Annotated in this window: 51 protein-coding genes, 7 tRNA genes and 1 riboswitch (2 of these 59 running past the window's edge); of the genes, 8 read left to right on the top strand and 50 right to left on the bottom strand. The window is 47.3% G+C overall.

Annotated features, from left to right (window positions below; translation table 11 throughout):
- From BN3261_RS16695 to argC, 28 genes are all read right to left on the bottom strand, one after another.
- A protein-coding gene (locus BN3261_RS16695) for a DNA internalization-related competence protein ComEC/Rec2 (protein WP_059086803.1) crosses the window boundary here: on the bottom strand, nt 1-1,978 show its 5' portion. 302 nt of this gene lie to the left of the window's left edge; the window shows 1,978 of its 2,280 coding nt (coding positions 1-1,978); the start codon lies at nt 1,976-1,978; its stop codon lies beyond the left edge, outside the window.
- Between the two features lie 44 nt (nt 1,979-2,022).
- Nucleotides 2,023-2,970: a GerMN domain-containing protein gene (locus BN3261_RS16690; RefSeq protein ID WP_021651566.1), complete on the bottom strand. Its 948-nt coding sequence runs from the start codon at nt 2,968-2,970 to the stop codon at nt 2,023-2,025.
- Nucleotides 2,971-2,980: 10 nt separating this feature from the next.
- Nucleotides 2,981-4,411 (bottom strand): sensor histidine kinase, encoded by a 1,431-nt coding sequence (locus BN3261_RS16685; RefSeq protein WP_021651567.1) that lies wholly within the window; start codon nt 4,409-4,411, stop codon nt 2,981-2,983.
- A 3-nt stretch (nt 4,412-4,414) separates the two neighbouring features.
- Nucleotides 4,415-5,104, bottom strand: a complete 690-nt coding sequence (locus tag BN3261_RS16680; protein WP_015525979.1) for a response regulator transcription factor — start codon at nt 5,102-5,104, stop codon at nt 4,415-4,417.
- 10 nt (nt 5,105-5,114) lie between these two features.
- A complete protein-coding gene (locus tag BN3261_RS16675) occupies nt 5,115-5,942 on the bottom strand; it encodes a ComEA family DNA-binding protein (protein ID WP_059086802.1) in 828 nt (275 codons plus the stop codon).
- Between the two features lie 110 nt (nt 5,943-6,052).
- Nucleotides 6,053-6,484, bottom strand: a complete 432-nt coding sequence (locus tag BN3261_RS16670; RefSeq protein ID WP_059086801.1) for a DMT family transporter — start codon at nt 6,482-6,484, stop codon at nt 6,053-6,055.
- A gap of 180 nt (nt 6,485-6,664) precedes the next feature.
- Nucleotides 6,665-7,981: a nitrogenase component 1 gene (locus BN3261_RS16665; RefSeq protein ID WP_021651571.1), complete on the bottom strand. Its 1,317-nt coding sequence runs from the start codon at nt 7,979-7,981 to the stop codon at nt 6,665-6,667.
- Nucleotides 7,978-9,321, bottom strand: coding sequence for a nitrogenase component 1 (locus BN3261_RS16660; protein WP_059086800.1), 1,344 nt, complete (start codon nt 9,319-9,321; stop codon nt 7,978-7,980). Before BN3261_RS16660 ends, BN3261_RS16665 begins: the two co-directional genes overlap by 4 nt.
- Complete coding sequence (locus tag BN3261_RS16655; protein ID WP_059086799.1) at nt 9,315-10,082, bottom strand: nitrogenase iron protein NifH; 768 nt, start codon at nt 10,080-10,082, stop codon at nt 9,315-9,317. Before BN3261_RS16655 ends, BN3261_RS16660 begins: the two co-directional genes overlap by 7 nt.
- Nucleotides 10,079-10,348 carry a TM1266 family iron-only hydrogenase system putative regulator gene (locus tag BN3261_RS16650; RefSeq protein WP_021651574.1) on the bottom strand — a complete coding sequence of 90 codons (270 nt, stop codon included), beginning with the start codon at nt 10,346-10,348 and terminating at the stop codon, nt 10,079-10,081. Before BN3261_RS16650 ends, BN3261_RS16655 begins: the two co-directional genes overlap by 4 nt.
- A gap of 27 nt (nt 10,349-10,375) precedes the next feature.
- On the bottom strand, nt 10,376-11,383 hold the full coding sequence (gene hypE / locus BN3261_RS16645) for a hydrogenase expression/formation protein HypE (protein WP_021651575.1): 1,008 nt from the start codon (nt 11,381-11,383) through the stop codon (nt 10,376-10,378).
- Between the two features lie 130 nt (nt 11,384-11,513).
- Nucleotides 11,514-12,557, bottom strand: a complete 1,044-nt coding sequence (gene hypD / locus BN3261_RS16640; RefSeq protein ID WP_059086798.1) for a hydrogenase formation protein HypD — start codon at nt 12,555-12,557, stop codon at nt 11,514-11,516.
- Nucleotides 12,557-12,766 (bottom strand): HypC/HybG/HupF family hydrogenase formation chaperone, encoded by a 210-nt coding sequence (locus tag BN3261_RS16635; protein ID WP_022426401.1) that lies wholly within the window; start codon nt 12,764-12,766, stop codon nt 12,557-12,559. The genes hypD and BN3261_RS16635 overlap by 1 nt, the downstream gene beginning before the upstream one ends.
- Before the next feature lie 90 nt (nt 12,767-12,856).
- A complete protein-coding gene (gene hypF / locus BN3261_RS16630) occupies nt 12,857-15,229 on the bottom strand; it encodes a carbamoyltransferase HypF (RefSeq protein WP_059086992.1) in 2,373 nt (790 codons plus the stop codon).
- Between the two features lie 78 nt (nt 15,230-15,307).
- Nucleotides 15,308-16,345 (bottom strand): nitrogenase component 1, encoded by a 1,038-nt coding sequence (locus BN3261_RS16625; RefSeq protein ID WP_059086797.1) that lies wholly within the window; start codon nt 16,343-16,345, stop codon nt 15,308-15,310.
- Nucleotides 16,342-17,646, bottom strand: a complete 1,305-nt coding sequence (locus BN3261_RS16620) for a nitrogenase component 1 (protein WP_059086796.1) — start codon at nt 17,644-17,646, stop codon at nt 16,342-16,344. The genes BN3261_RS16625 and BN3261_RS16620 overlap by 4 nt, the downstream gene beginning before the upstream one ends.
- Nucleotides 17,643-18,416, bottom strand: coding sequence for a nucleotide-binding protein (locus BN3261_RS16615; protein ID WP_059086795.1), 774 nt, complete (start codon nt 18,414-18,416; stop codon nt 17,643-17,645). Before BN3261_RS16615 ends, BN3261_RS16620 begins: the two co-directional genes overlap by 4 nt.
- Nucleotides 18,417-18,886: 470 nt before the next feature.
- Complete coding sequence (locus BN3261_RS16610; protein WP_021651583.1) at nt 18,887-19,243, bottom strand: heavy-metal-associated domain-containing protein; 357 nt, start codon at nt 19,241-19,243, stop codon at nt 18,887-18,889.
- 18 nt (nt 19,244-19,261) lie between these two features.
- Nucleotides 19,262-19,459: a FeoB-associated Cys-rich membrane protein gene (locus tag BN3261_RS17565; protein ID WP_044961556.1), complete on the bottom strand. Its 198-nt coding sequence runs from the start codon at nt 19,457-19,459 to the stop codon at nt 19,262-19,264.
- Between the two features lie 222 nt (nt 19,460-19,681).
- Entirely contained in the window at nt 19,682-21,865 is a 2,184-nt protein-coding gene (feoB, locus tag BN3261_RS16600; RefSeq protein WP_022426397.1) for a ferrous iron transport protein B, read from the bottom strand.
- A gap of 58 nt (nt 21,866-21,923) precedes the next feature.
- A complete protein-coding gene (locus tag BN3261_RS16595) occupies nt 21,924-22,142 on the bottom strand; it encodes a FeoA family protein (protein ID WP_015525998.1) in 219 nt (72 codons plus the stop codon).
- A gap of 103 nt (nt 22,143-22,245) precedes the next feature.
- Nucleotides 22,246-22,458, bottom strand: a complete 213-nt coding sequence (locus BN3261_RS16590; protein WP_015525999.1) for a FeoA family protein — start codon at nt 22,456-22,458, stop codon at nt 22,246-22,248.
- A gap of 299 nt (nt 22,459-22,757) precedes the next feature.
- On the bottom strand, nt 22,758-23,762 hold the full coding sequence (locus tag BN3261_RS16585) for a cytidylate kinase-like family protein (RefSeq protein ID WP_059086793.1): 1,005 nt from the start codon (nt 23,760-23,762) through the stop codon (nt 22,758-22,760).
- A gap of 15 nt (nt 23,763-23,777) precedes the next feature.
- On the bottom strand, nt 23,778-25,217 hold the full coding sequence (locus BN3261_RS16580) for a sodium:proton antiporter (RefSeq protein WP_022426395.1): 1,440 nt from the start codon (nt 25,215-25,217) through the stop codon (nt 23,778-23,780).
- 300 nt (nt 25,218-25,517) lie between these two features.
- Nucleotides 25,518-26,708, bottom strand: a complete 1,191-nt coding sequence (locus BN3261_RS16575; protein WP_022426394.1) for an aspartate aminotransferase family protein — start codon at nt 26,706-26,708, stop codon at nt 25,518-25,520.
- On the bottom strand, nt 26,695-27,591 hold the full coding sequence (gene argB / locus BN3261_RS16570; protein WP_022426393.1) for an acetylglutamate kinase: 897 nt from the start codon (nt 27,589-27,591) through the stop codon (nt 26,695-26,697). The genes BN3261_RS16575 and argB overlap by 14 nt, the downstream gene beginning before the upstream one ends.
- A gap of 695 nt (nt 27,592-28,286) precedes the next feature.
- Entirely contained in the window at nt 28,287-29,510 is a 1,224-nt protein-coding gene (gene argJ, locus BN3261_RS16565) for a bifunctional glutamate N-acetyltransferase/amino-acid acetyltransferase ArgJ (RefSeq protein ID WP_059086792.1), read from the bottom strand.
- Between the two features lie 101 nt (nt 29,511-29,611).
- Nucleotides 29,612-30,652 (bottom strand): N-acetyl-gamma-glutamyl-phosphate reductase, encoded by a 1,041-nt coding sequence (gene argC, locus BN3261_RS16560; protein WP_015526006.1) that lies wholly within the window; start codon nt 30,650-30,652, stop codon nt 29,612-29,614.
- A 528-nt stretch (nt 30,653-31,180) separates the two neighbouring features.
- On the opposite strand from argC, the gene BN3261_RS16555 reads away from it, so the two are divergent.
- Together BN3261_RS16555 and BN3261_RS16550 are read left to right on the top strand one after the other, a co-directional pair.
- The gene (locus BN3261_RS16555; protein WP_015526007.1) at nt 31,181-32,413 is read left to right on the top strand and encodes an argininosuccinate synthase; all 1,233 of its coding nucleotides are present in this window, start codon (nt 31,181-31,183) and stop codon (nt 32,411-32,413) included.
- A gap of 124 nt (nt 32,414-32,537) precedes the next feature.
- Nucleotides 32,538-33,497 carry a DMT family transporter gene (locus BN3261_RS16550; RefSeq protein WP_015526008.1) on the top strand — a complete coding sequence of 320 codons (960 nt, stop codon included), beginning with the start codon at nt 32,538-32,540 and terminating at the stop codon, nt 33,495-33,497.
- A 54-nt stretch (nt 33,498-33,551) separates the two neighbouring features.
- Here BN3261_RS16550 and BN3261_RS16545 read toward each other — a convergent pair whose 3' ends face one another.
- Entirely contained in the window at nt 33,552-33,941 is a 390-nt protein-coding gene (locus BN3261_RS16545) for a metal-dependent transcriptional regulator (protein WP_015526009.1), read from the bottom strand.
- Between the two features lie 262 nt (nt 33,942-34,203).
- Between BN3261_RS16545 and BN3261_RS16540 the strand changes: the two genes are divergently transcribed.
- The 3 genes from BN3261_RS16540 to BN3261_RS16530 all read left to right on the top strand — a co-directional run bounded on the left by BN3261_RS16540 (nt 34,204) and on the right by BN3261_RS16530 (nt 39,047).
- Nucleotides 34,204-35,955, top strand: coding sequence for an ABC transporter ATP-binding protein (locus BN3261_RS16540; protein WP_059086791.1), 1,752 nt, complete (start codon nt 34,204-34,206; stop codon nt 35,953-35,955).
- Between the two features lie 11 nt (nt 35,956-35,966).
- Nucleotides 35,967-37,853: an ABC transporter ATP-binding protein gene (locus tag BN3261_RS16535; RefSeq protein ID WP_110925902.1), complete on the top strand. Its 1,887-nt coding sequence runs from the start codon at nt 35,967-35,969 to the stop codon at nt 37,851-37,853.
- A 147-nt stretch (nt 37,854-38,000) separates the two neighbouring features.
- Entirely contained in the window at nt 38,001-39,047 is a 1,047-nt protein-coding gene (locus tag BN3261_RS16530) for a transglutaminase domain-containing protein (protein ID WP_059086789.1), read from the top strand.
- Between the two features lie 131 nt (nt 39,048-39,178).
- Here the strand turns inward: BN3261_RS16530 and BN3261_RS16525 are convergent.
- The 7 genes from BN3261_RS16525 to BN3261_RS16495 all read right to left on the bottom strand — a co-directional run bounded on the left by BN3261_RS16525 (nt 39,179) and on the right by BN3261_RS16495 (nt 39,834).
- A tRNA-Leu gene (locus BN3261_RS16525) sits at nt 39,179-39,258 on the bottom strand.
- A 67-nt stretch (nt 39,259-39,325) separates the two neighbouring features.
- Nucleotides 39,326-39,398, bottom strand: a tRNA-Lys gene (locus BN3261_RS16520).
- A 10-nt stretch (nt 39,399-39,408) separates the two neighbouring features.
- A tRNA-Gln gene (locus BN3261_RS16515) sits at nt 39,409-39,480 on the bottom strand.
- A 10-nt stretch (nt 39,481-39,490) separates the two neighbouring features.
- Nucleotides 39,491-39,564 (bottom strand) — tRNA-His (locus BN3261_RS16510).
- A gap of 5 nt (nt 39,565-39,569) precedes the next feature.
- A tRNA-Arg gene (locus tag BN3261_RS16505) sits at nt 39,570-39,643 on the bottom strand.
- 18 nt (nt 39,644-39,661) lie between these two features.
- Nucleotides 39,662-39,732: transfer RNA gene (locus BN3261_RS16500), tRNA-Gly, on the bottom strand.
- Between the two features lie 27 nt (nt 39,733-39,759).
- Nucleotides 39,760-39,834 (bottom strand) — tRNA-Pro (locus tag BN3261_RS16495).
- A 262-nt stretch (nt 39,835-40,096) separates the two neighbouring features.
- On the opposite strand from BN3261_RS16495, the gene BN3261_RS16490 reads away from it, so the two are divergent.
- A complete protein-coding gene (locus BN3261_RS16490; protein WP_015526012.1) occupies nt 40,097-40,870 on the top strand; it encodes a hypothetical protein in 774 nt (257 codons plus the stop codon).
- Between the two features lie 68 nt (nt 40,871-40,938).
- Here BN3261_RS16490 and BN3261_RS16485 read toward each other — a convergent pair whose 3' ends face one another.
- From BN3261_RS16485 to pckA, 11 genes are all read right to left on the bottom strand, one after another.
- Entirely contained in the window at nt 40,939-43,482 is a 2,544-nt protein-coding gene (locus BN3261_RS16485; protein WP_059086788.1) for a histidine kinase N-terminal 7TM domain-containing diguanylate cyclase/phosphohydrolase, read from the bottom strand.
- 2 nt (nt 43,483-43,484) lie between these two features.
- Nucleotides 43,485-45,116 carry a GH3 family acyl-acid amido synthetase gene (locus BN3261_RS16480; RefSeq protein ID WP_059086787.1) on the bottom strand — a complete coding sequence of 544 codons (1,632 nt, stop codon included), beginning with the start codon at nt 45,114-45,116 and terminating at the stop codon, nt 43,485-43,487.
- Nucleotides 45,113-45,694 (bottom strand): hypothetical protein, encoded by a 582-nt coding sequence (locus BN3261_RS16475; RefSeq protein ID WP_059086786.1) that lies wholly within the window; start codon nt 45,692-45,694, stop codon nt 45,113-45,115. The genes BN3261_RS16480 and BN3261_RS16475 overlap by 4 nt, the downstream gene beginning before the upstream one ends.
- 238 nt (nt 45,695-45,932) lie before the next feature.
- Nucleotides 45,933-46,412: a metallophosphoesterase family protein gene (locus BN3261_RS16470; RefSeq protein WP_015526016.1), complete on the bottom strand. Its 480-nt coding sequence runs from the start codon at nt 46,410-46,412 to the stop codon at nt 45,933-45,935.
- The gene (locus BN3261_RS16465) at nt 46,409-46,993 is read right to left on the bottom strand and encodes an XTP/dITP diphosphatase (RefSeq protein WP_059086785.1); all 585 of its coding nucleotides are present in this window, start codon (nt 46,991-46,993) and stop codon (nt 46,409-46,411) included. Before BN3261_RS16465 ends, BN3261_RS16470 begins: the two co-directional genes overlap by 4 nt.
- Nucleotides 46,990-48,147 carry a THUMP domain-containing class I SAM-dependent RNA methyltransferase gene (locus tag BN3261_RS16460; protein WP_059086784.1) on the bottom strand — a complete coding sequence of 386 codons (1,158 nt, stop codon included), beginning with the start codon at nt 48,145-48,147 and terminating at the stop codon, nt 46,990-46,992. Before BN3261_RS16460 ends, BN3261_RS16465 begins: the two co-directional genes overlap by 4 nt.
- Entirely contained in the window at nt 48,144-48,686 is a 543-nt protein-coding gene (gene yfcE, locus BN3261_RS16455; protein ID WP_059086783.1) for a phosphodiesterase, read from the bottom strand. The genes BN3261_RS16460 and yfcE overlap by 4 nt, the downstream gene beginning before the upstream one ends.
- Before the next feature lie 126 nt (nt 48,687-48,812).
- Nucleotides 48,813-49,145, bottom strand: coding sequence for a rhodanese-like domain-containing protein (locus tag BN3261_RS16450; RefSeq protein ID WP_015526020.1), 333 nt, complete (start codon nt 49,143-49,145; stop codon nt 48,813-48,815).
- A gap of 112 nt (nt 49,146-49,257) precedes the next feature.
- Nucleotides 49,258-49,461, bottom strand: coding sequence for a hypothetical protein (locus BN3261_RS16445; protein ID WP_022426534.1), 204 nt, complete (start codon nt 49,459-49,461; stop codon nt 49,258-49,260).
- A 305-nt stretch (nt 49,462-49,766) separates the two neighbouring features.
- The gene (locus tag BN3261_RS16440; RefSeq protein ID WP_059086782.1) at nt 49,767-50,696 is read right to left on the bottom strand and encodes a cation diffusion facilitator family transporter; all 930 of its coding nucleotides are present in this window, start codon (nt 50,694-50,696) and stop codon (nt 49,767-49,769) included.
- A 200-nt stretch (nt 50,697-50,896) separates the two neighbouring features.
- Nucleotides 50,897-51,077, bottom strand: a riboswitch (NiCo riboswitch).
- 296 nt (nt 51,078-51,373) lie between these two features.
- The gene (pckA, locus tag BN3261_RS16435) at nt 51,374-52,978 is read right to left on the bottom strand and encodes a phosphoenolpyruvate carboxykinase (ATP) (RefSeq protein ID WP_059086781.1); all 1,605 of its coding nucleotides are present in this window, start codon (nt 52,976-52,978) and stop codon (nt 51,374-51,376) included.
- Nucleotides 52,979-53,299: 321 nt separating this feature from the next.
- Here pckA and BN3261_RS16430 point away from each other — a divergent pair, with 321 nt between their 5' ends.
- Entirely contained in the window at nt 53,300-54,628 is a 1,329-nt protein-coding gene (locus BN3261_RS16430) for a threonine/serine exporter family protein (protein ID WP_059086780.1), read from the top strand.
- 95 nt (nt 54,629-54,723) lie between these two features.
- Here the strand turns inward: BN3261_RS16430 and BN3261_RS16425 are convergent, their stop codons facing one another.
- Complete coding sequence (locus tag BN3261_RS16425) at nt 54,724-55,479, bottom strand: DUF4866 domain-containing protein (protein ID WP_021650449.1); 756 nt, start codon at nt 55,477-55,479, stop codon at nt 54,724-54,726.
- A gap of 15 nt (nt 55,480-55,494) precedes the next feature.
- Nucleotides 55,495-56,142, bottom strand: coding sequence for a YoaK family protein (locus BN3261_RS16420; RefSeq protein WP_059086990.1), 648 nt, complete (start codon nt 56,140-56,142; stop codon nt 55,495-55,497).
- Between the two features lie 166 nt (nt 56,143-56,308).
- Here BN3261_RS16420 and BN3261_RS16415 point away from each other — a divergent pair, with 166 nt between their 5' ends.
- Nucleotides 56,309-57,187, top strand: coding sequence for a LysR family transcriptional regulator (locus BN3261_RS16415; protein ID WP_015526026.1), 879 nt, complete (start codon nt 56,309-56,311; stop codon nt 57,185-57,187).
- Between the two features lie 28 nt (nt 57,188-57,215).
- On the opposite strand, the gene BN3261_RS16410 is transcribed toward BN3261_RS16415, so the two are convergent.
- Nucleotides 57,216-57,671: the 3' portion of a PRD domain-containing protein gene (locus tag BN3261_RS16410; protein WP_059086989.1), read on the bottom strand. The gene runs 372 nt beyond the window's last position; only the last 456 of its 828 coding nucleotides appear in the window; the start codon falls outside the window, past its right edge; it ends in the stop codon at nt 57,216-57,218.

The following is a 57,671-nucleotide window of genomic DNA, read 5'->3' as shown; positions in this document are numbered from 1 at the left end:
TATCTCCGGTAAAAAACATCTGAAAATCTCCAAAAGACAACTCCATCACCATAGCTTCCTCATTCACATCTTTTCCTGTGGCATTTTTCTCCGGCCACAGAACAGAAAAAGATACTTTGCCGCAAGGCAATTCATCCCCTTTTCCTGCTGTCACGACCTTAACTCCGGCTGTTTTTGCTGCCTCTGCAAGCTCCCTCCATGCATCTGGTCTTTCTGCCCAGGCAGGCAGGATCAGATATCCGGCCCGGATGGTTGTAAGACCTTTTCCCATATATTCCAGAAGCTCCTTCACACCGTTGATATGATCCTGATCTGTATGGGAAATAAAAATCCCATCCAGCCAGGAAATCCCCTGACTTTTCAATGCCGGCAAAAGGCAGTATCTTCCAAGATCCGACTGGCTGCTGCTTCCTCCGTCGATCAGAAAATGGTGATCCTCCGGGGTCTCCACAAGAATACCGTCACCTTGTCCTACATCCAGGCAGATCACCTTCAGACTTCCTGCTGGATGATATCCCAGTATCAGGATTCCGACTGCCAGAAAAATACCGGCTGTTATCCGGATAGCATATAGCTTCCGGCAACCTGCTTCCGCCCGCTCCTCTGCTAGCTCCGTTTCCTCACTGACTGCTTTTTTCTTCCGGAGCTGTTCTTTTATATACTGTCCCATAAACAGAACTGTGATCAAAAAGCCATAATATACCAGGATCTGCCATATTTCCGGCTCTCCTCCGATCCAGGTACTCCATCCTGACCTTCCTGCCAGACTGCAGAGATGTTCATAAAAAAGTAGCAGTACCCTTGCCGGCAGGAGCACCAGTTTTGCCGCAGGAATACTGAGAATTCCCAGCAGCAGCGCCGCCATTCCTCCAGTCAGCACTACCCCCACACTTGGAAGCACCAACAGATTCAGGATAAATCCGGCAATAGAGACTTCTCCGAAAAACTTCAACATCACCGGCAGAGTCACAAGCTGAAGAGCTATAGGACTTACCAGTGCCTTTGTCCATTTTTTTTCCGCTCCTGCAAGGGCACAGATCTTTTCCGCAGCGAGCCCCATTCCCAGAACACAGCCAAAGGACAGAAGAAATCCACTGTCCAGGAGATAGGCCGGAGATTCCACAAGGATCATCATGGCAGTTACGGAAAGAGCACTCATCATATCATAGATCCGTCCGGTGATCCTGGCTCCCATGGCGATCAAAAACATAGTTACTGCCCGCATGGTGGAAACACTCCCTCCGGTCATGATCCCATACTGCAGCATCACTCCCAGAGAAAAAATCCCGGCAGGCCAGATTCCCAGTCCCATCTTCTTTAGAAGGTTGTAAAGCCCCATTCCCAGAATACTGATATGAAGTCCGCTGATGGCAAGGATATGTATGATTCCGGCCAGCTGATAGCGCATCTGTGTTTCCGGATCCAGTTCCTGTTTGTCTCCAAGCGTCATGGCACAAAAAACAGGTGCATCTTTTCCTGCTGCTTCCTTCAAGATCTGTCTGCAGCTTTCTTTTATCTCCAAAAGGAGCTGCCTGTAGCCGGAATACACTGCTGTTTTCTTTTGGAGCACAGCGTTCTTCATAAAATAATAAATATGACGACAGGCGTAAAAGTGTTGGCTGTCAAAGCCCCCCGGATTCGCAGGACCTTCCACTCTTTTCAGCGTTCCCTTGACCCGGATCCGCATTCCCGGTTTCAGATCTTCTTCTTTTTTGAGAAATATTCTTACATTTTCAATTGGAAATTTTTTTGACTGATGGATAAGATATGTTTTTTTCAGATAAACAGACTGGGAAAATTCTGTGTTTTCATACTGTTCCACCTCCCCGCAGATCATGGAACCAGGGTGCGCTTCAATCTGCTCCTGCACATTTAACGGAAGGGGATTCCCCCTGATCAGAGGAATCCCCATAAGCTCCAGTGCGCCAAGACTCAGCACCATAAGAAAACACAAAAGACACATCGGCCTTTTCGCCATAAATGTTCTCCCGTTTTCTGATATTTTGAAATGTTTTATTTTTTCTATTCTTTTTTAGCCTTTGTGTGTGCCAGCAGGCTGTCGTTCCATTCATAGAACTTATAAAGCTGCATATTCTGGCCAAAGGTCACTTCCTTGTTTCCTTCGATGGAAATCTCAACTTTGTCCACATCCGTTGCCGCGATCAGCGTATTTACCACCGAATACACGGCAATCTGTTCCGAAACATCCAGCGCATAATCCTGAAATACGGAATTATAATCCACATAGCAGATTCCGTTTGCTCTCGTCAGGGAAAGTACCTCTGAATTCTCCGGTATTGTAGGATAATGTCCTTTTTCCAGCGGACCTCTTGCAAGCTGCTCCAGAACCACCGTAGCCTTCGGAAGATTTCGTCTGTAGCGGACACTTCTCTGTTCCGCTACCAGTTTATCTCCGTTTTTATTTGTGAAATACAAAGTAAAGGTGTCATAGCTGTACACATCCCCATCGGACCCGGAAAACTCCACAAAGGTGTCGTTGTTCATGGCTCCCACTTCTTCCCCCCTGGTATCTGTCAGCGGCTTTTTACCCACATAGATCTCCACAGAATCTACTCCTGGAACCTGTAAAAAGATCTTCACTATACCTGCCCGCACCAGAAGTTCCCTGGTACGTGACATTTTATCATAGGCCTCATTGAATTCTACGTTCAGGACTCCATCCTGTATGGAATAAGAAGAAATCTTTACCCCATCCGGAAAAAGTGAGATTCCGTCTTCCCGGGTCTCACGGTTATTCAGACTCTCGGAAAAATTGCGCAGCATCACTTCTGTTGTTTCCTTCTCCGGAGTATATTTTTCTTCTTTCAGTCTCGTTTCATCGCTGTTGATATAATAAAATCTATACTGCTGTTCTTCGTTTTTATTTCTTCCCGACAAACCTATGAAAGCAACCAGACCAAAAAGAATACAGGCAGCGGCCACACAGATGATCAAAATTGTTTTTTTCATGCTGTACCTCCTAGGACGGGATATAGGACAGCGGGATCTTCACGGTAAATGTGGTTCCCTCGCCCTCTTTGCTGGATACCTTGATGATCCCATGATGCATGGCTATAGAACTTCTTGTAATAGCAAGTCCAAGACCGGTTCCGCCGATCTCTCTGGAATGGGATTTATCCACACGATAAAAACGCTCAAAGATCCGTTCAATGGAATCTTCCGGTATTCCCAGGCCGGAATCTGCAACCGTCACATAGAAATCCTTATGATCCGCATCCAGTGTTACGCGGACCCATCCCTCATCTACATTGTATTTGATACCATTTTCGACCAGGTTACTGATGGCAAGGGTAAATTTCACCTCATCCACATCTGCGGTTACCGGTCGGAACGAATCCAGGATCAGGTCAATCCTTCTCTGATCTGCAATAGGACGGAGACGCTTCAGGATATTCTCCAGCAGCTCATTGATATTCATATTACGGATATTCATATCTGCTGCTTTTTTGTCCATTTTTACCAGGGAGAGCAGATCGGTGATGATCTTGTTCTCTCTGTCAATCTCTTCTGTGATATCAGAAAGAAATTCCTGATACAGTTCCTCCGGAACCCCCTGCTGTCCTACCAGCGAATCCGCCAGAACCTTCATTGAAGTCATAGGTGTCTTCAGCTCATGAGACACATTGGATACAAACTCCTGTCTGGATTCATCCAACGTCTTCATTCTGGAAAGCATCTTGTTAAATGCATCTGTGATCAAAGCTGTCTCTGTATAATCCGGTACCGAGATCTCCTCATTCTGATATCCGTCTGTAAGGTCCTCGATTGCTTTCGTTACCCTGGCAAATGGCTTCACCAGGATCGTGGAAAGAATATACCCCAGAAAAATGGCCAGCACTACAATGATACCGATGATCAGAATCCCTTTCTGCTCCAGTTCATGGATGGTTGCTGTCACCTCACTGGAAGATGCCATGATCATCATGGCACCCTGCACCTGTTTTACATCCGGACTTTTTACCGGAACTGCCAGGATCAGCTTCTGGCTGTCAGAATCATATTGGTAGGCATCTTCTCCTTTAAAACAGTTCAATACTTTCTGGGAAACCAGAGTCCTGCCCTCATCCACGCCATAGGTATCCTTGATGATCCTGAAATCCCTGTCTACAATGAGAATCCTGCCACCATAGCTGTTGGACAGTAATTCCAGCTTGCTGTTCACCGTCTGAGAGCTGGTGTCATTCAGATAATTCTCCTTGATCAACAGGTCGCACATGATGTCACAGATGTTCTCCATGCTCTGCACACGGTTGGCAATGGCACGATCTTCATAGTTGGCAATGACCATTTCCGTTACGATGACACTCGGTACGATTCCCAGTATGATCAGGATGATCAGAATACGAAAGCGGAGACTTTTGAAAAATTTGCCGTTCTTTTTGAACTTCACAGGTTATGCCTGGAAATAGTAGCCCACACCCCATTTGGTGTGTACATATTTCGGCTCACTGGGATTGGCCTCAATCTTTTCTCTCAGGCGGCGGATATGTACATCTACGGTACGGACATCTCCCGGATATTCATAGCCCCATACGATATTCAGAAGATTTTCTCTGCTGTATACCTTGTTCGGATTGAATACCAGCAGCTCCAGCACATCAAATTCCTTGGCTGTGAGGTTGATCTCTTTTCCGGAGATAAATACGCGGCGTCCTTCGCAGTCCAGCTTCAGTTCTCCGACTTCCACAGTCTTGGCCTTCTCCTGCTTGTCCTGTTTGCTGCCTGCACGGCGGATGATCGCCTTGATGCGGGCTTTGACTTCCAGGATATTGAAAGGCTTGGTGACATAATCATCAGCTCCGTATTCCAGACCCAGGATCTTATCCATATCTTCTCCTTTTGCTGTAAGCATGATGATCGGAACATTGGAAAATTCACGGATCTGCTGGCATACCTCAAGACCGTCCATTTTTGGAAGCATCAGGTCAAGAAGGATGATATCGTACTCTCCTGCTTTTGCTTTTTCCAGTGCTTCCTCTCCGTCATAGGCACAGTCCACTTCCATTCCGTCCTGCTCCAGACTGAAGCGAAGTCCCTTGACAATCAGTTTCTCATCATCTACTACCAATACTTTCCTGCTCATTTAGCGCTCCTTACTTTATTGCTATTTTATCCTTTATCTTCTCATAGGTTCCTTCTTTGATGCCTGGTACATTCATGATATCCTCTGCTGAAGTAAAGGGACCGTTCTCTTCCCTGTAAGCGATGATCGCCAGGGCCTTGGACTCCCCTACACCTGTGAGAGTAGTAAGCTGGGATACATCAGCGGTGTTCAGATCGATCTTCTGCTCTGTGGAAGATGCAGTCTCGGCTTCACCGGAATCCTCTCCGGCGGATTTCTGTCCGCTCGCCGTTTCGGTACTGTTTTCTGCTGTGACTTCCGATCCATCCTGGGTAGCTGCGATCCGCTGGCTGTCCACCTCCGCCTGGGTAGGCACATAAACCTGCTGTCCATCGGAAAGTCCCTTAGCACGGTTGAGATAGCTTGCCGCAGCTTCCGGAAGATATCCTCCGGCCTGCTCGATAGCCTGAAAAACACGGCTGCCATATGGAAGCTCATAGACTCCCGGGCTGGTCACTGCTCCACATATATCTACATAAATGGTCTGAGGGGTGTCTGAGATCTCCGGCAGCTGTTTTTCAACCTCCGGAGCCGGTTCCTCCGCAGACTCATTCTGTTTCTTCTGTGATATATCTGCCGCAGCCCCTGCGGATGCCTTCCCGGATACTTCACTTTCCGTATCCTTCGGTTCTTCCTGCTCTGCATCCATTCCGGATGCTTCCGTACTTTCTTCCTGCACCAGTTCTTTCTCCAGAAATTCTGTTCCGTCATCCTTACAGCCTGTCAGCCCTGCCAGGATCTGTAACAAAAATATGGAAAAAACAAGCCGAACACTTCTGATATGTGATCTTATTTTCATAGGTAGGCGGTTCACTCCTTTCCGCCGATGTGGCGGCAGGTGCCCCGTTACTCATGCAAAACCATACCTTATTTTAACGAAATATTACAAATATTACAATACTTTTATTTCTATTTCCATTTGAAAATAACCACACCTGCAATACAGATCAGCATTCCCAACAGCTTTCTCCACTGAAAATCTGCTCTTTCCACACCGAAAATCCCCAGCAATTCTATAAGATAAGCCACCGCAAGCTGAGAAATGACAATAAGCATAACCGCCCGCGCAGGCCCCAGACTTCCCATACTCCGGATCACTGTGATAGTGATAAATGCACCAATCACTCCTCCGAGTAAATTATATTTAGCCTCTACCTGCCACAGCATGCCGATACTTTCTCTGCCTGTGAAAAACCATGCTGCCACACAGACCAGAAATGCAGAAAACTGTACCCAGCCGGTTGAAACCCACAGACTGGTCTGTTTTGTTACATTTGTGTTAAATACCCCTTGAACACTCATCAGTGCACCTGAGATCAGTGCTGACAAAAATCCCCACATAAAAATCCCTCCATATATACTCCATTTCCGGTATTACTGCCGGAAAAAGGCGCTGCATATTTCTGCAACGCCTTTACGGTTTCTTATAATTTAGTTTATGTGATTTTCCTGCAATTATACACACTGCTGCCCTGTTTTCTCATCCGCATAATATTTATATACATGATCACGAAACGCTCTTTATTCCGGAAAATATTTTCTGAGATATATCCTTCCAGAAAACGCAATATGCGGCATCTCATAAAAAATGGCTGTTTTCGGACAGATCGGACGATAGAGTGGGTCTGCCACAATGATCCTGGCTGTTTTCAGCTTTTCTTCCATGGCTTCCTCGCCACAGATGGCTTCATCTCCCTTGCGCAAAAGTCCCTCTGTGATCTCCAGCGGACAGAGCAGCTGAACCTTTTTTCCGTATTTCTGCTCTATGACTGCTGCCAGGGAGCCCATGGTAACCGGTTCTCCGATGATGGTAATGTCCGGTACGGAAAAAAATACCTCATCTTTGTCGGGCATTTCCCTGCTTTCTCCTGAAGGGTCAGATACTGCTGACAGACTGTTCCTTCCCTGAAAATAGATTACCTGCTCCGGAGTTACTTTCCACAGTTCCTCCTGTTTTCCTAAGATCTGCCCTCCGCTTTCCTCCGCGGAGTCATCCTTTTTATTTACCCACTCTCCACAGGATCTATCCGCGATCCGCTCAAGTGCATCTGAAATCTGTCCCTCATAGCCTTCCACAGGAGTCCCCACGAGAAATGGCGTACCGAATTTTTCTTTCAGCACATTGGCCGCCGGGATTCCCACAGAGGATACCACAAGGTTTACCGCTGCTTCACCGGCACGGGACAAAGCTTCCAGCGTATCCCCCATAGCCCAGGTGGAAAGTATCTCCCAGCCATAGTTTTTCAGACGTTTTTTCATGGCATCTACTGCAGACTGCGGGCCAAGATCAAGGGGTGTTGCTCCAAGAAGATTTAATTTCCTGCTTCTCTTCTCTGTAGATCTTTCCGCAGATCCCGTCGGTACTTCTGAACACCTTCCTGTTTTCTCTGCTGCTCCTGTGAAATGTCCGGCGATTTCCGCCAGTGCCAGCCCTGCTCCGTATACATAGTCGTGCATGCCGCTGGTCGGAACCGAAAATACCGGAATTTCGGTCCTTGCTGTAAGTGCACGGGCCAGTCCCTGAAAATCTGTTCCGTTCATAAAGGGGATCGGTGAACTTGCAAGTGCAATAAATTTCGGTTTCAGCTCCTTTGCCGCCTCTTCGATATCTTGAAGAAATTTCTCATCATTTCCCATAATGGCATCGATATCCGTAAGACCTGAGATAAAGATCAGACTGTCCTGGTCGTACCACCGGATCTCATCATGGGTATTATAGGTAGAATTACAGCCGGAGGGATCATGCATCACTGTCATTCCTCCAAGCTCATACAATGCGGAGCAGACGCCGGACACATCTGCCGTGTAGATCGGTATGATCCGATATGCCTGTCTCATATGCAGCTTTCGCACCCCCATCCCTTTCGAACGATCAGATCCTCCGGAGCTTTTTCCTCATTAAATGCCTCCAGCATCAGCTGTGCAGTACGTCTGATCCCGTCAAAGCCCCAAAGCCCGCCGCCCTGTACCATATTGACAAAATTCCGACTTCCGGTAAACCAGGCTGCTTTTTGTCCGACGGCAAGGATTTTTCCGGAATGCTGCCGTGGCCGCACTCTCATCTCCGGGCGAACAGTCGAAATCAACATGAGTTCCGGGTAATTCTCCTTCAGCCAGAAAAATACTTCTTTTTCTTCCGGGCTGATACTGTCCAGAAAAACGGACTGTACCTGAAATCCATGCGTAAGGAGAAGCTTTGCAAGTCCCAGAGGTCTTGGATGAAAAAGATAATCCACAGCTACGGGAGTGTCACCGATGATCTGGTGTGCATGGAAAAGAGCTTCCTCGCATTTTCGGATCTCCATTTCGATATCCAGACCATTTTTACCGCCACTTTGCTGCTCCAGCAGCTCCAGCAAATACTTTTCCTGCGTCTCTATCTCCTCATAGTCAAAGCTTCCGGGCAGGTATAAAAACGGCCTTCCAAGTCTCTCCGCCTGCTGCTGTACTCCGAATTTTCCTGCCGGATAACAGTTAAGAATCAGGCTTCCCTCTCCCAGGCGCTGATAATCCTCCCAGGTCTTACAGGCCGGTGCTTCCCGGAGACGGATTCCGTTCTTTTTCAGGATCCGGCAGATATCTGCACTCTCATCCAACACAAAATCACTGCCCAGGACTGTGACACATTCCGGATCAGCTTTCCTCTCCGGTACTGCATCATACATGGCACGGCGCAGCTTCTGATCCGGAGTCGGGCCTGTTTTCTGCATGACAGGATCCATAAAGCATCGCATAAAAAAGATCTCCGGAAATCTTTCTTCCAGTTCGCCGTAGATGCGGTCCAGATCACTTCCCAGAAAATGATGAAGACACACGGTAAAAAGCAATACTGCCTTTGGCTTCTCATCCAGCCGGTTCAGAATGTCCGTCACTCCTTCAATGGTCACATCCTCCAGATTTCCGCCCAGAAGATCCTTTTCCTCCACGATCACAAAGGAAAAACGGTCTGCCGCATTCATCTCTGCGGCAGTCAGCACAACGCCACGCATGCAGTTATCCGCACAGACGTAGATCTGCCTTGCTTCCGGAACCAGCATTCCCGTATGTACGATATTCCAGTTTCCATGGACTGGTGAATTAAATTCCAGCCCCGACTGAAAGGGAACCGGAAAAGAGGCTTCCTTTATAAATATTTCTGTTTTTCCCGAAAGCTCTCTGTTACCAACTCTTTTTAACATGAGCCTTCCTCCCTGCATGCACTCAGGATCTGCTCGGCCAGTGTCCGGTACTCCTCTGCCATCTCACAATCCGGATAAGCTTCCAGAAGAGTTTTTCCTCGATTCTCTGCTTCCAGGACCAGTTCACTTCTGGAAAGCGTTCCCACTACCCGCGTATGAAAATCCTCTGCCAGCTCCCGGACTTTTTCTTCCTCTCCCGGCACGTTCCGCCGGTTCAGGATCACGCCGCCAAGAGATGCATATCCTCTGTTTCTGAAATTATCCACTGCCATGGCAATATTTGCCCCTGCATGGATGGCCATGTTTTCTCCGGAGGTGATGATAAATACCTTATCTGCATACCCCTTTCGCATGGGCATGGAAAATCCACCGCAGACAACATCTCCCAGTACGTCATAAAAAACAATGTCCGGTTTATAGGTCTCATAGGCTCCGTTTTCCTTAAGCTTCTCGAGAGCAGTAATGATACCTCTTCCCGCACATCCGAGCCCCGGTGCAGGACCGCCGGCTTCCACACAGACTACACCCCCATATCCGATCTGCACCATATCCGTAAGCTTCAGCTCCTGGCGTTTTTCGTTATACAGCTCCAGCACAGTGGGAACCTTTTTTCCATGCCTGAGAAGGATCGTGGAATCTGCCTTGGGATCACAGCCGATCTGCATCACTTTCATTCCTTTTTCCGCAAGGGCTACTGCCACATTGGAAACCGTAGTAGATTTTCCGATGCCGCCCTTTCCGTATACCGCAACTTTTATCATTTTCTGTCCTCCGCTTTTGTGATCACATTGGAATATGCCGTTTTGGCGGAAACTCCACTGAGGTGGCCGATCTTTCCGGATAAGGAGCTGATCACATCCTGTGGTGCGTCAATGGCAATACTGATAATATTGATGCCTTTTTCCCGGTAAGGGATCCCCATTCTCCCGATAATATATTTTCCCGCTTCATGAAGAAAACGGTTGATATCATCGATCACGTCATTGTTTTCCACAATGATCGAGATCAATGCCACTCTTGTCTCCATAAGATCTGACTCTCCTTTCCGATATTATCAGCAGATCCTCGGCAGAAGCTCTCCTCCCGGCTGCGGAAGAAGTGCCTGCGTTCCGATCTCCGTAGTCATGACAACCTTTCCTGGCTGGTCTTCCGTAACTTCACCGATAATGGCTGCGTCCCTGGAATAAGGACATTTACGCAGTGCTTCCACGATCCTTCCTGCCTCTTCCTTTGGCGCCATGATCACCATTCGTCCCTCACATGCCAGATAAAGCGGCTCCAGGCCAAGCATGCCGCAGACACCCTTTACCTCCGGAGCTACCGGAACAGCTGCTGCATCCAGGCGGATCCCTACGTTACTCTGTCCTGCGATCTCGTAAAGAACCGTTCCGACACCACCTCTTGTAGCATCACGGATCACATGAATGTTATGGGTGGCATCCAGTACATCTTTTACAGCTCCCCACAGCGGTGCGCAGTCACTTGTCACATCTGCGTCAATGCCGAAATCCTCTCTTGCCAGAAGAATGGTGCATCCATGTCTTCCCACATCACCGGTTACAATAATGGCATCTCCCGGTTTTGCCAGCTCACCGCCTACCTGAACGCCCTCCTGGATCTCACCCATTCCGGTTGTTGTGATAAACACACCGTCAACCTGACCTTTTCCTGCCACCTTAGTATCTCCGGAAACAATACGCACTCCGGCTTCTTTTGCTGTTTTTTCCATGGCTGCGGCGATCTCCTCCAGCTTCTCCATGGGAAAACCCTCCTCAATGACAAAAGCGCAGGTAAGATACATCGGTTTTGCTCCCATACAGGCAAGGTCATTAACGGTTCCGCAGATGGAAAGCTTGCCGATATTTCCCCCCGGAAAAAATGCCGGAGAAACAATAAATCCATCGGTGGATACTGCCATTTTTCCTGCAGGCGGAACCAGCACGGCCGCATCATCGGCTGTGAGATCCGGGTTTGCAAAATGCGCTTTGAATACTTCATCGATCAGTTCTGAGGTCTGACGGCCTCCGGCACCGTGTGCCATGGTCACTGTTTTATTTTCCATAATATTATCTTCTTTCTATGCTGGGTCAAAGGAATTTCATATCGGTTTCATCCTGTCAGATCTTCCGGATACGATCCTTCGTTTGTACTATATGTAATGTATCATATTTCGCAGTCCATTAAAGCGGACATCAGTTTCCGTACATAAAATATGCGGAACATGCTCCTTCATTGGATACCATACAGGCACCTACCGGATGCTGCGGGGTACAGACCTTTCCGAATACCTTACAATCTGATGGTTTGCATTTCCCCTGAAGCACATCCCCACAGCGACAGGCCGGATTTGGTCTGCCCTGGATCGGCGGCACTGCATATTTTTTTCTGGCATCAAAGGCTTCCCACTCCTTCCGGAGCACCAGGCCGGACCCCGGGATCACACCCAGACCCCGCCATTCAGAATCACAGGGCTCCATCAGTTCTTCGATCAGCTTCTGTGCCTCCGGGCTTCCCTCACTTTTTACCACACGGGGATAGCAGTTCACAAAGAACGGTTTTCCTTCCTGAAAACGTACCAGTGCAACAGCCAGTGCCGTAAGCAGCTCCTTCGCTGTAAAGCCTGCCACCACACCACTGATACCTTCCTCTGCCAGCTGCTCACAGAGCGCAGTTCCTGTGATCGCATTGACATGTCCCGGATAAAGGAACACATCCGCACTGCCCTTTAATGCCTGATAAGCCTGGGGCATGGTCTTGTTTGCCACAAGGAGCGAATAATTGGAAAGTCCGTCCTCTCCGGCCTTTTTCACGGAAAGACAGCCGGCAGGCGTGGTGGTCTCAAAGCCAACGGAAAGAAATACCACCTGCTCTTTTGGATGCTCTTTCGCATATTTTTCTGCATCTGCCGGTGAATAGACGATCCGTATCCTGGCGCCTTCTGCCCTGGCATCTGCAAGGCTTTTCTTTGTTCCCGGTACGCGGACAAGATCACCGAATGTGCAGATCGTCACCTGTTTTTCCAGAGCAAGATAAACGGCCTCGTCAATAAACCCTACCGGTGTTACACAGACCGGACATCCCGGTCCTGAGATCAGCTCCACCTGCGGCGGCAGAAGCTTGCGGATCCCCAAACGGAAGATCTCGTGGGTATGTGTTCCGCAGACCTCCATGATCCGCACCGGCGGCCCCTGATATCCTTCTATGATTTCTCTTGCTGTTTTTTTCCTCTCTTCCATCACAGCAGTTCCTCCATCAGCTGGTCTGTCTCTTCCTCGTCATCATCGGTGATCTTTGCAATGGCAACACCTGCATGCACCATCACATAATCCCCCGGCTCCAGGTCTCCCAGGAGCTGGGCGGAAACCTCTCTCTTTGCGCCGCCTGCATCCACCACTGCTGTTCCGTCACTGATCTTTACTACTTTTGCTGATAATCCTACACACATATCTGTGCCTCCCATCCTGCATTTCTGCTGTATGCTCCATGCGTTATCATAAAACATTTTTGATCCGTATCTGCATGATCTCATCTATATTTATCTGTGCCGCTGCACATAAGCCATCCCATACACCGCCTGTCCCAGTGCGATCCCTCCGTCATTCGGCGGGATCAGGCTGTGCTTCAAAACTTTAAACCCCATTTCCGTAAGGCCGTCATCTACCAGCTCCAGAAGCAGCCGGTTCTGAAAGACACCGCCACTTAATGCCACTTTCCGGATTCCGGTCTGCCGCTCTGCTTCCTCACAGGCTGCAAGGATCTCATCTGCCAGTGCCCGGTGAAATCCATAAGCCAGCTTCCCGGGATCCTCTCCTGCAAGCCTTGCCCGGACCAGATATGCAACGATCTCACCTGTATTTAAAATAAATTTTCGTTCATCTTCAGACGCTTCTGAGATGCCTGTGCTTTCCGGAATGTCTTCCTTTTCTGACATCCGTATCTTCAGATTTTCTTCCGGATTTTTCTTCTGCATCTCCCGCTGCTTTCTCCAGGCCTCCGCCGCAAATTCCAATGCTGTGGACGCTTCTCCCTCAAAGGTAGACGCTCTCCGGATCCCCAGGATCGCACTGACTCCGTCAAAAAGTCTTCCTGCACTGGTGGAAGTCACGGCATTGATCTTCCGCTGTGCCATAGTCACCAGTACCTTTGCTTCCTGATCTGTACAAAGTCCCAATTTACGGATAGTATCCAGGGTTTTTTCCAGATTTCCCATATTCTTCCAGATCAGGGAAACGGCGATCCGCCAGCCTTCTTTTGCGGAAATATCTCCGCCAACCTGGACAAAGGGTTCTATACTTCCAAGCCTTGTAAATCCTTGACAGTCTGCAACCAGGAGCTCTCCGCCCCAGATGGTTCCATCGGTTCCATAGCCTGTTCCGTCAAAGGAAACCCCTATCACCTTTTCTTCGCAGTCATTTTCTGCCATGCAGGATAAAATGTGTGCATAATGATGCTGCACCCTCAGAACCGGAAGCCCTAGCTCCTCTGCCACCACTGTGGAATTATATTTAGGGTGAAGATCACAGACCACTACCTCCGGCTGCACCTCCAGAAGTGTTTCCAACCGCCCGATCGTTTCCTTCAGGGCTTTTACCGTTCGAAGATCCTCCAGATCTCCCACATAAGGGGAAGGATAAAAACGGTTATCCACACCAATGCAGAAGGTGTTCTTAAGTTCTCCACCTGCTGCGATCACCTGGCCCTTCCAGGGTGTGGAGACCATAAACGGCAGCGGCGCATACCCGCGGGAACGGCGGATCATATAGGGTTCACCCTTATAGAAATCCATCACCGAATCGTCGGCCCGGATACGTATCTTCCTGTTGTGGGAAAGAATGCAGTCACAGAGATGGGAAAGCTCCTCTGCCGCCTCCTCATCATCTCTGCAGATCGGCGCCCCGGAAGTATTTCCGCTGGTCATTACCAGAAGCCCGGGCATCCGGATCCCATCATCGTAATGAAAAAGAAGCAGCTGAACCGGTGCATAGGGAAGCATGACACCCACCTTGGGATTCCCGGGTGCAATGCTCTCACAAAGCCCCGTTTCTCCCGGCAGCTTATCCAACAGCAGGATCGGCTTTAGATGACCGGTAAGGATCTTCTCCTGTTCCTCGCTGACCTTACAGATCTTCTTCACAGCTTCCATATCCTGTGCCATCACTGCAAAAGGCTTCACCGGACGCCGTTTCCGCTGCCGCAGCCGCTGTACAGCCTCCTCACTGGTAGCATCACAGCAAAGGTGAAAACCACCGATCCCTTTGATGGCCACGATCCCACCGGAAGCAATGATCTTCCTTGTATAAGTGATAGCCTCCCGTCCCCGTTCCTCTCTTCCCGCCAGGTATACCTCAGGGCCGCAGTCATTACAGCACACCGGCTGGGCATCATAGCGTCTGGTATCCGGGTTATGGTACTCATCCGCACAGGAGGGACACATAGGAAATTCCTTCATACTGGTCCGTTCACGGTCATAAGGAAGTGAATCCAGGATCGTCAGTCTGGGACCGCAGCAGGTACAGTTGATAAAGGGATGCAGATACCGCCTGTTTTCCGGATCAAACATCTCCGCCTTACATTCATCGCAGATCGCGATATCCGGGGAGACAAAGATTTCCCCCTTTGTCTTCTCACTTTCGATGATATCAAACTGTGTAAATTTCTCCGGCTCCTCCACCGGTTCTTCAAGAAGCTTCAGGATAGCTGCACGCTTCGGTGGCTTATTCCCGATATCTGCGATAAAGGCATCCACATCCTGCTGCTTACCCTGAGCAAAAATCTCCACATAGGGTCCTTTATTGGACACACTGCCACGGATTCCTCTTGCCATAGCATGACGACTCACCGTAGGGCGAAATCCCACTCCCTGTACGATCCCGTAAACACGGATCATTTTCGTAATTTCCCGCTCCATATGTTTCTCCATTCCCTGCAGCTGTTTCCACTGATCCGGCTGCAGCATGCATGTAACTTTATATCCTGCCCTTATGGACTACCTGCATTTTCCGGATACCGCAAAATGCACTGTATCCACAAACACTCCTGAAAAAGCCTTTGTCATCCGCTTCATACATGGATCTGCAAAGATCACGTCATATCCGCCCTTCTCTGCCAGTTCCATGTAATCTTCCTCATCCCTTAATGACACATCGCCCTCCTCCAGGAGATCTTTTTCCATGGAAAACCAGCTTGCCACGGTGATTTCTCCGTCCGCACCACGTTTCCGTAGCTCCTCTCTTATGGAACCGGCCATCACCTGCTGCTGCACGATGAGAATCTTTTTTCCTGTATAATCCATATCAGGAACCAGCTCTTCCGCCAGAGGATATCCCACCTCATAAGGTGTTCCTAAGGTTTTCTCCAGATATCTGGCACATTCCAGTGCCGCAGGAGAAACCACGATATTTTTTTCCGCAGAGGAGGCTTTTTTTACCTCATCAAGCCCGTCTCCCATTCCGTAGCAGACTGCTCTCTGTCCTCTGGCACGGAATTTTTCACGGATCTTGTCTGCTGCTTTCAGGTCACTGACATCCTGAGGTGTCATTCCGAGAACTCCTGTCTTACCAGCCTCCACAGGCAGCTTTTCCCGGGCAAAGGCTTTAAAAAGCTCCAGATAAGCCTTCCGCTCTCCCGCATCATAAAGCTCCATTCCGTTGGTATTTACTGCAAGCACCGGAAGATCTGTTTTCTTCTCGCACATCCGCCGCAGTGCCTGATGATCCGTTCCGATCACAGCAGGTACCGGTGTTCCGATAATGGCTGCAAAGCCTGCCTCCACCTTTTCTGCTGCATCCACAAGCTTGGCAACCAGGCGGTCATCCCGTCCCAGGATGGCATCCATATCCCGAAGTCCTGCGCTGAATACCGCACTTTTCTGTTCAAACCATCTCGGTTCATCAAAGCCGCAGACATTTCCCGCACATCCTCCTGCATCACAGATCACGATGATCCCGCCAAGCTCATACAGCACTGACACGGCTCCAGACTGATCCGGCGCAAAGGGTGTCAGATATTTCCGAAGTCCTCTCATACCTTTTCTCCCTTCTGCAAAACTTTCTCTGTCAGTGTTTCAAACAGCCTGCGTACCCCCGCATAGCCATAGGGCTGCCGGTCCTGATTCCACACGGCATTTGGCTGATCCCGGTGATAATATCCTGCATCCTTTCCTATAGTAAGGTTCACTCCACTCCCGGACGGATCGTAATACAGCATGGTGGGTTCCATATTGGAAAAAACCTTTGTATCCGGACTCAATTCCGCAAGATGCCGTATGTATACAAAATTCTCGGCTGTGATAGTTCCGTAGATCTCCGGCACCTGGAAACCATACCGCACCAGGGCCAGGGCCAGCTCAAAGGGATCTCCGTTCATGCACTCCCCTACTGCAAAGGACGCATCCGGACAGACCTCCCGGAATCTCTCCACTGCCTCTTCTGCTGCTTTTTTATACACTTCCTGGTCAAAAGAGACTCCAAGAACCTGTCCCAAGGCACGATACTGATTTTCGATCTTATCTGTCTGGTAGAGCCTCCGAAGCTCAATAAAAGGAATCTTCAGCCGGTCATGAAAATCCTCCGCTGCAAACCTTGCTTCCGGATGAAGCACCAGATTAAAATTGGCCTGTGACATGGTCTGATATTCTTCATAATCCTTACATCTTGAGATCTCATGGATGGTCTTTACGCCTGCCTGCTGCAGCAGCTCATACATCTCGCAGTCATCAACCAGCGGCGAAAAAAATCCCAGAAGATTGACCACATTTCCCTTTTTCTTCTGTGGCTCAAGGAGGGAGTATAAGGACTGGCGTACATGGACCATAGGCGGCTTTCTGCCCTCACGTGTCAGTGCGTACATGTAACAGGGACGCACCGGAATATCCACCTTTTCCTCTGCCTTCCGGCAGACACGTTCCATATCCGTTCCCAGAAGTGCATCCACACAGGTGATACAGATCATCACCACAGACGGCTTCTTCTCACAGCAGTCGCAGATCTCTTTTACCGCTTTCGGGATCTTTTTCAGGTGACGGCCTGTAACAATATCCGTCTCGTCCATCATCAGATAAAAAAATCGATCATTGTACTCCGGCATGGAGCTGATAAGAGAAGTATTTCTTCCGCAACATCCCGGTGCCACGATCAGCATAATGGAATCCGGCACTGCAAGCCCGGCCCGCTTTACGCCAAAGCCCTCCGCTCCCGGAGAGTTAAATGCCAGAGTTGCCGGAGAGCTATAGATCAGATGCTTCCCGGAGATCATCTGCGGAGGGATCGCTTCCAGCCCGCCCCGGGCCAGTTCTTCTGCAGTTGCAAAATATGCTTCCTTTTTCATATATCCTCCTTCTCCGCTTCTTCACTTTCCAATAGCTTCCTCGCCAGTGCAAAAAATTTCTCACTGATCTCAGAATTCTCGTCTCCCTCGATTACCGTTTTGCCCTGATCCTCCCATCGGATGATCTCGTCACTTCTCGGGATCTCACCCACGACCGGGATATTATTTTTTTCTGCAAAAGCATTTACTTTTTCCGTTTCATTCTCCACATTCCTGTGATTCAGCACGATTCCGAAGATCCTCGCATAGCTTCGATCCTCAAAATTCCGCACAGCACTGGAAATATTATTGGCTGCATAGAGTGCCATTTTCTCTCCGGATGTGACAATGAGTACTTTTTCCGCATAGCCCTCCCGGATCGGTGCCGCAAAACCGCCGCATACTACATCTCCAAGAACATCGTAAAGCACTACATCCGGCTTCCAGGTCTCAAAAAGCTTCAGATCCTCCAGAAGCTGAAAGGTTGCGATGATACCTCTGCCTGCACAGCCAAGTCCCGGCGTGGGGCCGCCGGTCTCAATGCAGAGGACTCCACCAAAACCCTCCTTTGAAATATCCTCCAGCTTTTCCGGCTCCTCATCCTCTTCCCGCATATAATTCATTACCGGCCGCAGAGGTTCTCCCCCAAGAAGATTGATGGTGGAATCCGCCTTGGGATCACAACCGATCTGGATCACTCTTTTCCCCATGGCTGCAAAAGCCGCCGCCAAGTTGGACGTCACTGTAGACTTTCCGATACCGCCCTTTCCGTATACTGCTACCTTCAGCATAAAATCCTCCCTAATTCATTCTGTCCGCTCCCGCAGGTATTTTTCATAAAAAAAGCTCTTTCACGCACAAGGTGAAAGAGTCCCGTATTCCGCTCACAAAACAAAGTCAAGCGGATATTCGCGATCCGCATTTGCTGCTTGTTCATAACCGAATAACTGCTTCGCAGCTGATTCGGTTAAGCTGTGCCGGATGAACAACGATTCCTGCTCGGATATTCCTTGCCGTCAAAGTCTGTTTCCTGCTGTATTTTGTTTTAATGCCTCATTCGGATAAAAAGAAAATATTTCGTTCCGTCTGAATTTTTCTATTTTTATTATACAATGGTGTACATTAGTGAGTCAATTGCAACTCTGACTTTTTATACAAAAAAAGACCCCCAGGCGAAATATTTTTAAGCATTTCGCCGAGAAGTCTCTTCTCTGATCTGCCGGCTCAGAAGCCGCGGCAAAGTTATTCTTATGATAAAGCTTTACTGGATAGAAACTACGTGATATCCTCTGTCTTCCACTACTTTCTTAAGCTCTTCGTTGGAGATCTCTCTGTCGTAGGAAACCACTGCCTCACCTTTTTTCAGGCTTACTTTTGCTGCCGCACCGTCAATGCGGTTGATCGCTCTTGTGACGCTGGCCACACAGTTCTCACAGTGCATGCCTGTGATCTTCATGGTTTTCTCACCCAGCTTGGTTCCATCCAGCTTCTTTTTCGGGATCTCCGGCTTGCTGCCGCCTCCGCAGCAGGCGCCTTCGCCCTTCAGATGTTTATATGCGCCTTTTCCGGCAAACAGCATAATGATGATAACAACGATGACAACAATTGCATTTGCCATGATTTCTTTCCCTCCTGGTTACTTATGCATTCCACTACAGCCGGAGCAGCCGGAACAATGACCGGAGCAGCTGCCGCCACAGCCACCTGTATGTGTGTTACCGGCACAGCCGACACAGCTGAGCCCCTGTTTCTTTCTTGAATAGAGATAACTGATCACAAATACGCCATATGCGATCACCAGTGCCAGTACAATAATATCCGCTATCATACTCATATCTGTCACCCTTTCTTTCGCTGTACAGCCTGGGAACTGCTGCCAGCCTCTGATAAATACTTTTGTAAAAAAACTTCCATATTTCTTCAGACTTATTATAGCACAGAAGACCAGGTATTTACATCCCCGGTCTCCTGCATTTCTTATCATTTCAGCTGTTCTTACAGCATCATTTCAAAGCTATCATATGTACCGGATCGTTACTGTATGACCGGTTTTCAATTACTCTGCTGCCTGTACAGATCTCTTTGTAACATCGTTCTGGTTCTTGTACGGATCCGGTCTGAACAGAAGGAAGAGCAGGATTGCTGCAAGGATCAGCGCTACGATCGTTCCAATTCCGAAGGAACCGGCACCTGTGACAACAAGACCGATCTGGTATACACAAAGTGTTACAACATAAGCAAAAATGTTCTGGAAGAGAATTGCAAACCAGAACCATTTTCTGGACTGCATCTCATGTGCCATTGTAGAAATAGCTGCAAGGCACGGAGAGTCAAGCAGGTTGAACAGCAGGAAAGAAAATGCTGCTACTGCTGTCGGGAACCATGCTTTGATCGCTGCACCAACGATCATGGTATCCTCTGCATCATCACCAGCTACGTTTGCAAGAACACCCATTGTACTTACGATGGACTCTTTTGCGGAGAATCCGGAAATGGAGGCTGCAACCGGCTGCCATTTGCCAAATCCAAGAGGAGCAAAGATCGGAGCAAGGATACCGCCAAGGATAGCCATGATACTGTCGTTGCTGTCCTCAACAAATCCGATTCCGCTTCCTGTATTTCCGATGCTGGAAAGGATCCACATGATAACGGTTGCAAGGAAAAGAATGGTACCGGCTTTGATGATGAAGCCTTTCAGTCTCTCCCAAACGTGAAGCAGAACTGTCTTTACAGACGGAATGTGATACTGTGGAAGCTCCATTACGAACGGAGCAGGTTTACCGGAGAACGGTTTTGTTTTCTTCAGGATGATCGCAGCTACAAGAACTGCTACAACACCGATGAAGTACATCAGTGGTGTGATGAAACCAGCAGCTACATAGTCACCGGTTGCATAAGCGGTCATGATACCACCCATAAGAGCGATAACAGGAAGCTTGGCACCACATGGGATAAATGTCGCTGTCATGATCGTCAGACGACGGTCATTATCTGCCTCGATCGTTTTGGAAGCCATGATTCCAGGGATTCCACAGCCGGAGGAGATAAGAAGCGGGATAAAGCTCTTTCCGGAAAGTCCGAAATGACGGAATACACGGTCCATGACGAATGCGATACGAACCATGTAACCGCAGTCCTCAAGGATGGAAAGGAACAGGAACAGGATTGCCATCTGCGGAACGAATCCAAGCACTGCACCAAGACCACCGATGATACCATCTGATACAAGGCTTACCAGCCAATCCGCAACGCCGGCATTGCCGAGTCCATCCGATACAACACCCTGGATGGTTCCCACAAAGCTGTCGTTCGTCCAGTCTGTTACCATGGTACCAACTGTTGTTACCGATACATAATAAACGATAAACATGGTAAGGATAAAGATCGGAAGACCGAGAATACGGTTTGTTACGATACGGTCGATCTTATCGGAAACTGTCATCTTATTTCCGCTTCTCTTAACGTTTGCAGAAACAACCTTCTGGATGTACTGATATCTTCCATCCGTTACGATACTCTCTGTATCATCATCCTCTGCCTTCTCAAGGCCAGAAGCAATCTCCTCGATCCTGGACTGTGCAGAAGCCGGAAGGTTCAGACCTTCTTTTACCTTGCTGTCTCTCTCAAGAAGCTTTACTGCATACCATCTCTTGTTCTCCTCAGCGATGTTTGCAGGAACAAATCCCTCGATCTCATTTACAGCTTTTTCTACTGCTTTCGGAAATTCCATCTGCTTCGATGGTACTCTGTGCTGGTTCGCACATTTGATTGCCTCATCAACAACCTCTTTAAGGCCTGTTCCTTTAAGAGCAGAGGTCTCAACGATCGGGCATCCAAGCGCGGAGCTTAAGCCTTTTACATTGATATGGATGTTGTTCTTTTTCAGAAGATCCACCATATTAAGAGCGATAACAACCGGGATACCGATCTCAAGAAGCTGGGTTGCAAGATACAGGTTTCTCTCGATGTTTGTTGCATCCACAAGATCGATGATCACATCCGGTTTCTCTTTCAGAAGATAATCACGGCTGACAACCTCCTCAAGTGTATACGGGGAAAGTGAATAGATACCCGGAAGGTCTGTTACCGTTACATCCTTCTGGTTTTTCAGCTTACCCTCTTTTTTCTCTACAGTAACACCTGGCCAGTTACCAACGTACTGGTTTGCGCCTGTAAGAGCATTGAACATTGTAGTCTTACCACAGTTCGGGTTTCCGGCAAGAGCTATTGTTACAGACATTTTGCATCCTCCTTTTTTCAGGTCAGAGCCTGACGCTCTGTCATTTTTCGAAGCTTATTTACTTTACTTCCACACATGCTGCGTCATGCTTACGCAGGGAAAGCTCATAACCTCTGATGGTGATCTCAACCGGATCTCCAAGAGGAGCTACCTTTCGGATATAAACCTCGCTGCCTTTTGTGATTCCCATATCCATGATACGGCGCTTGTAAGCCGGGTCGCCGGTGATCTTGGAAACAACTACTGTAGAACCTACTGCTGCATCACGTAAAGTCATTTCTCTTTTCCTCCCTGTTCATATTCCAATTCCTAATCTATCCTCAACTGCGCCTTCCGCAGTTTGGGGCAAATCCACTACCGGTCACTGCCTCGCAGTCCGGTCACACCATAATGTGTCTGGCCATTTCCTTATTGACTGCTACTCTGGAATCCTTGACATTTACGATCAGATTGCCGTCAAACTGAGAAATAACTGTCACTTCCGCATTCTCAACAAAACCAAGGCCTGCAAGAAATCTTCTTGTATCCTCCGCTCCGGAAATACGCTTGATCGTGCCAGTATCACCTGACTGTAAAAATAAAATCGGCTGCATGGAATCCCTCCGTTTCTTTCTATTAATTCACTCAGTCTAATTAGTCAGCCCTAACTCATAGGTTAGTTTATACTAAGTTTTTTCGAATGTCAATCCCCTAAATGAAAAAAGTTAATCAAGATTAAGTTTTTATAAACAAAATATAAAAAAGTTCCTGCATTCTGAGGTATTTCTGTCTGGCAGAAGGTTACCTCAGAATGCAGGAACTCTGTTCTGATTCTTTTTCTGTTTGCAGCCTGTTAAGCTAAAATCCCCTTCGGAACTTTTTCTTTCTTCCAGGCTGCTCATATTTTTATCTCTCAGTGGATCTGATCATCCAGCAGTTTCAGGATCAGATTCTCTGTTTCATTGATTCCGTAGCTTGCACTGTTGATACAAAGATCATAATTATCCGGCTTGCCCCACTGAGCTCCGCCGTAAAAATTGTAATACCGTCTGTGCTGGCTGTCCATCTTCTTCAGAAAACGGACTGCCTGCTTCATATTCATCTTCCTTACATCCATAACATGCTGCACACGGATAGCAAAAGGAGCTGTGATAAACAGACTGATATGCGGAATGTGATTGTTCTTGAGGATCGCATCCGCACACCTTCCCATAATGATGCAGTCCTCTTTTGAGGCCAGATCGCAGATCAGGTCACTCATGTTAAAGAATACCGCGTCCTGTTTCGGAAGCCCATGGTAACGGTTGAATTCCCGGAACCAGCCCTTGGGATCAAATTTATGCTTCTTCTCATATTTATTGAAATCCGCAAAATATTCCGCATCGTTGACTGCGCCCTTTTCCGCCTCAAGGCGCCTTAATACCTGATCAAAGATCTCCACATCATAATAGTTGATCCGAAGCTTGTCTGCCAGTCCGAAACCGATGTCATTACCGGCACTTCCCTGTGTACGGCTGATGCAGATGACCAGATGGTCATTCTCAGAGATTTTTTCCCTGTGCTTGATCATATGATTCAGCGCCACACGTTCCTTATCCATGATATCCGTAGCAACAAAAGTCTCCGGCAGCGTCAGGATCTCCTGAAAGATCTCATCATATTTCTTCATGAGACGGCTTTTTTCTTCTTTATCCTTGATGGTCCTGGCCATGTTGCTGATCAGTGCCATCTCGCTTCGAAGAAGATGTCCGTCCGGTTTGGTATACATCAGAGCACTTAAGTTCCGGATAGTGCCTTCTCTGTCACCGGTGAAGGTACGTCCAAGGGAAGATCCTACGCTTTCATAAACCTCGCCATCCAGTTCATAAAGCCTGGTGGCAAGCTCTCTGCATTTCTCTCGAATGTTATTATCCTGCATATTGATCCTCCTCCCTTATAAAAAGAATACCAGCATATCGATGATGAACACCGGTACCAGGAAACAAATGGACCATGCCATGTATCCGAAGAAGGACGGCATGTTGATACCATTTTCGTCAGAAAGTGTCTTGACCATAAAGTTCGGAGCATTGCCGATATATGTATTGGCGCCCATAAATACAGCACCGCAGGAAATCGCAGAAAGAAGCTTTACAGGAACCGTTCCCAGCGTTGTTGCGATTCCGTTTGTAAATCCGAGAGTTCCCGCTGTTGTCAGAAATACCAGATAGGTCGGTGTATTATCCAGGAAGCTGGACAAAGCTCCGGTCGCCCAGAACATCTGGTACGGCTCGGTGATACCGAGATTCGGTCCTACTGCTTTCAGAAGCATCAGGGCCGGCTGCATGGTGATAAAAATACCGATGAAAAGTACTGCAACCTCCTTGATCGCACCCCAGGTAAAATGGTTCCGCACACGGATCCTTTTATCTGTTGTTTTAAAGGACAGAAATGCAGCTGCCAGGATCAGGACGATCTCAATGATCGACGGGAGGCTTAAAGTAACCTCGCCGAAAATATGAAGTCCCTTTACATTTCCGGCCGCATCCTGGAATGCAGGCATACCTGGAAGCATTCCGCTTAAGATAACACCCACAACGATCATCACAAGGAAGATGATATTATGAAGACCCTCGATCTTAAACTCGGTACCCGGTTTGCTGATATCCGGTTTACGTCCCTCTGCGATATCCTTCTTGTAAGAGCGCATATCCAAATGATAGAACACAAACAGAAGGATCACCATATTAAAGATAAGTACCGGAAAAAGATGCAGGCTCCAGAAGAACGGAACTCCTCGCATAAAGCCCATCAGAAGCGGCGGATCACCGATCGGTGTCAGGCAGCCACCCATGTTGGATACCATAAAGATGAAAAAGATCATAATATGACCCTTTCTTTTTCTCCAGGAATTCATTTTGATCACCGGACGGACCATCAGCATGCTGGCTCCGGTAGTTCCGATGCAGCTGGAAAGCAGGGTTCCCAGTGCAAGAAGTCCTACATTTACTCTTGGTGAGCCCGCAAAATCACCCTCAACTGTAATGTTACCGGATACACAGAACAGTCCGAATAACAGGATGATAAATGTAAGATAGTCATTGATCACGCACTCAAGTACTGTTTCCGCAGTTTTTCCGGCACCGTAAACAACTGCAAACGGAATGATCATAAGAACGATCCAGAATGCAACCACAACGGGCTGATGTGACTCCCACCACTCACCCTTTACCAGCGGCATCACTGCAACACACAGAAGAAGGCCCGCAAAAGGGATACAAAGCCACACCGGCACACCAGATCCTGTCCCACCGTTTCCGGCTGCCCATACACCCACAGGACATGCCAGAAATACTGTCAGAAAAGTACACATGACGGTTAATAATTTTTTCAAAATTTTCACCCCTCACATAAATTTTTTTACCAGTGAAATTATAACATATGGCGTTCTAAAATCAACTGTGTAGATGTGCAATTTATACTCGAACCCTCTCTCTTTTTTGTGCATTTTGTCGGTGTGTCATAGCAGTTTTTGTTTGTTTTCAAACACACGACCAGATTTTCGAATACTGTTTTCTATATCTGTTATATAATTTATATACATTGTCTCTCTGACAAAAAAGCAGCCGTATTCTCCATCGGCACACTATCCTTTCCGGAAAATACTGCTGCTTTTGTATCTGTTATTTTTTTATTATTCCATACACTCGTCAAGGATCTCTGCCATCTTGTCGATATCCTCTTTTGTGATCACAAGAGGAGGAACAAGGCGGAGAACATCACTTCCTGCTGAGATCACCAGAAGACCCTTTGCAAGAGCTTTTTTCACCACGTCTCCTACCGGACGTCCCTTGATCACGATACCCTGCATGAAGCCTTTGCCTCTTCTTGTTTCTGCACAGTCATGCTTTGCAACCAGTTCGTCCAGCTTCTCCTCAAAATACGGAGTAAGTCCCTGCACATGGGAAAGGATCTGATCTTTTTCAAAAATGTCAAATACCTTGCTGACGGCTGCACATACGAAGGGATTTCCACCGTAAGTGGTTCCGTGGTCGCCTGGCTTCAGGGAGGCTGCAGCTGCTTTTTTGTTCAGCACAAAAGCACCTACCGGAACTCCACAGCCAAGTGCTTTGGCACAGGTCATGATATCCGGCTGTACTCCATATGCCTGCCATGCAAAATAATGCCCGGTACGTCCCATACCGCACTGGATCTCGTCCAGGATCAGAATGATATCCTTCTCATCACAAAGCTTACGTAAGCCTTCCAGGAACTCTTTTGTAGCCGGATAAATACCTCCTTCTCCCTGTACGGTCTCGGTGATGATGGCACAGGTCTTATCTGTGATCTGAGCCTTTACACTCTCAAGATCATTGAAATCTGCAAATTTCACCCCACCCATCAGAGGCTCAAAGGGTTCTCTGTAATGTGCATTGCCTGTCACGGAAAGAGCGCCGATGCTGCGGCCGTGGAAGGAATGGTTCATGGCAATGATCTCATGGTCTGCATGGCCATCTCTTTCGTAGGCATATTTCTTGGCAGCCTTCAGAGCACCCTCAATGGCCTCTGTACCACTGTTTGTGAAGAATGCCTTTTCCATATGGCTTGCCTGTACAAGTTTGGCACCTGCTTCAATGATCGGCTCATTGTAGTACAGGTTGGAAATATGCATCAGCTTGTCGATCTGGGATTTCAGTGCTTCGTCATAGCCCGGATAATGATAGCCCAGGGCATTTACTGCGATACCTGCCGCAAAATCCAGATATTCCTTTCCTTCGGAATCATAGAGGTAACAACCCTCGCCTTTTTCAAAAACTACCGGAAAACGGTTATATGTATGAAGAATACTGGCTTCAGATTCTTCCATCTGTTCATTCATGCTCATTGTAATATTTCTCCCCATCATCTTTTAAAATTGCAGTACCAATACCTTTGTTTGTAAAGATCTCAAGCAGTAAGCTGTGCGGGATCCTTCCATCCAGGATATGAACTCTGTTTACACCATGTTCGATAGCGTCGATACAGTTTTTCAGCTTCGGGATCATACCGCCGCCCACAGTACCATCTGAGATCAGATTCTCAGCCTCATCTACACGAAGCTCGGAGATCAGAGTAGAGGGATCATCTGCATCCCTGTAAACGCCCTCAATGTCGGACAGGAAGGCAAGCTTCTCTGCCTCAACTGCCTCTGCAATGGCACAGGCTGCATCGTCCGCATTGATATTGTAGGAATCAAAATTTTCGTCAAAGCCGATCGGGAATACGATCGGAAGGAAATCTCTTTCCAGAAGGTCATGAAGGATCTTCGGATTAACCTTTGTAACTTCACCTACGTAGCCGATGTCTTCGCCTTTGGAAAGCTTCTTTTTGCACTGGAGAAGACCGCCGTCCTTACCGCTGACACCTACAGCCTGTACGCCGAGAGATTCTACCAGAGTAACAAGCTCCTTGTTTACTTTTGCAAGAACCATCTCTGCGATCTCCATAGTGTCTTTGTCCGTTACACGGAGACCGTTTACAAAATGCGGCTCCATGCCGACTTTACCGACCCAGCGGCTGATTTCCTTGCCGCCGCCGTGAACAATGATTGGTTTGAAACCGACTAATTTCAGAAGGACTGCGTCCTTGATGACGTTACGCTTTAATTCTTCATCAAGCATGGCGCTTCCGCCGTATTTGATGACTACGATCTTGCGGTTGAACCGCTGGATGTATGGCAGGGCTTCTATGAGAACCTCTGCTTTGTCAAGATATTTCTGATTTACCATGTGGGTGTCTCCTTTTTTTGAAAAATGATATGGATTGAAAAAGGTTTTGTTGTTGTATGTTGGAGGGATTTCTTTTTTATTATAATTTTGTCTCAGCTAACAGCTGTGGATTTGCGAGGAGGGGAGGCACTCGGAGTTCCGAAGGCCGTTTCCCCTCCTCGCGCTCCTCCCCTCCGGCCACGGGAGGACGGGCTGTTGCCCGCGTTGCGGGCAAAGCGCCTACTGCGGACAGGCTGTCGCAGACAGCCGCTTCCGACGCGCTTTCGCCGAAGGCGAACAGCTCGTCAGTCTGCCTTCAGCGACTGACGTCTAACCCGACATAACTTCCGGGCTCCCGCTCTGAGGGTTCTCACGTTCGTCACTCAGTTTTCATCGACTGAAGTTCAACACGCCTCAACTTCCAGGTTCCCGCTCTGAGGGTTCTCACGTTCGTCACTCAGTCTTCGTCAACTACACCTCAACACGCCTCAACTTCCGGGCTCCCGCACTGCGGGTTCTCACGTTCGTCACCCAGTCTTCGTCGACTGAAGTTCTACATGCCACAGCCAAGCGTGCCCAACGGAGGGGGTTCTTAGGGGGAGCGTGCGGGCTTCGCAACTTTGAGCTCGCTCCCCCTAAGGGTTTTCTCAGCTTACAAACTGAAACAAAACTACAACTAAAATCCACCATAAAAAACATTCTACAAAGCTCTTACATCAAGAACGATAATCCGCATTGATCTTTATGTAATCATAGGTGAGGTCGCATCCCCACGCAGTTGCGGATGCATCTCCCATCTTCATATCTGCGATGGCTGTCACTGCCTCTTCTGAGAGGATCTTAGTTGCTTCCTCTTCGCTGTAGCCTGTAGAAACTCCATTTTCAATGATCTTGATCTTTCCTGCTTTGCTCTCAAAGTAGAGATCTACCTTTTCCGGATCGAACTGGACGCCGGAGTAGCCGAGGGCGCAGAGGATTCTTCCCCAGTTTGCGTCGTGGCCGTAGATGGCTGCCTTTGTTAAGGAAGAGGTTACTACGGATTTACTTAAGGTTACGGCTTCTGCCTTGGTGGCTGCGCCGATGACCTTGACCTCGAAGAGTGCAGTTGCGCCTTCTCCGTCACCTGCGATCTTTTTGGCAAGGGTTGTGTTTACGTAGTTAAGAGCCTTTTTGAACTCTTCATAATCTGTGTTTTTCTCTGTGATCTTCGGATTGCCGGCCTGGCCGTTTGCAAGGAGGAGGACGGTGTCGTTTGTGGAGGTATCTCCGTCAACGGATACCATGTTGTAGGTGTCCTTGATATCCTCGCTGAGTGCTTCCTGAAGAAGTTCCTTTGAGATATCCACATCACTGGTGATAAATCCAAGCATCGTGCACATGTTGGGGTGGATCATTCCGGAGCCCTTGCACATACCGCCTACCGTTACAGTTTTTCCACCGATCTCGATCTCTACCGCTGCCTCTTTCTTCTCGGTATCTGTTGTCATGATGGCTTTTGCTGCCTCAAGGCCTGCCTCGCGGCTTCCCTCAAGCTTCGGTGCCATGGCTTTTACTCCGTTTGCGATACGGTCGATGGGAAGCTGCATTCCGATGACACCTGTGGATGCTACCAGTACGCTGTCTTCCGGGATCCCAAGGCTTTCGGATGCTGCCTTGGCTGTTTCCCTGCAATAGCCGAATCCTTCCTCGCCGGTACATGCGTTGGCGATTCCGCTGTTGCAGATCACAGCTCTTGCACCCGGGTGATTATATACAATGTCCTGATCCCATCTTACAGGAGCTGCTTTTACCACATTGGTCGTGAAGGTTCCTGCAGCCACACAGGGAACCTCACTGAATACCATGGCCATATCGGTACGGCCTTTATATTTGATCTCTGCTGCAGTTGACGCTGCCTTAAAACCTTTTGCGGCTGTAACGCCGCCGTCGATGATCTTCATATTATATATCTCCTCTCAATGGTGATGCCAGATCGAATATCGCAGTTCATTCGTTTAAAGTCCTTCGGCATCCTCCATATTTTATTTGTGATCTGCCTGTTTTACGGGCACATCGGAATCTGTTTCAGTCCTTCGTTCTCGTCAAATCCAAACATCAGGTTCATGTTCTGAACAGCCTGTCCTGCTGCACCCTTTACCAGGTTGTCGATAGCGCCCATCATGATGACTCTCTTTGTTCTCGGATCGATCTTGAAGTTCACGTCCACAAAATTGCTGCCTTCTACATTTCTTGTCTGCGGGCATACATCCTTGTTCAGGACACGTACAAAGAACTCGTCTTTATAATATTTGTCATAGGCTGCTTTTACTTCCTCGTAGGTAACATCCTTGGTCAGGGAGGCATATGCTGTTACCAGGATCCCACGGTTCATCGGAACAAGATGCGGGGTAAAGTTGATCATCACTTCCTGTCCGCATGCATATCCAAGCTGATCCTCGATCTCCGGTGTATGTCTGTGTGTGGCAACACCGTAAGCTTTGATGCTCTCGTTTACCTCACAGTAGAGATTCGGAACCTTGGCTCCTCTTCCTGCTCCGGAGGTTCCGGACTTGGCATCAATGATAATGGTATTCGGATCAATGAGGCCTTCCTTTAACAGCGGATAAATAGACAGTGTGGAGCATGTCGGATAGCATCCCGGGTTGGCGATCAGCCTTGCATTCTTAATATCCTCACGGTTGATCTCGCAGAGGCCATAAACAGCTTCCTCGATAAACTGCGGAGCCTTATGCTCGATTCCGTACCACTTCTCATATTTTTTCACATCTTTAATACGGAAATCTGCGCTTAAGTCGATCACCTTACATTTGGAAAGGATTTCTTCATTAATAAGGGATGCACAAAGGCCCTGTGGTGTTGCGGTAAAGATTACATCCACCTCATCTGCAAGTGCAGCCATGTTGTCATCCATACATTTGGCATCCACCAGCCTGAAAAAATTCTGATAAATATCTGCATACTGCTGATCTATGTAGCTTCGGGAGCCGAACCATTTGATCTCAACGTCCTTGTGTCCAAGAAGAAGTCTTACGATCTCATTTCCTGCGTATCCTGTCGCACCGATAATTCCTGCTTTAATCATCTTTCACATTCCTCCTCTGCCGTTTTCCTACGGCTTAATACACCCTGCAGAAGCGCTTGCTATTCTTATTTATGCCTCTTTTTTATGTCTTCTGATATCTGAATCTTCTGCACAGGTCAGACGGACATCTTAAACCTGTCTGTACTGCCAGCTCATATGTCCATCTTATCAATGGATAGATTATACATCTTCTCTGCATATTATGCAATAGTCATTTTCTTTGATTTTTCACGGTCTTTTCTGTTTTTCCTGTATTTTCTTATAATATCGCCTACTTTTAGATGTATTTTTATGCAAAATTTTTTTCATATTTTTCAAATTATCTCTTGCATATTTATAAAATCTGGTGTATATTAAGCCATGTCGACAGGACAGCCGAAAATTTTGTTTTGTTGTACATGAATATTTATTCACTCTGGTAAAGTTATAAAACAGCATAATTTTTTTCCAGATAACGTAAAAAAATTCACCGTCCCGGAAATGTCCGGAGCGATACAAAATCAAAAAAATCCCAGGAGGACATATATTATGAAAGAAAAAGTTGTTTTAGCGTATTCCGGTGGTCTTGATACCACAGCCCTTATCCCGTGGCTGAAAGAAACCTTTGATTATGACGTTGTCTGCTGCTGTGTAAACTGCGGACAGGGAAACGAGCTGGACGGTCTTGAAGAGAGAGCAAAAATGTCCGGTGCTTCCAAATTATATATCGAGGATATCGTCGATGAGTTCTGCGATGATTTCATCATGCCGTGTGTAGAGGCTGGTGCTGTATACGAGCATTCCTATCTTCTCGGAACTTCCATGGCTCGTCCGGTCATTGCCAAGAAGCTGGTTGAGATCGCACGTAAAGAGGGTGCCGTTGCTATCTGCCATGGTGCTACCGGTAAAGGAAATGACCAGATCCGTTTCGAGCTTGGCATCAAGGCTCTCGCTCCGGACATCAAGATCATTGCTCCATGGCGTATGACAGATCTGTGGACCATGCAGTCCCGTGAAGATGAGATCGAGTTCTGTAAGGCTCATGGCATCACTCTTCCATTTGATGCAAGCCACAGCTACAGCCGTGACAGAAATCTCTGGCACATCAGCCATGAGGGACTTGAGCTTGAGGATCCATCCCAGGCTCCGAACTATGATGACATGCTTGTATTAAGCGTAACACCTGAGAAGGCTCCGGATAAAGAAACTGAGATCACCATGACATTCGAGCAGGGTGTTCCGAAAACACTCAACGGAAAAGCAATGAAGGTTTCCGAGATCATCACAGAGCTGAACAAGCTTGGCGGTGAGAACGGCATCGGTATCGTTGATATTGTTGAGAACCGTGTTGTTGGTATGAAATCCCGTGGCGTTTATGAAACTCCTGGCGGAACGATCCTGATGGCAGCACATGACCAGCTTGAGGAGCTGATCCTTGACCGTGAGACAATGGAAGCCAAGAAAAAGCTTGGCAGCCAGTTTGCACAGGTTGTTTACGAAGGAAAATGGTACACACCTCTCCGTGAGGCTATTCAGGCATTTGTTGAGTCCACTCAGAAATATGTTACCGGTGAGGTTAAATTCAAGCTTTACAAAGGAAACATCATCAAGAATGGTACAACCTCTCCGTACAGCCTTTACAATGAGTCTCTTGCTTCCTTCACAACCGGTGATATGTATGATCATCATGATGCAGACGGATTCATCACTCTGTTCGGTCTGCCGCTGAAGGTTCGTGCCATGAAGCTTGCAGAAGTTAAGAATAACCAGAATCAGAACTAATTTTGTTGAACATTGTTCCGACAGATCATAAAAATGCCCCGGGAAGCTATATAAGTTCCCCGGGGTCTTTTGTTATATACTGCTTTGATCACATAATACCTAATAAACGAAAGGATTTTTTATCATGAACTCACAGAAAATGCCTCTGAAAAATTCTCTCTGCCTGCTTCTGGCCGCAACGATCTGGGGAATCGCCTTTGTTGCCCAGAGTGTGGGCATGGAATATGTCGGCCCCTTCACCTTCAACGGCGTCCGTTCCCTGATCGGCGCCGCTGTCCTGGTTCCGGTGCTCTTTATCCTGAACCGTTCCGGAAATAAATCCTCTGCTGCCACAGACTCCGCAATACCGGAATCCTCATCAACACCTTCAGAAAAAGCTGTATCCCCCACGCCATATAACAGCCGTGACCTGTGGCTGGGCGGCATTGCCTGCGGATTTGCTCTTTTTGCTGCCAGCAACTTCCAACAGTTTGGCATCCAGTACACAACAGTAGGAAAAGCCGGCTTCATCACCGCCTGTTACATTGTCATCGTCCCGATCATTGGAATTTTCCTGAAAAAGAAATGCAGTCCCTTTATATGGGCAGCCGTTGTCATGGCACTGGTCGGACTTTATCTTCTCTGCATCACAGACGGATTTTCCATTGGCCTCGGAGATATTCTGGTGCTGGTATGTGCTTTTCTCTTTTCCCTGCACATTCTGGTGATTGACTATTTTTCCCCGAAGGCAGACGGTGTAAAGCTTTCCTGTATCCAGTTTCTTGTCTGCGGGATCCTGTCCATGATCCCGGCACTTATTCTGGAACATCCGCAGATTTCTTCCATTCTCACTGCCTGGCTGCCGATCCTGTATGCCGGTGTGATGTCCTGCGGTGTTGCCTACACCCTGCAGGTCGTAGGCCAGAAAAATGTGAATCCCACCGTTGCTTCTCTGATCCTTTCTCTTGAATCCTGCATCTCCGTGCTTGCAGGCTGGGTGCTCCTGGATCAAAAGCTTTCCATAAAAGAGCTTCTTGGATGTGTCATCATGTTTGCAGCCATCATCCTGGCCCAGCTGCCAGAAAAAGAAAAAGATAATAAATAAAAAACAGGCAGCCGGTTTGGTATTTTACCTTCCGGCTGCCTGTCTGCATGTTTCTTATTCTGCTGCTTCTTCTTTCTTAATGAAGTTATTATAATGTGCCTTGATCTTCTCAAAGCTCTCCTGACTGATGTCGTGCTCCATCTTGCAGGCATCCTCCATTGCGATCTCTGCCGGAACCCCAAGTCCCTCCAGCATCCTGGCAAGAACAATGTGACGCTCATAAATCTGATTGGCGATCTCCGCCCCCTTCTCCAGAAGTGTCACGGTACCGTAACGGTCCATGGCAATATAACCATCCTCACGAAGAAGCTTCATTGCGTGACTGACGCTTGGCTTGGAAACACCAAGTCTGGTCGCAATATCAATGGAACGAACTCCTCCTCCTTTTTTGGATAAAACCAGAATTGATTCAAGATAATCCTCCGCTGACTGTCTGATCTCCATATAAAATCCTCCCTGCAAAAATTTAACTCTATATAGACCCTCTAAAGGGACCTGAAGCCCATTCTTTCCCTGTTCTACAGGCGAATATTAACTTTTAATATACCGCTTAAAGGATGTTGTGTCAAGCATTTCGCACATGTTTATCTTGACATTAAAAATAATTTCCCCGATAATAGTAGCTGAACAATATATCTGTTCTATAGCAGCCCGGAATCCTTTCCAGTAGTGCTGTCTTTTGAACAGTAAAGAAAGGAGATTTTTTATGCTCAAAACCCTTCTGGCCCAGGTCAGGGAGTTTAAAAAGGCATCGTTTCTCACGCCTTTTTTCATGATCCTGGAAGTTCTCTTTGAGACTCTGATCCCCCTGGCCATGGCTTCCATCATTGATAAGGGTGTGGAAGCCGGAAATATCGGCCATATCTATCGGATGGGTGCAGTTATGGTAGCTCTTGCCCTGTGCGGACTCTGGTCCGGCGTCATGGGAGGAAAATACGGAGCACTGGCCTCCACAGGCTTTGCCAGAAACCTCCGAAAAGCCATGTACACCAACATCCAGACCTTTTCTTTTTCCAACATCGACAAATACAGCACTGCCGGCCTGATCACCCGTCTTACCACAGATGTGACCAACCTGCAGAACGCCTATCAGATGATCCTTCGTATGTGTACCCGTGCACCGGCCAGTCTGATCTGTGCCATGGTCATGGCATTTCTTATCAACGCAAAGCTTGCAAGCATCTACCTTGTCGCTGTTATCTTCCTGGGAGGCTGTCTGATCTTTATCATGCAGAAGGCCACTGTATACTTCCAGGCCGTATTCCGTAAATACGACGACCTGAACGCAAGTGTCCAGGAAAACATCGGCGCTGTACGCGTTGTCAAGGCCTATGTCCGCGAAGACTACGAGATCAGCAAATTCCAGAAAGCCTGCAACAAAGTATACGAAATGTTCTTAAGTGCTGAGAAGATCGTTGTCATGAACATGCCCCTGATGCAGTTTACCGTTTATGCCTGTATCCTGGGGATCAGCTGGCTCGGCGCCAAAATGATCGTAGGCAGCTCCCTTACTACCGGTGAGCTTATGAGCCTTCTCACCTACTGCATGAACATTCTCATGAGCCTTATGATGCTTTCCATGGTTTTTGTTATGGTGACAATGAGTATTGCCAGCGCAGAGCGTGTTACGGAAGTCATCAATGATACTGCTGACATCACAGATCCGGAGGATCCGGTAACAGATGTCCCAGACGGAAGTATCGTCTTCGATCATGTAAATTTCAGCTATAAGAAAGACAGTCAGGAACCCGTTCTGAAGGATATCAATCTCTCGATCCGCTCCGGCGAGACCATAGGGATCATCGGCGGTACCGGAAGTGCAAAATCCAGCCTTGTCAACCTGATCAGCCGTCTTTATGACGTAACGGATGGTTCTGTTTCCGTAGGAGGCATCGATGTCCGTAAATACCATCTGGAATCTCTCAGAAATCAGGTTTCCGTTGTTCTTCAGAAGAATGTACTCTTCTCAGGAACCATTCTGGAAAACCTCCGATGGGGTGACAAAAATGCCACTGAGGAGGAATGCCGCCGCGCATGCCAGCTTGCCTGTGCCGATGATTTCATCGAAAAAATGCCGGACAAATACAATACCTTCATTGAACAGGGCGGCTCCAATGTTTCCGGAGGCCAGAAGCAACGTCTCTGTATTGCCCGCGCTCTTCTGAAGAAGCCGAAGATACTGATCCTGGATGACTCCACCAGTGCGGTAGATACTGCCACAGACGCAAGGATCCGCCGTGCCTTTGCCGAGGAGATCCCGGATACCACCAAGCTGATCATCGCACAGCGTGTTTCCAGCATCCAGAACGCGGACCGGATCATCGTTATGGATAACGGTGAGATCAACGGTTTTGGTACCCACGAGGAGCTTCTTAAGACTAACGCCATTTATCAGGAAGTATTTCATTCACAGACCGGCGGCGCCGGTGATTTTGACGAGGGAGGTGAACCGGCTTGAAAAAACAGAACATGAAAGGCCCGGGCGGTCCTGGCCCAAGGGGTATGGGAACACCGGAGCAGCCGGGAAAGCTTCTGGGACGCCTTGCCCGTTATATCTTTAAAAACTACAGTATCCATATCGTGATCGTGGTGATCTGCATTTTTGTCAGTGTTCTTGCCAATGTACAGGGAACTATGTTCATGAAAACCCTGATCGACCAGTATATCACACCGCTTCTCTCAGCAGATACACCGGATTTCGGGCCTCTGGCTACAGCCATCGCACGTGTGGCATGCTTTTACGCCATTGGTGTTATTGCCACCTATACTTATAACCGTATCATGATCAATGTTTCCCAGGGAACCTTACGTAACCTCCGAAACGATATGTTTGCAACGATGGAAACGCTTCCCATCAAATATTTTGACACTCACGCACACGGCGATATCATGTCCATCTACACCAACGACATTGATACCCTGCGCCAGATGATCAGCCAGAGCTTTCCGCAGCTGCTTTCCAGTGTGATCACCATCGTCAGTGTTCTTGTAAGTATGCTGATCCTGAATGTTCCGCTTACTGTAGTTACCCTGCTTATGGTTGCCATTATGATGACTGCCAGCCGGAAGCTTGCGGGCTTAAGCGGAAAATATTTCCTGGAGCAGCAGACCAACCTTGGTATTGTCAATGGTTATATCGAAGAGATGATGGAGGGTCAGAAGGTTGTCAAGGTCTTCTGCCATGAGGACGAAAGCATCCGGAAATTCGATGAACTGAACGACCAGCTTTTCACCAGCGCAGACAATGCAAACCGTTTTGCCAACATCCTGATGCCTGTGGTCGCACAGCTTGGAAATGCCAGCTATGTGATCTGCGCCATGGTGGGCGGTATCCTTGCTATCAACGGCATCGGCAGCTTCACACTTGGCGGGCTTGCCAGCTTCCTGACCTTCAATAAGAGCTTCAACATGCCTATCAACCAGGTCAGCCAGCAGTTCAACAGTATTGTTATGGCTCTTGCAGGTGCAAAACGTATCTTTGATCTTCTGGATGAAAAACCGGAAGTGGATGAAGGCTACGTTACTCTCGTCAATGCAAAAGAGGAAAACGGTGTTCTTACCGAATCCGACAAACGTACCGGCCGCTGGGCATGGAAGCATTTCCACAAAGCTGAGGGTACCACTGATTATATCGAGCTGAAGGGTGATATGGTCCTGGAGGATGTAGACTTTGGTTATAATTCCAACAAGATCGTTCTCCATGACATCAACATGTATGCACAGCCAGGCCAGAAGATCGCTTTTGTAGGCTCCACCGGCGCCGGAAAAACCACCATTACCAATCTTCTGAACCGTTTTTACGACATTCAGAAGGGTAAGATCCGTTATGACGGCATCAACATCACCAAGATCAAAAAAGACGATCTCAGACGCTCCATGGGCATCGTTCTTCAGGATACCAACCTGTTCACAGCAACCGTTATGGAAAATATCCGCTACGGAAAGCTGGATGCCACAGATGAGGAGGTTATCGCAGCAGCAAAGCTTGCCAACGCCGACGGTTTCATCCGCAGGCTTCCGCAGGGTTATAATACCCTTCTCCGCGGAAACGGTGCAAACTTAAGTCAGGGCCAGCGACAGCTTCTCTCCATTGCCCGTGCAGCCGTTGCAGACCCGCCCGTCCTGATCCTGGACGAGGCCACCAGCTCCATTGATACCCGTACCGAAAAGCTTGTACAGGATGGTATGGATAAGCTGATGGAAGGCAGGACGACCTTTGTGATCGCCCACAGACTTTCCACAGTACGCAACAGTGACTGCATCATGGTCCTGGAGCAGGGACACATCATCGAGCGTGGTTCCCACGAGGAGCTGCTTGCACAGAAGGGCCGGTATTATCAGCTGTATAACGGCTGATCCAGGCTCACAGTTATTTTCGATCTAAAATATTCAATACCAAAAACATGCAGGGTGTATCTTTTCTGATAGTCCTGCATGTTTTTTTATGCTATAATCTTTGATTGAAATCTATTTTTCCGGAAAGGAGTCTCCGTATTTTTATATATGAAACAAACTGAAGAATATTACTACGGCAAAATGTCGAAAGATAAACAAAACGTGTACCGTGCAATGCTTCACGGGCTTATGGAGCTTTCCGACGAGTTCCTGATCCCGCAGGTACCAACCACCGATGGAAACTGGCTCTATGATGTATTTTTCCAGCTTCGTCTGGATCACCCGGAGATTTTCTGGGCTGTGGGGTTTAAATACCGTTATTACAAGGACTCGCCAAATCTGATACTGATTCCTGAATATATCTTCGACAAAAATAAAATCCGGGAGCATCAGAAAGCCCTGGGAGCCCGCGTAGACAAGCTTGTGCGCACCGCCATGAAGTTTTCCGAGTGGGATAAGGAAAAATATGTCCATGACTTCATCTGCGAAAATATCCGCTACGACAAACTGAAAAAGCCATATTCCCACGAGATCATCGGGCCTCTGGGCCATGGTGTCGGTGTCTGCGAGGGAATCGCCAAATCCGTAAAGGTCCTCTGTGATGCCCTTGGTGTATGGTGTATTATCGCCATCTGCGGGAACAATCCGGAAAAAGGGATCAAATACCGTCATACCTGGAACATCGTCCGGATCAACGGACAGTACTATCATCTGGATGCCACCTTCGATAATACTCTGGGCAAAAACGAAGACGGCTTAACCAGTATCCGTTACGATTATTTTAATCTGGATGACAAAAACATCTTCCGTGACCATGAACCACTGATCGCTCCGGCACCTCCCTGCCCGGATGGAAACCACTTTTATTACCGTGAGAAAAAGCTATCCTTCACCAAATTGGAAGACGTATACAAACGTGCCCTCCAGGCCGCAAAAAAAGGCCGCGAATTCACCTTCCACTGGCGAGGCGGATATCTCACCCGTGAAGTCCTCGCAGACCTTGTAGATCAGATCCAGGCCGCAGGAAAGACACGGGACAAAAAAGCCATCATCACACTCAACTGGCCTCAGGCTGTACTTCGATTTCATTTTGTGGAACAGCAGGCGGAAGGGAAGGTGTTTATTGAGGAAGTGAATGAAGGGGAGAAACTGTAACGTCATTTAAGAAATTCGATAGAGTCAAAATGCCACATATCATTATGCATATGTGGCATTTTTCTGTGAATATAATTCTAAAAATTAAAAGACTTTCCATAAATCAGATTTATAGAAAGCCTCTTAAGCACTGCGGATAACAGGACTTGAACCTGCACGGTTGCCCACTGGTACCTAAAACCAGCGCGTCTGCCAATTCCGCCATATCCGCATATTCAATTATATTTTCATCCTGTCTGATGATAAAAAAATAACGGAAAGCAAATGCTTTCCGCTAATGAGGCATCGGGGATTCGAACCCCGGACAACTTGATTAAAAGTCAAGTGCTCTACCGACTGAGCTAATACCCCATAAAAAGGACTGGGCTAGCTGGATTCGAACCAGCGAATGCAGCAGTCAAAGTGCTGTGCCTTACCGCTTGGCGATAGCCCAATGGGCGAAGGGTGGATACAGGGATTCGAACCCTGGGCCTCCAGAGCCACAATCTGGCGCGCTAACCAACTGCGCTATACCCACCACAACGTGCCTGAAGGGATTCGAACCCCCGACCCACGGCTTAGAAGGCCGTTGCTCTATCCAGCTGAGCTACAGACACATGCTCTCTTCTCAGAGAAGCGGGTGATGGGAATCGAACCCACGTATCCAGCTTGGAAGGCTGGTGTTCTACCATTGAACTACACCCGCATGCTTGCGGTAATAAGTTTACAGCAGTCGGGGTGACAGGATTCGAACCTGCGGCCTCCTGGTCCCAAACCAGGCGCTCTAGCCAAGCTGAGCCACACCCCGATGTACCATTTACTTATGGTTTTTATTAAGTTGTTGTCGTCTTCGTTTGTGTTTCGTTTTCGTTTCCTGCCTGACGACAAGTGATATTATATTATAGCAATCTACAAATGTCAACACCTTTTTTGAATTTTTTTAAAAAAACTTTTTTTCACGTTTTTTCCGCCTATTTAAAGGTTTTCTTGTCATTTGCGACTGGCTTATGGTATCATGAAACCATAATTAAAGTCAAGAAAAAAAGCAAATAATAAGGAGATGTTTTTACATGGATATAAAATTATTTCAGCAGAAGCTTAATGACATCTGTGCCATCGCTGAGGAAAACAATAAGCAGCTCTCCCAGCAGCAGATCCGTGATCATTTCGATGAATCGGATCTGAGCACTTCACAGCTTGTAAAGATCCTGCAGTATCTCAAATTAAAGGGGATCACCATCGAAGGCGCCGATGAAGCTGCCGGCGCTGCCAGAGCAGATGCTGTTTCATCCGAATCCAGCGACAAGGACGAGCTTCCGGGTACCCGTGCTGCTCTTACTGCCGAAGAACAGGCTTATCTCAGTGACTATATGGAAAGCTTTTCCCCGGAAGGACTTGATCCGGATGATCTTGCGTCCCTCTTTCATGCCTTTGCAAAGGGTGACACTGCTGCCGAAGGTGCACTGACACAGTTCTACATGGCTCAGGCAGCCCAGATGGCCGCTGAACTGAACTGTGAGGAAATCCACCTGGCCGATCTCATTCAGGAGGCAAATCTGGCCCTTCTGGCGTCTCTCAAAGAAACTGCCCCACAGGAGAAAAACGACACCTGGATGCGTGGTCGTATCCGCAGTGGGATCCTTCATGCCATTGAGGAACAGACACAACAGAAATTCCGTGACGACTATCTGGTATCCAAGGTAGAAAACCTGGAGGCTGCGGTTAAAGAACTCACAGACGATGATGACGCCACCAAATTCACCATTGATGAGCTTGCCGTGATCCTGGATATGAATGTGGATGAGATCCGGGATGTACTTCGCCTTACTGGAGATGATAAATAAAGCTTTCTTCATATTCTTCACAAAAACGGGTCTGACATAGCTTGTCAGACCCGTAATCTTAATATTCTTTATGCTTTTTCTTCCCGTTTCAACTCCGCCGGTTCTGCCAGATGGATCTTTCCTTCCCGAAATATGTGGATAAATACCTCCGCCATATCCGGATCGAACTGTTTTCCTTCCTCTTCTCTTATGATCCGAAGAGCTTTTTCCGCTGGCATCAGTTCTTTATAACAACGTTTGGATGTCATGGCATCAAAGGAATCTGCGATGCAGAGGATCCTTGCAGATGCCGGGATATCTTCTCCCGCGATCCTCCTTGGATAGCCGTTTCCGTCATAACGTTCGTGATGACCGATAACCGCAGGGATAACATAATCCAGCGACGGAAGGTGACGGATGATCCCGATGGACGCTTCCACATGACCTTTCATGATCTCATACTCTTCATCCGTAAGCTTGCCTTCTTTATTCAGGATATGCTCCGGGATCCCGATCTTTCCAACATCATGAAGAAGCGCCGCCTGACGGATGATCTCCACCATTTCCGTTGTATAGTTCAGCGCCTTCGCAAGACTTGTTGCGTAATAAGCCACATTGTTGGAATGTCCGAAGGTATAATGATCTTTGGTATCAATGGCTGCAGTCAGCGCATAGATCGTGGATTCATAGGACTGATAAATATGTTCATGATCGGATTTCTTACCAGCATTTTCTTCATCCAGGCTTTCCTTCAGCATGGTGTCAAAAATCTCGATGCCGTTTTTACCGCTGCGCTTTACATGATATACTGCCAGATCCGCATTATCCAGGAGCTCCTTTGCTGAGCGTGCCGCATAAGGCGCCGCACTGATCCCCACGCTTACCGTAAGGATCTTCAGCTTGTAGTCTGCAGAATCGTTGCGCATATGCAGGATCTGCTTCTGTATGGATTCTGCCAGATTTCTGGCGGAAAAAATATCGTAATTTGGCATCAGGACCGCAAATTCCTTGGCACTGTGACGTGCCACATATCCCTGTTCTCCCACACTTGCCTGGATGATATCTGCCACCTTTCGAAGTGCAACATCTCCCTGCTGATTTCCGTACAGCTGATTGTACAGCTTGAAATCATCAATATTGAACAGGATCAGTGCAAGCGAACCCTCTTTATTTTTTTCGTATTCCTCATCCAGGATCTCATAAAAATATTTCCGGTTCAGAAGGCCCGTCAGTTCATCGGTCCTTGCCTCAGTCCATGCCGCCTCATAAAGTCTGGCATTTTTGATGGCAATGGAAGCTACCGAACTGACCGAAGACAGCATGGCCAGATCATTATGGTTCAGATTTCTGTGTCCGTCACCGGAAATCGCAATAATCCCGGCCAGATCATCATTCTGGCGAAGACCTGCACAGTATTCGATACCCAGCTCTGAAAACATATGTTTTTCCGACTCCCACATGGATTTGTAGGCTGTGGAAGAACGAAAATCCCGGATCACCACACAGTCCTCATTTCTGGTAAGCCAGGTGACCACCGGATTATCCGCTTTCAGTGAAAAGGTCAGATCGTTCAACGGACGGTTGCTGTAAACAGCCTGATATTCCCCTGATTTTTTGTCTCTCAGACAAATATAGATCCGTCCTGCATTGGTAGTTTCCTTCAACACATTTACCGTATTGCGCAGGATCTCTCCTACCCGGAGTGTCCTGGATACTGACTGGCTAAAATCTTTCAGCTCCTGAGACTGCTGGATCTCTTTTTTGATAAAAACATTGTTCATCAGACATTTCCACAGCACTGTGACCAGCCATGCAGATATAAGAAAAACGAAAGAAAAGATCAGCACATGATACTCACTGGCTGCAGGGAGCAGCATTCGGATATAACTCATCAGGTACGGTGAAAGATTGATAAACAGTACTACCGTCAGGACCACGCCCACACCAAAGCAAACCCCATCTGACGCAAGACGGCGCATCTGGAACAGCCGTCTTCTGGTCAGTGCATAAAGCATCAGGACAGCATTGATCAGACCGCTGACAATATCGATGGGGAATCCGGAAAATACCGGCACTGCCAGCGCAAGGTTTCCCACAAAAATGATCAGTATCCCCACAAGGATCGGTTCGATCTGTTTGCGGTATCCGGGATGTCTCCGGCATCCGCGGTACATGGTGATAAAGATCTGAATAATGGTGATTCCTGCCACCACAAAGAACAGAAGGAACCAGGGTGTGATCTTATAAACAAAATGCGCACCACCGTTTTTACGGATCAGATCCGGCCAGCGCAGGATGATCCCGCCCGGGATGTTGATTGCAAAAAGCAGCAGCATCAAAAGCAATGGGATCTTGCTTTTTCTGCCCATACGCACTCCCATGAATTCACTGATGAACACATAGTAAAAATATGGCAGAAACAGGATTCCGGCCAGAGACACATAATACCACAGGATGTAAGAGGGTCCTGCCTCCATACGCATCAGAAAAGAGCCCAACGTCCAGCAGAGCATTCCTCCCAGCACACACATGAAACTGTTGATGATCCGGCTGCGCTTACCAGCCAGAAGAGTCAGTATCATAAATGTATAGAAAAAAACTGAAATGATTGAAAATGATATATAGCTTTCCATAGTTACTTCCTCATATTCCCGAATCCGATTTCATCCTGCAGTCTCAAAAGTTCCGCCACCTCATAATAAGGAGTGCTCATATGCCGTGGTTTCCGTCCTTTTCTGGACTCATACAGATGAAAGGTACCACAGCGCAGGATGGTCACCACAAGGGGATCCATTCCCAGGATTTTCTTCAGATCCCGGTAATCCTGATCGATATATTTGAAATACGTGGTCAGAAGTTCTTTCAGAATATCCGTGCTCATAGCCTGATACATCAGCGCTTCTTTTTTTACTTCTATATAAAGATGCAGATATGGGCGTTTTTTCTCATTATATTCTTTCACTGCGATCCAATCCGTAACCGGCTGCCCGGACAGCTGGATCACACTTTTGATACCATTTTCCGAAATCCTGGTAAAGCCTGCGATATCAATGATCCACGGAACACGGTCTATGTACTCAAATCTTGGGATCTGTGTCCGATCCTCCTGGTTGGTAAGACCCACGCATCGATACATATCTCCCACACGGTACCTGGCAAAGGCTCCGCCCTTCAACACAGTGATCACAAGCTCATATTTCTCCCCGGGAACAACCTCATCCATAAGATAGGTCGGAGGAGTGAACGTGGGATCCTCATAATTATGGAGCATATCCTTTTCGGTGATAAATTCATAAAAGCAGGTATCCGGGAAAAAGTACATTCCGTTCCTGGTCCAGGTCTCGGTTCCTATAATGGAAGGTTCCGTTCCTGCAAAAAGCTCCATGGGCCGAACTCCCCACATTTCCTCCAGATCATCCTTATAGCACTGGTTGTCGGTTCCTGCCACCATAAATCCCTTCAGGTGAAAAAGGTCTTTCGGAAGAAGCTCCCGTTTCTCCTTCTTACAGATCTTTTTGGCATTCAGGATCCTTTTCAGCATCTTTGGTTTATACTGCAGAAGTTCCGAAAAGGAGGTTTTGCTTTTTCCTGATGATACGCTTCCGGTGAGGCTCTGGCTTACTGCATAGGCCACACTTCCAAGTCCGAAGAAAAATTCCACGTCCTGTTTCATGGCCATCTTGAAGCCCTCTTTGTTCCGCTCACCAAAGCTCATATTTACCGCATCTTCCACTTCCGGAAGAAAACGGATGTCGATATCTTCTTTCAGCGCCAGTGGAAAAAGGCCGGTAGCAAAAGGCAACGGTGCCAGTCCGTAAAGGATCTTGTCCGTTTCCTCCACATCAAATTTGCCCTTTTCGTGGCTTGTAGCCAATATGAGGCAGGCAACTACATTGTTCCTGTAGGTATCCAGCATACTTCTCGTGTATGGTGCTACTTTTATCGGATGGCGCCCGCCTTCCCAGGTCGTCTGTATCCAGATGATCGGATTACCCGGAAGTGTTTCGCTTCTCTTCTTCAAAAGCATGTCGGCATAATCCTCATAAGTGGTAAGAGGTACCAGCCGACGGAACTCGTCGATCCCGGATGGCCTCCTGCCCTTCAGAATGCTTTTGCCCAGTTCACAGTCTGACCAGAGCTGGATCTGCTCTTCCATCAGGCGATTCTGGATCTTCATGTAATCCTGCATTGTCAGATCAAGAAATCCGCAATATTCTTTCCAGATAGCATCATACTGCTGTTTTCGAAGCTTTTCGCCAAGACTCACCGCCTTTTCCCCCCTTTTCGCCATGTTTTTATGCAGGCAGCTGTACTGTTTCGGTCTGGGATCAGAAAGGGAGTTGTCTGCTGATACGCTCCGTAATTACTGAATGTTTCCGGAAACACGATCCTGTCCTGGTAAAAAATGTACAATATGTTCCACACGATAAGGATCCCAAAAGCCCCCATTGCCTTCCCGGATCCCAGAAATCCGGCCAGGCAAAAATAAAATCCGGCGAACCACAGAACGCCAGGATGTCGGCAGAGTGCATAAACACCCTCTGTATAGGCCAGCCTTTCATGATTTTCTTTGACATATGTCTCATCAAAGGGCAGCGCAAAAAACAATGTATAGATCAACAGTCCCAAAAACAGGATCGCTGCTGTCAGAAAAACAGCAGAAATAAAAAAAGAACTTCCCCGCCGCGGCCAGCAGCTCCGGATCACCAGACCTGTTGACACTGCGATCAGGAAACATCCTATGCTAAAAAACGGATGAAGAAAGCTTTTTTTCAATCGGATACTGTTATGATCATACAGGAAGCAGCATAAAAAGCCGATACTCCCTATAATAACCGCAGTCATGTGTATTTTCCCCCTTCATTTATGTAAAGCGGACCTTCTCATTCCGCTCTGCTGCATTCTCAGGAACGAGACCCTTTCATGGTCAGTCCCCTTAAAAATGCTCTTTGTTATTAAAAAAACAACTACTTTTTATTATATAGCACCTAGCTGACTTTCGCAATCGTTTTTGACTAATATATGCTGAATATTGACACAAATTTTATCAATTATGACAGTTTATTTGTTTTTTCTGCCGGACTCAGAGGTAACGGATCTCTACGTGCATTTCGCCTTTTCCATCTGTCTCCATTACTGCATAGCTTGGACGGCGTCCCCGTTGTCTGGGATAAGCCAGACTTCCGGGATTTACCAGAAGCACACCTGCTTCCTTTTCAACAACCGGTACGTGGATATGTCCGAAAAAAGCCGCATTGCATCCCCTTGAGCGGGCAGCTTCTGCCAGCTGATCAAAGGCCATGGATACACCGTAGTAATGACCGTGAGTTACCAGAATCTTATTTTCCTCGACCTCGATCACATCTTCTCTCGGAAGATCCGAGAAAAAATCATTATTTCCGGACACAATACTGCAGGGACATTCTGCAAGGGCTTCGATATAAAATTCTCTGCCTTCCACATCTCCGCAATGTACCAGCATGTCAAAAGGAGCCTCCCGATTTATCGCGATCTCCAGGTTTTCATCTCTTCCGTGAGTATCGCTTACGATCAGCACCTTCATACAAGCTCTTCCTTTATAAGGCAAAGAGCTTTTCCACGATGGCTGATCCTGTTCTTTTCTTCCATGGAAAGCTCTGCGGAAGTACAGCCATATTCCGGAAGATAAAAGATCGGGTCATAGCCAAAGCCATTCTCCCCTTTTTCCTCGTAGCCGATGCGGCCTTCCATGGCAGCACGGACTGTCTTTCTTCTGCCATCCGGGAAAGCTGCCGCAATAGCACATACAAAACGTGCAGTACGTTTCTCATCAGGTACACCTTCCAGACGCTGGATCAGGTTTGCGTTTTTAATATGATAAGAAGTATCCTCACCCATATAGCGTGCGGAATAGATTCCCGGCTCTTTGTTCAGATAGTCGATCTCCAGACCGGAATCATCTGCCAGAACGATCTCGCCGGTCATTTTACTGATTGCTTCTGCCTTGATCATGGCATTTTCTTCAAAGCTTTTTCCATTTTCATCAATATCCGCATGGATCCCGGCATCCTTCAGGGAAAGGATCTCCAGAGAAGGATCCGCAAGTATCTTTCGGATCTCCTTCATTTTATCCTCATTTCCGGTAGCAAAAATGATCTTTTTCATTCTTTAATACTTCCTTTCTTCGGCGGACGTGGTCCAAGAAACTGGTAATAGTAGGTTTTCATCATTCCGTTATAGATCTTACGGTTTTTATCTGCCTTTCGGCCGATGTCATTCTCTGCCTTGTCATAGGCAGTGATCAGATACATGGACCAGCGATCCAGCCCCTTATAGCTTTCACCGATCTCACGGTACAGTGCAGGGAGATTGGATTTTTCTTCGATCCGCTCACCATATGGCGGATTTGTCACGATAAAACCAAAGGGTTTGGAATGGCGGAGTTCACTGACCGGGCGCTGCTGGAAATGGATCAGTCTGTCCACTCCTGCCATTTTTGCGTTGGCGCGTGCTGCCTTGATGGCAGCTGCATCGATATCAAATCCCTGGATATCGGTTTCAATATCAAGATTTACACGTTCTCTGGCTTCTTCTCTTGCATCCTCCCAGCATTCCTTCGGGATCAGATGCTCCCAGCTCTCGGCCAGAAAATGACGGTTCAGTCCCGGCGCCATATCCGCTGCCATCATTGCCGCCTCAATAGGAAAGGTGCCGCTTCCGCAGAACGGATCGACAAGAATACGATCCTTTTTCCAGGGGGTGAGCATCAAAAGAGCACTGGCAAGCGTCTCGGTGATAGGTGCCTTGACAGTCATCTGGCGATACCCTCTCTTATGGAGGGATACTCCTGAAGTGTCGATTCCGATCAGAGCTACGTCTTTCATAAAGGCCACACGGATAGGAAATTCCGGACCGTCTTCCGGAAACCAGGAAATCCCGTAGATGCCTTTGAGACGCTCTACAATGGCTTTTTTCATAATGGACTGGATATCAGATGGACTGAAAAGCTTACTTTTGATGGAGTTTGCCTTGGCTACCCAGAATTTACCGTTTTTCGGTATGTAATTCTCCCATGGGAGAGCCTTGGTCTTTTCAAAAAGCTCATCAAAAGTCTCGGCCTTTACTTCGCCTACTTTCAGAAGCACACGTTCTGTGGTACGAAGGAACAGATTGGCGTCTGCCACACCCTGGGCATCAGCCTCAAAGGTTACTCTTCCGTCTTCCACCCTGATCACTTCATAGCCAAGATCCAGTATTTCACGCTTCAGCACCGCCTCTGTTCCAAAATGACAGGGCGCCGTTAATTCCCACAGATTCATAAAGTGATCTCCCGTACTGTATTTCCTTCAAAATCTTTAATGGTAAAAATTCCGTTCTCAAGGATTGCATAGGTCGGCGGGTTACCTTCCTTTGGAATGGATACGGAACCTGGGTTCAGAAGGATATAATTCCCCATATTTTCTGCCTTCATCACATGTGTATGGCCGTGGATCAGAATGTCTCCGTCCATCATCGGCGGAAGATTATCCTTATTATAGATATGACCGTGTGTGGCGTACATCGTTTTTCCTTCGATGGCAAGGATACAGTAATCTGCCATAACCGGGAAGTCCAGGACCATCTGATCCACCTCTGCCTCACAGTTTCCGCGTACTGCATAGATCTGGTTTTTTCTCTCATTTAAAAGGCGGATGACTTCCTTTGGTGCGTATTCCTTCGGAAGGTCATTTCTTGGTCCGTGATAAAGCAGATCTCCCAGAAGCACCAGTCTCTCCGCCTTCTCCTTGTCATATGCTTCCAGCATTTTCCGGCAGTAATATGCCGAACCATGTACATCGGACGCAAACATATATTTCATAATCTTTTCTCCTTGTAATTTGTGTTGGTTTTTATCTCTGTTCTTTACATTATCATGATTTCCTTTAAAATACAAGATTTGTTACAGATATGCATTCGCAATCTGATTTGATATTGTCCGCTTTTTTTATCCGCGCACAAGATTTCTCCCTCTGTAGGCTGCAAATCCACCAATCACAGACCTGGTACGACAGCCCTGTCTTGCCAGGCTCCGGGCAGCCTGCATGCTGGCGCCGCCGCGGTCGCAGTAAAATATCAGCAGCTTATCTTTGGGAAAACGATATTTCTGATCCTGTTTTTTCTCAAGATATTCCTCCAGCTCTCTGTATGGAATATTTACCGCGTTCCGGACATGTCCCCTTCTGTAGGCGGCAGAATCCCGGAGATCTATGATAACAGCGTCGCTGCGCTCCACATAATAATCCAGCATTTTTGCAGAGATAGTTTCGATCTGAAACATGGAAAAAATCTCCTCTTTTTGGTATATTATATGGAAGCTTCCGGGTGAATGTTCCCTTATATGTATTTAAGCGGGAAAAGCCATCTCTGACTTTTCCCGCTTTTCTTATCCTTTAATATCTGTCAGAGCCTCTGTCCTTCTCAGAATCATATTCATCGGAAATTTTGTTTCCGTAGCTGCTTTTGGAACTGTTTCTGGAAGAATTTCCCGAACTGTTCTTAGAGCTGTTTTTTCCGCAGTTTCTGGAAGCACTTTCCCCGTGATTTTTTCCTGCATAATTAGACTCATTTCTGTCTGTTTCGTAATTTTTCGCCATTTGAATTACCTCCTGATGAAGTTGATTTTACGGCTTTCCGAAGCTTTCTGCCGCTTTTTATTACAGGAAATAGTATCCCAAAAAGTTTGGAGATTATTCGCCAAAATCATATTGCTTTTTTTTCCAGTTTATATTATAATCATTCTTGTAAAAAGAATTTACCCTTCAAAAATTTTTTTTACATAACCCCTTATTTAATTATTTATACTCCCCTCGAAACACCCGGTAGCTCCCCTACCGGGTGTTTCTCTATACAAAAACAAGCCGCCGGATTGACGATCACAGTCGCTCCGGCAGCTTGTTTTTTATCCGTTGATCGGATTTACATGCACCATACAGTGCTTTACATCTTTGAATTTATTCTCGATCGTATGATGTACATTTTCCGCAATATCATGTGCATCAAAAAGGGAAATATTTCCATCTGCTGCGATTTCGATATCCACATACATCTTGGATCCGAAAAGACGGGTTTTAAGAAGGTCTACTCTTCTGACGCCCGGTACCTTGAGGATCTCTCTCTTCATGGATTCCTCAGTTTTTGCATCACAGGAATGATCTACCATCTTGTCAATGGCATCCCTGAAAATGTCGATCGATGCCTTGGCGATCATAACGCAGATCACGATACTGGCGATCGGGTCCAGGATCGGGTATCCCAGTCTTGCACCTAAAATACCGACAAACGCTCCGATAGAGGAAAGTGCATCTGAACGATGGTGCCATGCATCTGCCATCAGGGCTCCTGAATTGATCTTCTTTGCAGCACCTCTTGTATACCAGAACATCCATTCTTTTACCACAATGGATACCACTGCTGCAATCAGTGCAAGTGTTCCCGGAATGGCAATGGTTCCACCGGATGTGCTTTTTACGATATCACGGGCACCGGTAATTCCGATCCCGAGACCAGTGACAAGCAGCATTCCTGCAAGGACAATGGAAGAAACACACTCCATTCTTTCATGTCCGTACTGGTGCTCTTTGTCTGATTTCTTTGTAGAAAGACGGACACCGATGATCACGATGAAGGTGCTTCCCACATCTGATGCAGAATGAATGGCATCCGAGATCATCGCTCCTGAATGTGCCACAATACCTGCGATCAGTTTAAATACAGATAATAAAAGATTTACCAGGATACTGATCCCGGATACCTTCATTGCTGTCTGCTGTTCCCATGAAGCTGTTTTTTCTGTATCATGTATAATTGTTTTGTTTTCTGTGTGTTCCATAAACAGAATCTCCTTTTAAATATATGATCAGGTTCTTCTTATGGCACAACATTTTCTGTGAAAAAACCGGCGGTTCCTTCACTACTCGCTACAGTGCGATTTTCCGCCGGTGTTCTTTCTTTTCTGTATAGGGATATCCCAGCTTCTACCTTCTGTTCCATCCATATTTTGCAGTAAAAAAGACATACCTGCGAAACATACACTGTCCCGCAGATATGTCTGAAAGCAAAGTCACATTCTGCTTCACCTCATATTCCGTGAATGCAGGTTCTTTGCAATTACGTTTAAATCCATATCCGCTGCCGCTTCCTGCGGCCCGGCCCCATGCCTTCGATAAATATTTTCGATTCCGAAAAGCATCGCCTGCTCAGTTTGTACTGTTGATCTCGCATCCTGTTCGAATGTAATGCAGTGCAAAGAGAATTTTTACAGTCTTACGGGTCTCCCGCTTAACTTCTCAGAAAGGATACACCATATGCCCTCTGTTAGTCAAGCCAAAGTTTTTTATTTTACAGGTAGATATCTTCAACTTTCTGTTTATTCCATGTCTGGAAACATGCTTCGCACTGCACAGTTCTATATCAAATAATAGATCCTTAGTTGTTTGTCAAAAAACCGGGAGCGGATAAATCCGCTCCCGGTTAAGTCTACGATCTGTATTCAGTTGGAATGACTGATTATGCCTGCGGGCCAGCTGCAACGAGTGCTTTACCAGCTGCATTTCCTTCATATTTAGCAAAGTTCTTAACGAATCTTGCAGCAAGATCTTTAGCCTTTGTCTCCCACTCTGCAGCATCTGCATATGTGTCACGTGGGTCAAGGATTGCAGGATCTACGCCCGGAAGCTCTGTCGGAACCTCGAAGTTGAAGAATGGGATCTTCTTTGTCGGAGCTTTAAGGATAGATCCGTCAAGGATAGCATCGATGATACCACGAGTATCTTTGATGGAGATACGTTTTCCAGTTCCATTCCATCCTGTGTTAACGAGGTATGCTTTCGCACCACTCTTCTCCATTCTCTTAACGAGCTCCTCAGCATATTTTGTCGGGTGAAGCTCAAGGAATGCCTGTCCGAAGCATGCGGAGAATGTAGGAGTAGGCTCTGTGATTCCACGCTCTGTACCAGCAAGCTTAGCTGTGAATCCGGAAAGGAAGTAGTACTGTGTCTGCTCCGGTGTCAGGATAGATACTGGAGGAAGTACGCCGAATGCATCTGCGGACAGGAAGATAACCTCTTTCGCTGCCGGTGCAGAAGATACAGGGCGAACAATGTTCTCGATGTGGTTGATCGGATAAGAAACACGTGTGTTCTCTGTTACGCTCTTGTCAGCGAAGTCGATCTTGCCCTCAGCATCAAGTGTTACGTTCTCAAGAAGAGCGTTTCTCTTGATCGCATTGTAGATGTCCGGCTCAGACTCTTTGTCAAGGTTGATAACCTTAGCGTAGCATCCACCCTCGAAGTTGAATACTCCGTTGTCATCCCAGCCATGCTCGTCATCACCGATCAGAAGACGCTTAGGATCTGTGGAAAGTGTTGTCTTACCTGTTCCGGAAAGACCGAAGAAGATTGCTGTGTTCTCTCCGTTAAGGTCTGTGTTTGCAGAGCAGTGCATGGAAGCGATGCCCTTCAGCGGCAGATAGTAGTTCATCATGGAGAACATACCTTTCTTCATCTCTCCGCCGTACCATGTATTAACGATAACCTGCTCACGGCTTGTAATGTTGAACATTACAGCTGTCTCAGAGTTAAGTCCTAATTCTTTGTAGTTCTCAACTTTAGCCTTGGATGCGTTGTAAACAACGAAATCCGGCTCAAAGTTCTCAAGCTCCTCAGCTGTCGGCTGAATGAACATGTTTGTTACGAAGTGTGCCTGCCATGCAACCTCAACGATGAAACGGATAGCCATACGTGTGTCTTTGTTAGCTCCGCAGAATGCATCTACTACGAAAAGTTTCTTGTTGGAAAGCTCCTTCTTGGCAAGATCTTTAACTGCATTCCATGCTTCCTGAGTTGCCGGATGGTTATCGTTCTTGTACTCATCGGATGTCCACCAAACTGTGTCCTTGGAGTTCTCATCCATAACGATATATTTGTCTTTAGGGGAACGTCCTGTGTAGATACCTGTCATTACATTGACAGCACCAAGCTCACTGACCTGACCCTTCTCAAATCCTTCAAGCTCCGGTTTGGTCTCTTCCTCGAATAATACATCGTAAGAAGGATTGTACACGATCTCAGTTGTTCCGGTAATACCATACTTTGTTAAATCGATTTTTGCCATCTTAACATTTACCTCTCTTCTTTAATAGTAATTATGATAGCCACCTACTGCTGCAGGTTTTTGTCATCCTGCCATAGGAATTGGTCATTCCAACATCCCTATCCACAATTATACATAAATTGTACGTAAAAGCAACCAAAAAAATTCATTTTCCGCAAAAAAATGATAAATCTTTAACAGTGACGTTTTGGTACTGTCAGATTTTACTCCATCTATACTTGACTTTTTCAGAATAATGGCTACAATATATCTGATTATAGTTATTATATATATTTATAATAGCAACTATATGATTTTAATATATAGAAAGAAGTGATTTCTATGTCAGATATTCTAATCAAACGTAATCATATGGAAATCCCCTGGCACAACTACGTAAGTACCAGGAACAGCCAGCCCATCACCGAAGCTTCTCTTTCCGAAAAAGCTTCCCTGATCGGCCGTACAGGCATGATGCTTCTCTCCTGTGGGACCGGTGCCTGGCGGGTACGGAGTTCCATGAATACATTGTCAGAAGCACTTGGTATCACCTGTTCCGCAGATATCGGACTGATGTCCATAAGCTACACCTGCTTTGACGGTGAGAGCAGTTTTTCCCATGCACTTAGTCTGACTACCACCGGCGTAAATACTTCCAGACTGAACAGGCTGGAACATTTTGTCAGTGATTTTCCTGCGGAGGGTATCCATATGAGCGGCGAAGCACTGCACAGTCAGTTAGATGAGATCGAGCGGATCCACGGGCTTTATTCCCCTGCAGCTCTGGGACTGGCTTCTGCACTGGCCTGTGGTGCATTTACTTTTCTTCTGGGCGGTGGCCCGCTGGAAATGATCCTGGCTTTTGCAGGCGCAGGCATCGGAAACGCCATCCGCTGCAAGCTTGGCAAGCATCATTTTACTCTGTTTATGTGCATTGCAGTTTCTGTTTCCTCCGCCTGTCTTGTATATGCAGGCTTCCTGAAGCTGGCAGAGCTTCTGTTCCACATTTCCGTCCAGCATGAGGCCGGGTACATCTGTTCCATGCTGTTTATCATTCCGGGCTTTCCGTTTATCACAAGCGGGATCGACCTTGCCAAGCTGGATATGCGTTCCGGTCTGGAACGACTGGCCTACGCCATTATTGTTGTAATGGTGGCTGCTGTCTCTGCCTGGCTGATGGCACTGCTTCTTCATCTGAAGCCTGTGGATTTCCTGCCTCTGGAGCTTTCGGCAGCTCAGAGGATCCTGTTCCGGCTTCTGGCAAGCTTCTGCGGGGTATTCGGCTTTTCGGTCATGTTCAACAGCCCTGTCCGTCTAGCCGCAGCTGCCGCATTCATCGGCGCACTGTCCAACACTTTACGTCTGGAGCTTGTTGATCTTGCCGGTTTCCCACCTGCTGCCGCGGCTTTTTTCGGAGCACTGACAGCCGGACTTCTGGCCTCCCTCATCAAAACCAAAGTGGGATATCCCAGGATTTCCATTACCGTACCATCCATTGTGATCATGGTTCCCGGACTTTATCTCTACCGGGCAATCTACAATCTGGGAATCATGTCCCTGAATGTTTCCGCCTCCTGGTTTGCAGCTGCGATTCTGATCATCGTTGCTCTTCCCCTGGGCCTTATTTTCGCCAGGATCCTTACGGACAAAATGTTCCGCTACTGCACCTAATTGGCATACAAAAAGGACTGCTTTCTGTAGCTTCCGGTCATCAGCTATCCTTCTGATAACCGGAGCAATACAAAAGCAGTCCTTTTTTGTACATTCTATTTCATTACGATCTCATCCGCGATCCCGATCATTTTTTCCAAGCGGTCCGCAAATTTATGGATGGGGAGAAAAACGCCCAGTCCGTCATAACGTTTTCCACCATCCTCCACAGAATCCTGCCCATAATATACAAAGGCTCTTGGAAGCTTCTTCTGAATTGCCATCATGATATCCCATACAGCCGCATAGGCCTGTGCCTCCGTTTCCTTTTCCCTTACGCTGTCCGGAAGCTCATACACCAGCAACACACCGATATGTTCGCCCATTTTGTACTCTTCTACTTCCATGGTAGCTTCATCATAGGCATGTCGCTTCCGGTAGCCATACGCCAGATACATCTTTACACCAGGTTTCTCCCTGTATATCCTGCGAAATCGGTCGTAATCCCTGTCACTTACATGGATTCCCTTTTCCCGCAGAAAATTTCCTTTTTCATCTGTGAGAAATACCGGATTCTCCTGTCCATCTGCATTGAACCTGAACGGTGCCAGAAAAGAATTTCGCAGAAGATCAAACATACTGTTCTGGCAGATCGCCATAAGGAGAGCTGTCAGATCACGGTTTTTATATGCGTCCAGCAATGCATAGGCGAATTTTTCCGGAGGAAGATATCCGCATTCTATGTCTGTATCCGCATCCATGGATTCATAGAAGGTCTCCGTCAGCCGTCTGCACGCCTCCGGATCCTTCAGGATCTTTTCAAATAAAAGCTCCGCCTTTTCCTCTCTTGGGAATAATGTGCTGTTTTCCACAATTCCTCACCCTTTCTAATCTCTATGTTTACTGGAAAACATCAGAATAAAGCTGATCAGAAGCAAAACATCCGATACCCAGATTGCCGGGATTCCCAGCCTCATGGACAGATTTCCTCCGCCACCGGCTCCAATGGCAAAAAAGAAAATTATTCCGAAATAATAAAGAGCCTGCTTCAGCTGTTCCGGACGTTTTTCACGACAATACACGGACAACGCCGCCGTGCCGCTTCGTAAATTTCCGATGCACATAGTGCTTGCATAGGAATAACCGCCCACCTTCCGGAAGGTCTGTACCTGCATGGCGCAGGAAAAGGATACCAGTACGGTTGCCAGCATATCCAATTCTCCCGGCATAAATCCCACCGCAAAAAGGATCAGGATCTCGATCAGCAGGATCATCTGCCTCCAGTGAAGTTTTTTTGCATATTTAAAGGTATTCTGGATTCGCTCCGCCGCTACAACGCCAATGGCAAAAGCTAAAATAGGAAACAGATACCTTAAACCGTCTCCCCACTGTCCTGTCATAAAATTTTGGCTCATCAGAACCACGTTGCCTGTCTGGGCGTTGGAAAACACCTCATCTCTTGTAAAGTATGTGTAGGCATCCTGAAATCCGCCGGACATTGCCAGAAATACACTTGTGATAAAAGCTTCTGACATCTGCCGGTCTGCGCTCTGCAGCTTTCTGCCTCCTGAAACCACTCTAAATCACTCCTGTCATTGATTTTTTTCCTCGGGTGTATTATAGTTTGCTCAGAAGCAAATGTAAAAAGTATTATTAATATCGTAAACATATTAAAATCATATCACAGGATGGAGACAATACATGATCACTTACGACTACTACCGGATCTTTTATTATGTAGCCCAGTATAAGAGCTTTACCAAGGCGGCAAGAGCTCTTCACAACAACCAGCCAAATATCACCCGCTGTATGAACAACCTGGAGCAGGAGCTGAAATGTACGCTCTTTCTCCGCTCCAACAAAGGAATCGCACTTACACCGGAAGGCCGCCAGCTTTATGAACACGTTGCCCTGGCTTTTGAGCAGCTGTCCATCGGCGAGGAGGAAATCCGCCAGAACGGAGAGCTGGAGCATGGTCTGGTTTCCATCGGCGCCAGCGAAAATGCCCTGCGTCTGATCCTTCTCGAAAAGCTGGAGCTGTTCCGCGAGCAATATCCCCATGTTCGCCTGCGCCTCTTTAACCATTCTACTCCTCAGGCAGTACAGGCACTGAAAAATTATGCGGTGGATTTCGCTATTGTCACCACTCCGATCTCCATCCGCAAGCCCTTACAGAAAAAAAGTCTCCTGCGTTACCGGGAGATCCTTGTATGCGGAAGCAAATATAAGGATCTGACCACTGCCCCTATCAGCATCCATGAGCTTCAGGATCTGCCCTTTGTAGGTCTTGCGGAAGGGACCAGCACCAGAGAAATGTATATGAATTACTTTATGGAAAACCGTGTTTCTTTTCATCCTGACATCGAGGCAGCAACTACAGACCAGGTCCTTCCCATGATCGTCCACAATCTGGGAATCGGCTTTTACCCCGAGCCCCTTGCCCGGGAAGTGATCAATGACGGGAAGATTTTTGCCCTTCAGCTTAAGGAGCCGCTCCCTCAGAGAGAGGTCTGCTTAGTCACAAACAGCAGTACTGCCATGAGTACTGCTGTCAAAAAAGCTATTGAATTTATTGTGTAAATCCCTGAGGCGGATCAGCCATTTACATTTATTGTTCCACTGTCCGCTCAATATGCATGGCAAGATAACCAATCTCGATAGGGTCCAGCTTTTTCCCAAGGCTTTTGCCCAGACTCTCGCAGACATCCTCTGCGATCCTGTAGGATTCCGGATATTTTTCTTCTATATATTCATTCATATCCAGCTTCAGTGTCTCCCCTGTGGAGACACGGGCTACCATATATTTGATATGGTTCATCATACGGTTGTAGGATAGAGAGATCACATCGATCTTTCTTCCTGTGGCCATCTCGATCATGGCAATGCATTCCCGTACCGTTCTTGCTGTCTGCATGGCAACAGACACCTTTTCATCTCCAAGTGCTGAGTGAATATGAAGTGCCACATATCCCACCTCATGCTCGTCGATCTCAATATCCATCCGCTCCTTCAGGATCTTCTTCAATCTCTCCGCCACCTTGAATTCGCTGTAAAAAAGCACCTT

The sequence above is a fragment of the Blautia massiliensis (ex Durand et al. 2017) genome (genome assembly GCF_001487165.1).
GTDB classification, from domain to species: domain Bacteria; phylum Bacillota; class Clostridia; order Lachnospirales; family Lachnospiraceae; genus Blautia_A; species Blautia_A fusiformis.
Note: the sequence above shows the minus strand (reverse complement) of the source record. Positions and strands in the feature narration are given on the sequence as shown.

Coding starts and splice junctions, on each gene's coding strand:
- BN3261_RS16690 (WP_021651566.1), bottom strand. CDS start 2,970: ATGAAAAAAACAATTTTGATCATCTGTGTGGCCGCTGCCTGTATTCTT.
- BN3261_RS16680 (WP_015525979.1), bottom strand. CDS start 5,104: ATGAGCAGGAAAGTATTGGTAGTAGATGATGAGAAACTGATTGTCAAG.
- BN3261_RS16675 (WP_059086802.1), bottom strand. CDS start 5,942: ATGAAAATAAGATCACATATCAGAAGTGTTCGGCTTGTTTTTTCCATA.
- BN3261_RS16670 (WP_059086801.1), bottom strand. CDS start 6,484: ATGTGGGGATTTTTGTCAGCACTGATCTCAGGTGCACTGATGAGTGTT.
- BN3261_RS16665 (WP_021651571.1), bottom strand. CDS start 7,981: ATGAGACAGGCATATCGGATCATACCGATCTACACGGCAGATGTGTCC.
- BN3261_RS16660 (WP_059086800.1), bottom strand. CDS start 9,321: ATGTTAAAAAGAGTTGGTAACAGAGAGCTTTCGGGAAAAACAGAAATA.
- BN3261_RS16655 (WP_059086799.1), bottom strand. CDS start 10,082: ATGATAAAAGTTGCGGTATACGGAAAGGGCGGCATCGGAAAATCTACT.
- BN3261_RS16650 (WP_021651574.1), bottom strand. CDS start 10,348: ATGGAGACAAGAGTGGCATTGATCTCGATCATTGTGGAAAACAATGAC.
- hypE (WP_021651575.1), bottom strand. CDS start 11,383: ATGGAAAATAAAACAGTGACCATGGCACACGGTGCCGGAGGCCGTCAG.
- hypD (WP_059086798.1), bottom strand. CDS start 12,557: ATGGAAGAGAGGAAAAAAACAGCAAGAGAAATCATAGAAGGATATCAG.
- BN3261_RS16635 (WP_022426401.1), bottom strand. CDS start 12,766: ATGTGTGTAGGATTATCAGCAAAAGTAGTAAAGATCAGTGACGGAACA.
- hypF (WP_059086992.1), bottom strand. CDS start 15,229: ATGGAGCGGGAAATTACGAAAATGATCCGTGTTTACGGGATCGTACAG.
- BN3261_RS16625 (WP_059086797.1), bottom strand. CDS start 16,345: ATGAGAGGACTTCGGAAATATCTGACACCCTTTGCGCCGGATCAGTCT.
- BN3261_RS16620 (WP_059086796.1), bottom strand. CDS start 17,646: ATGAAAAAGGAAGCATATTTTGCAACTGCAGAAGAACTGGCCCGGGGC.
- BN3261_RS16615 (WP_059086795.1), bottom strand. CDS start 18,416: ATGCTGAAGGTAGCAGTATACGGAAAGGGCGGTATCGGAAAGTCTACA.
- BN3261_RS16610 (WP_021651583.1), bottom strand. CDS start 19,243: ATGGCAAATGCAATTGTTGTCATCGTTGTTATCATCATTATGCTGTTT.
- BN3261_RS17565 (WP_044961556.1), bottom strand. CDS start 19,459: ATGAGTATGATAGCGGATATTATTGTACTGGCACTGGTGATCGCATAT.
- feoB (WP_022426397.1), bottom strand. CDS start 21,865: ATGTCTGTAACAATAGCTCTTGCCGGAAACCCGAACTGTGGTAAGACT.
- BN3261_RS16595 (WP_015525998.1), bottom strand. CDS start 22,142: ATGACTTTACGTGATGCAGCAGTAGGTTCTACAGTAGTTGTTTCCAAG.
- BN3261_RS16590 (WP_015525999.1), bottom strand. CDS start 22,458: ATGCAGCCGATTTTATTTTTACAGTCAGGTGATACTGGCACGATCAAG.
- BN3261_RS16585 (WP_059086793.1), bottom strand. CDS start 23,762: ATGCAGGATAATAACATTCGAGAGAAATGCAGAGAGCTTGCCACCAGG.
- BN3261_RS16575 (WP_022426394.1), bottom strand. CDS start 26,708: ATGAGCATGAATGAACAGATGGAAGAATCTGAAGCCAGTATTCTTCAT.
- argB (WP_022426393.1), bottom strand. CDS start 27,591: ATGGTAAATCAGAAATATCTTGACAAAGCAGAGGTTCTCATAGAAGCC.
- argJ (WP_059086792.1), bottom strand. CDS start 29,510: ATGAAGATCATCGACGGCGGCGTTACAGCCGCAAAAGGTTTTAAGGCA.
- argC (WP_015526006.1), bottom strand. CDS start 30,652: ATGATTAAAGCAGGAATTATCGGTGCGACAGGATACGCAGGAAATGAG.
- BN3261_RS16555 (WP_015526007.1), top strand. CDS start 31,181: ATGAAAGAAAAAGTTGTTTTAGCGTATTCCGGTGGTCTTGATACCACA.
- BN3261_RS16550 (WP_015526008.1), top strand. CDS start 32,538: ATGAACTCACAGAAAATGCCTCTGAAAAATTCTCTCTGCCTGCTTCTG.
- BN3261_RS16545 (WP_015526009.1), bottom strand. CDS start 33,941: ATGGAGATCAGACAGTCAGCGGAGGATTATCTTGAATCAATTCTGGTT.
- BN3261_RS16540 (WP_059086791.1), top strand. CDS start 34,204: ATGCTCAAAACCCTTCTGGCCCAGGTCAGGGAGTTTAAAAAGGCATCG.
- BN3261_RS16535 (WP_110925902.1), top strand. CDS start 35,967: ATGAAAGGCCCGGGCGGTCCTGGCCCAAGGGGTATGGGAACACCGGAG.
- BN3261_RS16530 (WP_059086789.1), top strand. CDS start 38,001: ATGAAACAAACTGAAGAATATTACTACGGCAAAATGTCGAAAGATAAA.
- BN3261_RS16490 (WP_015526012.1), top strand. CDS start 40,097: ATGGATATAAAATTATTTCAGCAGAAGCTTAATGACATCTGTGCCATC.
- BN3261_RS16485 (WP_059086788.1), bottom strand. CDS start 43,482: ATGGAAAGCTATATATCATTTTCAATCATTTCAGTTTTTTTCTATACA.
- BN3261_RS16475 (WP_059086786.1), bottom strand. CDS start 45,694: ATGACTGCGGTTATTATAGGGAGTATCGGCTTTTTATGCTGCTTCCTG.
- BN3261_RS16470 (WP_015526016.1), bottom strand. CDS start 46,412: ATGAAGGTGCTGATCGTAAGCGATACTCACGGAAGAGATGAAAACCTG.
- BN3261_RS16465 (WP_059086785.1), bottom strand. CDS start 46,993: ATGAAAAAGATCATTTTTGCTACCGGAAATGAGGATAAAATGAAGGAG.
- BN3261_RS16460 (WP_059086784.1), bottom strand. CDS start 48,147: ATGAATCTGTGGGAATTAACGGCGCCCTGTCATTTTGGAACAGAGGCG.
- yfcE (WP_059086783.1), bottom strand. CDS start 48,686: ATGAAATATATGTTTGCGTCCGATGTACATGGTTCGGCATATTACTGC.
- BN3261_RS16450 (WP_015526020.1), bottom strand. CDS start 49,145: ATGTTTCAGATCGAAACTATCTCTGCAAAAATGCTGGATTATTATGTG.
- BN3261_RS16445 (WP_022426534.1), bottom strand. CDS start 49,461: ATGGCGAAAAATTACGAAACAGACAGAAATGAGTCTAATTATGCAGGA.
- BN3261_RS16440 (WP_059086782.1), bottom strand. CDS start 50,696: ATGGAACACACAGAAAACAAAACAATTATACATGATACAGAAAAAACA.
- pckA (WP_059086781.1), bottom strand. CDS start 52,978: ATGGCAAAAATCGATTTAACAAAGTATGGTATTACCGGAACAACTGAG.
- BN3261_RS16430 (WP_059086780.1), top strand. CDS start 53,300: ATGTCAGATATTCTAATCAAACGTAATCATATGGAAATCCCCTGGCAC.
- BN3261_RS16420 (WP_059086990.1), bottom strand. CDS start 56,142: ATGTCAGAAGCTTTTATCACAAGTGTATTTCTGGCAATGTCCGGCGGA.
- BN3261_RS16415 (WP_015526026.1), top strand. CDS start 56,309: ATGATCACTTACGACTACTACCGGATCTTTTATTATGTAGCCCAGTAT.